We start from the raw sequence: 57,671 nt of genomic DNA on the forward strand, positions 1-57,671 counted from the left end.
CGCGAAGAAAAGTTAGGGTTATTCAAGAACACGCGCACAATTGGAACTCGTGATGGTTGGCAACAGTGGTTAGAAGAAAAGGGTGTAGAGATTAAAGGCGATCGCATTTCTAAATGACGCCTATAGTTTACTCATTAGTTAAAATGCTAATCACGCCTCAAATCGTTCAACTTGTAGGGTAAACCCACGTAGCACATCTTCACCCGACAGTTGCGTAGGCAGCGATCGCGTTTCTTTAACTTGTCCTAATCGATAAATTTCTACTTGTTGATCTTGAGGATTAAATAGCCAGCCTAGACGCACACCGCTATCAAGGTATTCTTGCATCTTAGCCTGAAACATTTCCAGGGAATTGGTTGGAGAACGCAACTCTAAGACAAAATCTGGTACAATTGGCGGAAACTTTTGCCGTTGTTCTAGCGTGAGTGCTTCCCAGCGAGATAACTCGATCCAGGCTGCGTCAGGCGAGCGATCGCCACCACCAGGTAGCTTAAAAATTGTTGACGAACTAAAAACTTTTCCGAGTTGCGTTTGACGATTCTAAATTGCCAAATCAGTACCGAGTTCGAGTTCGCGGTTGCCACTGTTGCCGCCTACAGGTGGCATGGTAATTAAACTTCCACTGGCATTGCGTTCGACTCGAAGCTTTGGATTCGAGATGCAGAGTTGATAAAACTGTTCATCAGTCAAATGAACTGATTGCAGGTTTAGAGTCAGAGGCAAAGTGAGCATACAAGTCATTTTGCCGAACTGCAACTATTTGCGATAAAGTCGTGTACTTGAATTTAGCATATCGCGTCTGTAATTGAGATTAAGGACTTCTTGTGCAAAGAAGCAATTTCATTCCCAATAGTGAAATTAGTTAAACTACTTGCGATAACATTTGTTCTCAATCCAAAATCTAAAATCCAAAGTTATACAAGGTGGAAAGCGTGGCTAATCGATCGCTACTGCAAGTCTTTCAAAGCCGCAAGATGGTGGCTTTACTACTACTGGGGGTTTCATCGGGTTTGCCGTTGCTACTCACAAGTAAAACACTGCAAGCGTGGATGACTGTCGAAGGAGTCGATTTAAAATCGATTGGGTTGTTTAGTTTGGTCGCTTTACCGTATTCTCTCAAATTTCTCTGGGCACCTATACTTGATCGCTTTGCGTTGCCATTTTTGGGGCGACGGCGCGGCTGGTTAATTGCACTGCAAATTGGGTTGATTTTAGCGATCGCCTTCATGGGATTTCAACAACCCGCGCAAGCGTTGCAACTACTCGCGATTAATGCCTTATTTGTCGCTTTTTTCAGTGCTACACAAGATATCGCTGGCGATGCTTACCGCGCAGATATTCTAGCCGAAAAAGAAATGGGCGCAGGTGCAGCTGTCTTTGTCCTAGGTTATCGCGTCGCCTTACTGATTACAGGTTCTTTGGCACTCATCTTAGCAGATCGCATTTCTTGGACAAGTGTTTATCTGCTCATCGCATCGGTGATGATCGTCGGTGTGATTGGTACTCTCATTGCACCCGAACCCGAAGGACACATTCAACTTCCCGCCTCGCTATCCGAAGCAGTATTGTTACCTTTCGGCGAATTTTTTCAACGCTTGGGCGCACTAACGGGATTCTTCATTTTATGTTTTATCGTCCTCTATAAACTCGGTGATGCCTTAGTCAATAATATGTCTACGCCCTTTTTACTACAAATTGGGTTTACACAAACCGATATTGGCGCGATTCAAGGAGGAATGGGATTAATAGCCACAATCGTTGGGGCGCTGGTAGGGGGGGCAATTTTAAGTAAAATTGGGATTAATCGCTCGTTGTGGCTCTTTGGTGGCTTGCAAGCTATTAGTAACCTCGCGTATTTTATGCAAGCGCAACTAGGAAGAAACTACCCCTTCATGGTACTAACCATTAATATTGAAAACTTTTGTGCAGGCTTGGGAACTGCTGCATTTGTTGCTTTTTTAATGAGTTTGTGCAATCAAAGATTTTCGGCAACGCAGTATGCATTACTCTCTAGTTTGATGGCTGTTAGTCGTGATATTCTGGTCGCCCCCGCTGGTGCCTTGGCAGAAGCCACCGGATGGTCTTTGTTTTTTATTATTAGTATCGTCGCTGCAATTCCAGGATTGTTATTACTTCCAGTGTTTGCACCGTGGAACCCGAAACCTGTAACTGTCCCCAAACCAAGATGAGAAGAATAACGAAATAATTCAGTTGTAGGATGGAAGAAGAAAAGTGTCATGACTAGCTGCAACGAAAATTAGCGCTGCGCGGAGTTATTAATAATGAATAAAGTTAACTCAAAAGTTTGAAATATGAAAATCTTACGCGAATATATAGCTCCAGTCCTTGCAGTTATAGGATTTTTAATTGCCTTGATTGCAGTTAGCGCCCGTATCTTTTTACCCAGCGATATGGCTGCGCCTGCACCGATTGAAGAACCTACGGCGATACCTAAACAAGCACAGTTATTCAAGGTGAATAGCGCGATCGCCGAAAATCCCTTGCAACATATCTCAAGTTCTCGTGTCTGAACTCATACCTGGATATACAATTCGTGCTGGTGGTGTTGATCGCGCGTTGTTACTAAAATTTATGCAACGCACGTACAAGGAACTTTTTCCCGAACAAGACTTTTCGCACCTCGCCCGTACTGTTGAACAATACTACTCGAAAGAAACTCCCTTGTGGTGGGTAGATTCAAGAGATCAGGGTTCAGAGGACGCGCTTCGCGCAGACCTACGGTTCAGGCGTCAGGGATTGGAAACTTCTGGCGACTATTTCTCGACGACTCCAGTCGCTTGTCTTTGGGCGGGAAATGCTATCGATCAAGTCAGGGGCGATCGCTATACGCACATCTTTCTACTTTATGTCGTACCCGAACACCGACGGCGCGGAATAGGCACAGCTTTGATGCAGTATGCCGAAACCTGGGCAAAAAAAAGAGGCGATCGCCAAATCGGTTTACAAGTGTTTCAGTGCAACCAACCAGCATTAAATCTTTATAACCACTTGGGCTACCAATCTGCATCAATATGGATGGTGAAAGCGTTTGATCCTTGAAGCCCCGTAGCCACGTAAAATAAATAAAGCAGTTTTCACTGCTATTCGTAAGCACTCGGATTGATGCAAGAATAAACCACAATGCTTGGTGATTGGTCAAAGGTCATCAGTGCTTTTGTCAAGCCAATTACGCATTACCCATTACCGTTTACCATCATCAAGAAACACCCCCTGTTAGATTGGCGGTAGGATACGATACTGTAGCAGTATGTACGATGAAGACGACATAAACAGTGTGCTTGACCAGGAGATTGAGCTAGAAAGTCCCTTAGACCATCTAGGGTCGCTTAGTGCTGAGTCAGAGACACCAAAATTCGATCCTGAAGCGATGTTAGTGCTGCTGGATCATCCGCAAACACAACAGCGGATGTTGGCAGCGCGCGCCTTTTCGGATATTGAAGATCGCCGCGCTATTCCGCATTTGATTCGTTTATTGCGCGATCCTTGTCCTTTGGTGCGAGTCGGTGCCGCATACGGTATTGGGCGCAACCCTAGTCCTGATGCTGTCGAACCACTAATCGAACAACTCAATCAGGATTGGAATGGTTATGTGCGTAAAGGTGTTGTTTGGGCTTTGGGAAATTGCCGCGATCGCCGCACTTTAGCACCGCTGGCGGATGCTTTACGCACCGATATTTCTGCTGTTCGACTGTGGGCAGCAAGTGCTTTAGCACAAATGTCACAAGTAGGTTACGATGCGGTCGTTGGCGCAATACCACCCCTTATTGAAGCCTTAGTACAAGATCCCGTTGCTGCGATTCGTAGTAATTGTGCGTGGGCGATCGGTCAATTGTGCCGCGAATTGCCTTCTAATGTTGTCTATGCAACGGCGGTTGATGCTTTGATTCAAGCTTTTGCTGAAGATGAAGATTTAGGAGTTCGCGAAGACGCTAAAGCTTCGTTGTTAGGAGTCGGCGATCCGCGCGGTTTACAACTTATCGAAACGTTAGAACAAGAAGGATGGTTTTAGAGGTCAGATGTCAGAGGGGCACGGCAGTGTCCTATACTCATTAGAGTAAATGAAATTCTTGCAGCGCGGGAACAAAGTTTTTGTTTTCGTGGCTAGGGCGACTTAGCTTAATTAATGCAAAACGCTGTAAAGGAGTTAGCGATCGCCACTGCTGCAATGTCATTGTCACACCAACTTCTTGGGCTTTTAGTTGTAAGTCGCTGGGTATTTCTGTATCGTTTAACCATGCTGGATGCGATTCTATCGGAAGTTCTCCTGCTGCAACCCCTGTATGTTGCTGTACTAACTGCTGTAAAAAGTCTCGGTAGGCAATCACTTGTTCACCGCTACAAGGTTTTTCGACTAACGCTTGGCGTTCAGCAGCACTAAATTGCGTCCAATGCGATAACTTTAGTTTTATGCCACAAGTATCCAGCTTATAGCGTACTTGCATCGGAATGCAACGTAAACTATCAACAAAATCAGCTTCAAATCGAAAAAACTCATTCATAGTTAATGCGGTTGCCGAGGTTGGGCATTACGAATAATCCAGTAACTGATTGACAAACCTAGAATAGCAATTCCCAGTCCAATTAAATCAAGTCCTCTCGTTTTTTGTAAATCTAAAATAATGAATTTTCTGGCAACAGCAATAAGTGAAGTTACAATAACTAATTCAACTTGAATGACGTGCTTTCGGAGATATGCTGTAATATTTTCTAGTAACTCAAGTGCGATTAAAATGTTCAGAAATAAACCAAAAACCTCGAACAAAGTTCTGGTGAAAAAACCAACAGGCGCGTTAACAATGTCTTGGAGTAAAATGACAAATAAATCGTAAACAGCTACAAGAATGACAATCACCATCAATACAGATAGTAGCTTAGATATGAGTGTTTCTATGCTGCTAATTTTTTTTAAAAAGTTGTTGTCGCTAAAACTTGCGGCGACGCGCCGCGATAACCTTCTTAACCAAGACATCTTTTGTGTAACAGCGAGTGTTAAATCATATGCACAGAGGATACTTGATTAAGGTCACTCAGCACAAGACTATACTAATAGGGTATGGGAGCGAGGAGTGAGGAATACTCCATCGGTAAGCAGAGGGGTTGAGCATCCCTACGCTGCAAAGCTAGTTTCTTTTCTCTTCCCCTCGCTCCTAACTTCAGTACTCACTGCGATCGCTACACTGCGTGAACGCTCCTCCCTTCTTGACTGATATCAAAATCGCGTGATCGCGGCGTTTGGATCAATGATAACTGCGTTGTTAATAGAAAACTTACAAAACTCGCGATGCCGATTACGGGTAAAATCGCAGTATCAAAAAACACACTGAGAATTACACTTGTACTAATTGGCGTTTTCGTTACAGCAACATTTACCGCCGCCATCAAACAAACCATACAAATTGTCGGATGAATTTGGGGAAAAGCTAACGCGATCGCCAATCCAATTGCAGCACCAATATAAAATAGCGGAAAGATAAATCCACTATCGCGAAAACCCGAATGCAACGTACAACTAATCGCCAGCATTTTTGCTACAGCGATCGCAACTAACATCGTCACTCCAAATGTCACTCTAGTTTCGACAATCGTTTCAATTTCTTTTTCGCCAAAAAACAGCGTTTGGGGAAAGAAATAGGCAATTACACCAATCAATACACCCAAAGTAGCGAGTAACATGCTACGATTTGCAACGTACTCGCTGAGATGACCTATAGCCCGAAATAGTAGAACAAATAATCAGGCAATTAATGCGCCAATTCCGCCCAATGAAGCGCCTTATACCAAATTTATCAACGAAAGTTTAGGAATTGCTGTAAAGTGATAAATTCCCCCGATTGTTAATTCTGTATTGAGACGAAAGACACAAAAACTTAAAATTGCCGAAAGTACCGCTGGAATTAGAGCTTCATAGTATTCTAGACCGCGACGAGGTGGAATTTCTAACGCAAACAATGCCTCTTTCAGCGTAGTACTCATGCCGCAAAAAGTTATTACGCGAATACCTTTCGCCGTTAGCTTGAGTTTTTGTCCCAGCCAACCAGTACTCATGGTGCTTCTGGACTTGCGCTTCCACCAAAAGCAATGGAAAATAAAGAAGCAACCAGCATTGCTGGCGTTTGACGAATCTCGATATGTCCAGGATCGTGAACTTTATCAACAACAAATGCAACTTCGCCAGGAAGTCCGAGAAAATACAAAGTCAAACCAACAAAAAAACCGCCAATTGTAGTAGCAAGCCAAACATAATTCTTTGCTAGAAAATCGCTGGTAAAGTTTAGTTTTATGAACTCTGGAACACTTTTCCAAACAATATCTAAACTTATTTCTAACGCATAGTAATAAATTGTCGCTACTAAGCCGCCAGCAATGCCAATAATCGCGGCAAGTAAAATAAGTTGCTGGTAACTCAATTCCTCATGTGTACGACCTACTTCAGAATTACCTGCGATCGCGCGACTAGAAGCTGATGATGACATAAAATGTCCTATTTAGGCTTTAAAGCAAAATTTTTTTTTATTAACTTATTTGGTATGACTTACGAGTGTTGTAGATATTGTTACCGAACACAACGCACTTTACAGCTTGGGCAGATTAGCTAAAACTTCTCGATAAAATATTGACAATTAATAAAAAATATGCAGTAGTAGACTTTTGGAACATGGTACCAAGCTCGACGTGCCTGCATCCTTGTATCAGTAAATATACTTACGTAGCAAGCTTGTCTGCTGCAACTTCCATAAGTTGTGCAGATACAAAGTAAAAGTATAAGATTTGTTGGTTAGAAAACAGTGTGCTAGAAAAGAATTGTTAAAATGACAGTAGAAAGGTCAAATCCTTTCAGATTTAGTCAAAGCTCATTCAGGTTCAGTAGAACTTCTTTATGGAATCTAGTAGTAGTCCGTCTGCCAGTGGCGAGAAACCTTCTCATAAGTTGGCAGACATTGTAGGAACAGCAATCGCGTTGTTGACGCTGACAGCCCCGATTGTGGCGATCGCTCAGTACTCTGACAGAAATATTCTGACGAATGTGCAACCTATATCTTACCCCTTGCAAAGAGCAGGGATGGAAACCGATGGATGGTGATGAAATCTATGCTGGTTTGATATCAGCTAGAGCAAGCTAACCGCTTTTTTAACAGTTAAGGGTTTGTAGTTGTCCGTCATATCCTAAAATGCTACACGGGGAGCTAACGGAACTGCACCCTAATACAGCTGTTAAATAGGAGTTAATGTTGTTGTGGACTTAAACCGTATTCCGCCTCAACCAAAACCAGGCGTGATCAACGTTTTGATTGAAATTACTGCTGGAAGCAAAAATAAGTACGAATACGATAAAGATTTGCAGGCGTTTGCTTTAGATCGAGTATTGTACTCCTCAGTGCAGTATCCTTACGATTATGGCTTTGTACCCAACACCCTCGCTGACGATGGTGATCCGCTTGATGGCATGGTATTGATGGACGAGCCGACATTTCCAGGATGTGTGATTGCAGCGCGCCCGATTGGAATGTTGATTATGATTGACGGCGGCGATCATGATGAAAAAATTCTGTGTGTTCCAGATAAAGATCCTCGTTACAAACACGTTAAATCGCTTGCAGACATCGCACCGCATCGATTAGATGAAATTGCTGAATTTTTCCGCAGCTACAAAAATCTGGAACAGAAAGTCACAGAAATTCGTGGCTGGGAAGACATCGATCAGGTTATGCCTTTAGTAGAAAGATGCATCAAAGCTGGTAGCGAACAAGGGCGTGATTCTGACGCGGAGGAATAACAACACGCACCCTGTGACAAAGCTACTATCATAGCGTTAGAGTCGTTTTCTGCAATCAATCAGGAAAACGATTCTAGCACTCAACTCAAGCGCCTTTTTCATGCAACGCACGCTACTTTTAGCTAAAATCCACAGTTGCACGCTCACAGCGGCTAACCTGCATTATGTTGGTAGTATTAGTATCGATCAAGCATTACTCGATGCCGCAGGCATACTACCTTATGAGCAAGTGCAAGTAGTTAATGTTACGAATGGAGAACGGCTAATCACGTATGCGATCGCCGCACCGCCAAATTCAGGCGCGATCGAGTTAAACGGCGCTGCGGCAAGACTCGGAATGCCAGGCGATCGCTTGATTATTATGACGTATGCGCAATTCACACCTGAAGAACTCAAAGGTTACTGTCCAACAGTTGTGTTAGTCACTGAACGCAATCGCCTCCTAGAAGTCCGACGTTATGATGATTTATTAGCGCAAGTTTGATTTGTTGAACGAATGGATTCTGTAGTGAACCATTCGTAAAATTCAAGCTGTTCAGGACGACAGCTAACGCAACCTTGACAACAAGGTGGAATCGGTAACTTGCGCACTCTACCTTTACGGACAAGTTGCTGTAGCATTCCCCGCAGCGCATCCGCATCAATACGAAAATGAAGCTCCATTTGTGCCAGCGATGCTTTTCCTTGCTGCGATAAATAGTCTTGAACTTCCCGTAAAATCATTGCTAATGATGGTTCTTATACTAATCAGCCCCAAATCTTCTACGTGTGGGGAACTTTGAATAGTTTCTCCTTTGCACCTAAAGCTACCTATTTGCATCAGCCTTAATGTGAAACTGTCTAACTTTCCTAGGTCTTACTAGTTTCAAACTCGCAAGAGCGATCGCCATAGCAATTGCAAGCCCAATAATCCAGGCAATGGAAGTACCAGGATGGCGCGTGAAGGTCGCTATTTGATAAAACATGACTGCCATCCAATAGGCAAGCCCAGTTGTCCACGCGGCGGCAAATACTGTCCATCCTAAATTCGTTTCGCGAAAGATTGCACCGGTTGCGGCGACACAGGGAAAGTACAGAAGTACAAATAGTAAGTAAGCAAACGCGCCAACTTTGCCATCAAAGCGTCTTGCCATTTCGCCAAACGTTCCTGTAGTAACTTCTTGCGCTTGCGCAGCAGCATTAACCGAACTAACATCCCCGATTGATATTCCCAGCGGGTCGAGTAAGGTGTTCGGGAGTTCTGCTAAGTTGGCAGGAATGCTGGCAAATGCTTCGCGAATCCCACCCCAAAAGTCAAAGGCTTCTTCTGTCACGTCGGTTGCTGGCGCGAGTTGACCGTAAAGCGAGTCTAGCGTACCCACTACCGCCTCTTTGGCAAAGACACCTGTAAAAATGCCTACCGTAGCTGCCCAGTTATCTTGATCGATACCCATAGGGGCAAACACAGGAGTAATTGAGCGACTTATCGAACTAAGAACAGATTGTTCGCTATCTTCATTCCCAAACGAGCCATCTGTACCGACTGAGTTTAATAAGCTCAATACCATGACCATCAATACAATCACCTTACCAGCACGCAACATAAATGCTTTGAGGCGATCCCAGGTACGCAACAGCACGCCCTTAAATTGTGGTACGTGATAAGGAGGTAACTCCATAATGAATGGAGATACTTCGCCTTTCAGTAGCGTATTTTTCAGTACTAAACCTGTAAACACTGCCATAGCAATGCCAATTAGGTATAAACCAAACACCACATTTTGACCGCCAACCGGAAAGAATGCAGCGGCAAATAGTGCATAAACAGGTAAACGCGCACCGCAAGACATAAACGGATTCATCATGATGGTGAGGAGGCGATCGCGGCGATTTTCTAACGTACGCGTTGCCATAATTGCGGGAACATTACAACCGAATCCGACTAACATCGGTACAAACGATTTTCCAGGAAGCCCGACAAAGCGCATAAAGCGATCCATCACAAACGCCGCCCGCGCCATATAGCCAGAATCTTCCAAAATTGACAGACACAAAAATAGCAATCCAATAATTGGAATAAAAGTAGCGACAGTTTGGATTCCTCCCCCAACACCTTGCGCTACTAAAACGTTTAACCACGCAGGGCTACCGATTTGCGTTAGCCACTCACCAAAGCCGTCAACAAGAATCGTTCCTGTGAAAATGTCGAAGAAATCCACAAAGGCACTACCAACGTTGATTGTCAGCATGAACATCACATACATCAACGCCAGAAAAATCGGAATGCCTAGCCAGCGATTGAGAACTATGCGGTCAATTTTATCCGAAACGGTGCTACTAACTTGTCGCGTTCGCTCTACGGCTTCTTGAATCAAACGGCGGACAAAATCGTAGCGACTATCTGCAACTAGAATATCAATATCTTCACTCAACACTTGATGAATTTTGCGGCGATTTTCGACAACGAGTTTGTATAACGCTTGTTCGCACAATTCAGGCGCAATCGAATCTTCGTATTCGAGTAGCTTGATTGCTTTCCAGCGCGGATCGACGACACCATGACTGTGTTTCATGACCAACGGGATAAGTTGTGCGATCGCATCTTCAATCACTGCTGGATACGCAACATACGCGTGTGGTTGAGTTGGGTTTTGCAGTTGTTGATAAATCTTCTTGCGCAGTTCCTTTAATCCTTCCGCCCGCGTCGCGACGATGGGTACAACCGGACAACCAAGGCGCTGTGCGAGAATCTCAGGCTTGATGCGTAAGTTTTGTTGCGCGATATCCATCATATTCAACGCGACGACCATCGGTAGCCGCATTTCCAAAATTTGCGTGGTGAGATAAAGATTTCGCTCTAAGTTTGAAGCGTCAACGATATTGACAATGAGTTCGGCTTCGCCAGAAAGCAGATAATTACGAGCAATCGTTTCATCAAGTCCGGTTTCAGTATCTGTCGCATCAAGCGAATAAACGCCTGGTAAATCAACAATCGCAATATTCCAGCCGCGATCGCGATAGCTACCTTCTTTGCGTTCGACTGTCACTCCAGACCAATTTCCCACGCGTTGATTCGCACCAGTCAGCGCATTAAATAACGTTGTTTTACCGCAGTTGGGATTACCTGCTAGCGCAATTGTCCGCTTTGTCACGATTGCACCTCCTCAATCTGTAACGCATCCGCTTCGTCTTTACGTAAACTCAGGTGAAAGCCTCGGACTTCAATTTCGATCGGATCGCCCAGCGGCGCATGACGAGTGACAGTAAACTCGCATCCTGGTGTTAATCCCATCGGTAACAATTTTTCGCGGTAGGCGCGGGCTGTTTGCTCATAACCAACGACGCGCCCTCGACAACCTACTGCTAAATTGCGTAGCTTGGTATTAATTTTGCTGTTTTGGCGCCGATCGGTTGGTGGAATTGTTGTGACAATGACTTGGCGTGCCATTTCTGCACCAAGCCCAATGCGATTATCTTGAATACCCACGACAACCGAACCACTGCTAGTACGACTGACGATCTGAAGTTCGCATCCAAGCGTTAAACCCATATCCATTAGCCGCCGTGCGAATCCACCTTCGCCCATGAGTTCGACAATCCACACGCGATCGCCAACGTTTGCCATCGTTAACGGAAATGACGTTTGATTCGCGTGTGGCGCGATACTGCTTTGTTCTTGATAGGTATCTGTACCGCCAAAAAATGTAAACCCCCACCCTGTGCGACTTTGGTGGCGTGCATCGTTCGGGTTTTTCATGCGATCGCTCTCCCGAATTACTGAGAATTGTTTTTATCAACTTATTTAAAATATTTCTCAAGTAATGCTCATAAGGTGCAGTTTTTAAGGGAGAATTTATATTTGTATTCACAAATCTTTATCCTGAAGGGTAATCGGAAACGCCAGTAGTGACAAACGAAAGATACTGCAAATGCTTTTGTTTGCTAAGTTTGAAAATTTCGCGCTGATTAGGCAGGCGAGCAATCACTCCTTGAGAGGAACTCGTTCAACTTAAAATATATTGCAAATCCTTGTTATTTATTTGCTCGTGTTATATATTTGTCTGCTACGCCTGGCGACTCCCTTCGCGGCTTGACAAATGAGGTACACGCAGGTGGACTTATTGGGTGATGTAGTCCTGCAATTTCTAACCTCTTCCAATTTACGCTCGTTGTGCTAGCGATCGCGTAACTAAACCAATAACTTGGGTAATTTTTTGCAGTTGTTGCGTGACTGCACCGCTTTTTAGAAAAGCTTCAGCTTTGGCGATTCCCGATTGTATATCAGGACAAACGCCGCACCGCCAGAGATAAAAACCACCGTTCCACAAAGCTGTTTGCATCAATTCCGAGGGTTCACCTTGCAAAACCGATTGCATCGCATTTAATAGTTGCGTTGTTGATTCTAATGGGACATTTTTAGTTGTAAAGCCATAATCGCGCGGGACGAGGTGTAAACGTTCGATTGGTTCGTCAGAATTGAGTGTTGATAAGCCAATAATAGCAGTGCGATCACGCGGGAGGTCGCAACTTCCTTCTAATCCTTTTACCGTTGTAAAGTGTTGAGTTCCTCTTACTGCAAAGGCGGTTTGAAACATACCTTCGGTTGGTGGATGAACATAACCTGCAACAATATGTGCATCTCCTGCGTACGGACACCACATCAGTTCCATTGTGGCAAACGGCGGTCGCTTACCGATTTGGTCGCGGTATTCAAATAAACGTTGCGCTAAGGGAAAATGCTGAGGTAGATAAATAAATCCCAAGCCTGTCGCCTCAAATACCTGTTGCGTTTGGGCGAGTGATAAGCTTGTCCAATCAACGCCTAACCCTTGCCAAATCTCAACGAGTGGTAATCCGTATTTCGTTGGTAAGCGATCGCCGCCATGCATAATGACAGGTTGTCCCGCAGCACAAAGGAGTAAAGCCGTAATTGGGCTAATTGGTGCAGTACGCGATCGCCCGTCATAAGGTAAGCCTAAAACAAAGACGCGTTGTTTAGTTGCAATTGGTTGCAGTTTGGGACCTAGTTCATCATATGCATCCAGCATTCCCGCCAACTCTTCGCCAATAGGGCGCTTGATGCGGTGCGCAATGAGAAACGCTCCAATTTGGGCTGGGGTTGCTTCTTGCAGTAAAATCATCCGAGTTGCAGCTGAGGCTTCCTCACGCGTCAGATTCTCGCTGGTATGATTACCGCTACCCACTTTTTTTAGCAAATCCCGAAATGCATTGCTCATTGCGATCGCTCAATCAAAAATAAGATAAATGATGGGTTAAGAGTTCAAGCCTAGCACTATCGCACCTGCAAATTTTTGATAGCTTGCGGTTTTCCATGTTGTTCAAATTGCGGAACGATGAGCTGCTTCACAAGTTGCCAAAAATGTCGAATCGGCGGGATTTGCAAGCGATCCTGTGTTGTCACCATCACAACTTGACGCGTTAAACCTGATTCAACGGTCGAAGAATCACTATTGGCAAGCGATCGCACTGCGAGCGTCGGATCTTGGCGAGCTTCCACTAATGCAGATCGCGGTAATAATGCGATTAATTCGCCTTGACGGACAACACCGCGAAAAGCATCAAGTGTATTTACTTCTAAAACAGCTTGCAGTGTCGCGCCATAACGTTCAAAGCGTTCTTGTACAAGACGCTGCATTCCGTAGCCATCTTTAAAAACAACTTGTGGATAGCGAATTAACTCGAACCAAGGAACTTTATCAAACTGCGCGAGGGGATGATCCGCTGCGGTTAAAACTTCAATCGGTTCATCGTACAGTACTTCGACGACCATTTCGGAACCTGTGGTCAAAAAGCGATTATTCATCACAATTGCCAAATCGACAAGTCCATCTTTGAGAACTTTCAGCGCGCGATCGCTTCCGAGCGAAGTTACCCGCAACTGAATATCAGGATAATCGTGGCAAAATTGCTGTAAAACCGGAGGTAGGCAGTTAGAACAAATCGAGTGTATCGCTGCGATACACAATTCAGGCTGCTTTCCTGCAACTAAATCTGCTAATTCTTCTTTAATTGTCCGCCACTCTTGACAAATTTTGCGCACGCGGGGTAGTACGCGTTCGCCTCCTAATGTCAGCGTCGCACCCGCTGTCCGATGAAACAGCGATAATCCTAAGTCCGCTTCCAACGCTTGGATTTGACGACTAATCGTCGATTGAGTCACGCCACACTTGCGTGCTGCTTGTTGAAAACTACCCGTCTCCGCGATCGCCAAAAAGGCTTGCAACTGCTCTAGCCGCATTTTATGTAGCCTGAATCACATTTAAGGCTTACACTAACTTAGCGGATTTAGCGATCTATTTTCGTAGAGATTGATACAGCAAGAACAAGGGGTGAGTGACTAGTTGTTAGTGGCTAGTGATTAATTATGAGTATAGATAGCAAACAGTATTCCCCTCTGCTTCCTCTACTCCTAATTTGACCATTCAGCTAGCGCGATCGCCACTCCTTCTTTTAATTCGGGTGCGATATCGCGAGTTGTCATTTGTTGTAGTTGTTGATGCGCATCTGGTGCAAGTTGTTTGAGGGCGGCGATCGCATGAAGTTTTACCACGCGCTCTGAATCCGCTAATAAGTTGATTAACGGCTCTATTGCTTGTAATTTGCCCAAATATCCGAGTGATAAGGCAATCGTTCCCTTAATATTTGCCAATTCAGTGACTGGGTGCTGCCAGCGTAGCATATCAATTAATATATCCGCTGCTTTTGATTGATTGCTTGGTTGTTCAACTTGTCCAAGAACTGCAATCGCTTCTTGACAAACACGCACAGATGACGACTGCTGTAAGTAAGAGGCAAGATATTCTAAAGCGCAATTTGATTCGATTCTACCTAAAGCCCGCACAATTTCGATTTGAAGCGACTCTGGTGTATGGGGTGATTGCAGTACTTGATACAAACCATTAGCCGCAGCATCCGTCCCTAATCGCCCTAGTGCGATCGCTGCTGCATGACACACGTCAAGATTAAAATCGTAAAGTTTTGGCAAGATCCGTGCAACAAGGTCTAATTCTGTGCATAAGTCAGCACGAAACCCTAAACCTAGTACTGCTTCGCGTCTTACAGGCGCAGCAATATCATCTAAAGCGTTTAATAAGACTGGCGGAACTTGGGGATCATGAAAACTACTCAAAGCTTCAATTGCTACAGCGCGAACATTTGGTTGGGGATCGCCAACAACGCTGAGTAACGGCGTAATGGTTTCAGATCGCCGGATGTACGCCAGCGATCGCACTGCGAGTAACCGCGTATCTTCTGCTGCTAATAATTCGGTAAGTGGTGCGATTGCACTTTTGCCAATTTGTCCGAGTGCTGTCGCGGCGACTGCTTGTAATTCTTCATTCTCGGTGGTTTTGATCAATTCTACCAAAGCCGCGATCGCTTGTGGATGGTTAAATTCACCTAAAATGCGCACAGCAAACCAACACAATTCGTCATCGTCATCGTCTTCGAGAATTTCGACAAGTGGGGCGATCGCGCTTACTCCCAAGCGAGGAATCAGTTTTCCTACATCCCAGCGGTGTTGAAAATCTCCCGCAAGTAGTGCAGCCATTGCCAAATCAAGGAGTTGCGCTGCTTCGGGTGTTGTATTGATACTATCTGGCTCGCGTCCTCCAGGAATTAGCTGCTGCAAATGTTGCACGAGTACTGACCAATCTCTTGCACTAAACGCTATCTGTGCTTGCTCCAACTGAAGTTGAATACTTGTGTTCACGATTGCTGAGTATGCAGATTAGGAATAGCTTAACGCGATCGCAACCAAATTATTTTCGATTTTCAATGAGTTCTGTCAAGTCTCGCTTGTGTTTTCTCCTTTCAGCTTGATGCAATCTACTGTTGCTGAAACTGAGAACACTTTACTTGTTTTGGGGAAGCACCATCGTTACTCTTTTTACCAAACTTAACCAAAATTCCTGTACAAATCGCTGGCTAAAGCTTCTGAGGTCATGATTTTCCCAATTATGCATGTTTTGCATCTACCTTACGATGGAGCTTATTGCAAAAAATGCATCAAATTTATGCATTTTATTCATAATTTGAAATATTTAGTTACATAAGATACGAAAATACTTGCAATGTAATTCTAACTTGGATGTTGTCAGGCACATTGCAATAAACAAGTATTTCTTATGTAGCCGCAAGGTTTGCAAATCAAAGAAGGTAATTAGCGTTTTGTCCTAACAGCAATCTGCGTAACTAGCTATACGACTTTTCATTTTTAGACCGAATAACCTAACGAACTAAGCCACTTTGAATCAGCATCTTACTTTTTTCATATCCAGCGCGCACACAGGCAAAGAGGGTACACTATGACAGACGCAGCCAAGAAGGAAACCCTAAATAAATTCGAGAAATTCAAAGCCGAGAAAGATGGACTTGCGGTCAAAGGTGAACTCGAACATTTTGCAGCGATCGGCTGGGAAGCAATGGACGAAACCGATCGCGACCATCGCCTCAAGTGGTTAGGAGTCTTCTTTCGTCCTGTAACTCCTGGTAAGTTCATGATGCGAATGCGCATACCCAATGGTGTGATCACAAGTCATCAGCTACGCGTACTTGGTGAAATTGTGCAACGCTACGGCGATGATGGCAATGCAGACATTACAACTCGGCAAAATATTCAGTTGCGTGGGATACGAATCGAAGATGTTCCTGATATTTTTAGCCGCTTTCGCGCCGCCGGGTTAACAAGTGTGCAGTCAGGAATGGACAACGTACGTAACATTACAGGCGATCCGGTAGCGGGACTTGATAAAGATGAGTTATTTGATACGCGCGATTTAGTCCGTCAAGTACAAGACATGATTACCAATAATGGCGAAGGTAATCCTGCGTTTACAAACTTGCCTCGGAAATTCAACATTGCAATTACCGGCGGACGCGATAACTCGGTTCATGCCGAAATTAACGATTTAGCCTTCATTCCTGCATTTAAAGACGATACATTTGGTTTTAACGTAATTGTCGGTGGTTTTTTCTCAGCTAAACGCTGTGACGCGGCGATTCCGCTGAATGCATGGGTACCACCTGAAACTGTCGTAGCTGTCTGCAAAGCAGTTTTAGAAGTCTTTCGGGATCATGGACTGCGGGCAAACCGCCAAAAGTCGCGCTTGATGTGGCTGATCGATGAGTGGGGACTCGATAAATTCCGCGCTGAAGTTGAAAAACAACTCGGTCAAGAACTGCAACCCGCTGCTGAGAAAGATGAAATCGATTGGGAAAAACGCGACCACGTTGGTGTTTTTCGCCAGAAGCAACCAGGATTAAATTATGTCGGGCTACATATTCCAGTAGGACGGCTTTACGCCCAAGATATGTTTGACATTGCTCGACTTGCTGAAGTTTATGGTGATGGTGAAATTCGCCTTACAGTCGAGCAAAACTTGATTATTCCGAATATTCCAGATTCGCGCCTCGATGCTTTCTTCGCTGAACCATTATTGCAGCGCTTCTCGATTAGTCCTGATACGTTAACTAGAGGTTTAGTTTCATGTACTGGCGCGCAGTTTTGTAACTTTGCGTTGATTGAAACCAAGAATCGCGCTTTAAGCACGATCAAGGCACTCGAAGCCGAACTGCATCTAACACGCCCAATCCGCATTCACTGGACAGGATGTCCAAATTCTTGCGGTCAGCCACAAGTTGCAGATATAGGCTTAATGGGAACCAAAGTCCGCAAAAACGGCAAAGCGGTAGAAGGCGTTGACATTTATATGGGTGGCAAGGTTGGTAAAGATGCGCACCTTGGTACTTGTGTCACCAAAGGAATTGCTTGTGAAGATTTACAGCCAGTGTTACGCGATTTGCTTATTGAACATTTTGATGCGAAGCCCAAGCAAGAGGCGATGGTTACTCGGTAGAGTACCGCCAGTAGTTCAACCATATTTGATTAGCAATAATTCAACCCAATCAAGAAAATGAGAAAGTTTACGAGACGGCAATTTATTTTCACAGCAGGTACTGCCACTGCGGCTTCACTTTTAATGCATGGCTGTACTAACGGTAACTCTAACACTGCTACAAATAACAGCAGTACCGTTCCGGCGGCGAACATCAACCCTGCGGATGCGCCAGAAGTCACAACCGCGCGGTTAGGATTTATCGCGCTAACCGACGCTGCGCCTTTAATTATTGCCAAGGAAAAAGGTCTCTTCGATAAGTATGGAATGACCGGCGTGGAAGTGACAAAGCAAGCTTCCTGGGCAGTCACGCGGGACAATCTCGTGCTAGGTTCTGGTGGTGGTGGTATCGATGGCGCGCATATTTTAACTCCGATGCCCTATCTCATGTCGTTGGGAACGATTACGCAGGGCAATCGCGTGCCGATGTACATCTTGGCAAGGCTCAACACCAATGGGCAGGCAATTTCGCTATCGAAAAATTATAACGATTTAAAGGTTGGGCTAGATAGTTCGCCACTGCAACAAGTGTTTGCGCAACAAAAATCAGCAGGAAAAGATTTGCGGGCAGCAGTCACATTTCCTGGAGGAACGCATGATCTGTGGATGCGTTACTGGCTAGCTGCAGGCGGCATTAATCCTCACAGCGATATTTCCTTGATTGTCGTCCCTCCACCACAAATGGTACAGAACGTACGCGTCGGCAACATGGAAACCTTTTGTGTTGGTGAACCTTGGCCCGCACAAACTGTTGCCCAAGGAATTGGTTACACCGCACTTACTACAGGTGAACTGTGGCAAGACCATCCAGAGAAAGCATTGGCAATGCGCGCCGACTGGGTAGACAAACATCCCAAGGCAACGAAAGCCATTTTGATGGCGGTGCAAGAAGCGCAGCAATGGTGTGCTTTGCCAGAAAATAAAGAGGAAATGGCAAAAATCGTTGCTAATCGTCAGTGGTTAGGAGTACCAGTCGAAGATATTCTCGGTCGCTTCCAAGGTAAGTACGACTACGGTACAGGTCGCGTAGAAGACTACAGCAACTCATTAGTGATGAAGTTCTGGCGCGATAACGCCTCGTATCCTTACAAGAGTCACGATTTGTGGTTTTTAACCGAAAACATTCGTTGGGGTTATATTCCAGGTGATACCGATACGAAAGCAGTCGTCGATCAAGTGAACCGCGAAGATTTGTGGCGCGAAGCTGCGCAAGCGCTTGGCGTACCAGCGGCGGAAATTCCACAGAGTACTTCGCGTGGTGTGGAAACATTCTTTGATGGGGTGCAGTTTGACCCAGAAAATCCAACGGCGTATTTGAATAGCTTGAAGATTAAAAAAACTTAAGCGATCGCAAAAAACTTGAAAGTTGTAAGAATACGGGATAGGAGAACAAACAGAGGATGACAACACTTGGTAGCCGCGCCCCCAGAAGCAGAAATCAGCAAAAGACGATGTCCTTTGTAGCAAAATACATCGTGCCACCACTGATTGCGATCGCTGTTTTTTTAATTGTTTGGCAGCTACTTTTTTCAAGCCCAGATGCAAATTTACCAGGTCCAATTACGGTACTTCAAGAAACATGGGACCCTTTGATTATCAACCCGTTTTTTGATTATGGTGGAACAAATAAAGGATTAGGTTTGCAAATCCTCGCCAGTTTGGGGCGCGTTGCGATCGGCTTTTCCTTGGCGGCGATTGTCGGAATTGCGCTAGGGATTCTCATCGGAATTAGTCCGTTTATTTATCGCGCGCTCGATCCTTTGTTTCAAGTGTTGCGGACTGTACCACCTTTAGCATGGCTACCGCTGTCACTCGCAGCATTTCAACAAGCTAACCCTTCGGCAATTTTCGTCATCTTTATCACCGCAATTTGGCCGATCATCATTAACACGACTGTGGGCGTACAACAAATTCCCCAAGATTATCGCAACGTTGCGAAAGTACTGCGCCTGTCAGGACCAAAGTTTTTCTGGAAAATATTACTTCCGTCTGCGGTTCCTTATATCTTTACAGGTTTGAGAATCGGGATTGGTTTATCTTGGCTGGCGATCGTCGCCGCCGAGATGCTCACAGGTGGTGTAGGAATCGGCTTCTTTATCTGGGATGCTTACAACAGTTCGCGCTTGAGTGAGATTATCCTCGCGCTAATTTATGTCGGTATCGTTGGTCTCATCCTTGATCGCATTGTGGCTTTTGTCGCCTCCAAAGTCGTCCCAGAAGAGCAAAAGGCTTAACAAAGGAGCGAGGGATAGTTGTTATTACAAAGAAATTCGTTTTAGTTCATCCTTTCCCTGACCCTGAACTCTGACCCCTGACCTCTCATTGATTAAGTTATGAAAGTATTTGTAGAAGTCGATCACGTCGATCAGGAATTTGTGTTACCGAGTGGTGGCACTTATGTCGCGCTACGCAATATTGAACTGAAAATTCAACAAGGCGAATTCGTCTCGTTAATTGGACACTCTGGGTGTGGTAAATCTACGCTACTGAATATTATTGCGGGGCTAAATCGCCCGGCGAGAGGTGGGGTATTACTCGAAGGGCGACAAGTTACCAAGCCTGGACCTGATCGCATGGTCGTGTTTCAAAACTACTCGTTACTACCTTGGTTAACCGTACGCGAAAACATTGCTTTAGCCGTCGATGAAGTAATGAGCAATGTACCCAAAGGCGAACGCCGAGGAATCGTTGAACAACACATTGATTTAGTTGGATTGCGTCATGCAGCGAATAAACGCCCAGGGGAAATTTCAGGGGGGATGAAACAGCGAGTGGCGATCGCTCGCGCTTTATCAATTCGTCCAAAATTACTCTTGCTAGATGAACCGTTTGGCGCACTCGACGCTTTGACACGCAGTGGTTTGCAAGATCAGTTGATGAAGATCTGCGAGCAAAACCACATGACGTGTGTGATGGTGACACACGATGTGGATGAAGCATTGCTGTTATCCGATCGCATCGTCATGCTGACGAATGGACCCGAATCGCATATCGGGCAAATTTTGGATGTTCCCTTTCCACGTCCGCGCCATCGCTTGGAAGTTGTGAATCACCCGAATTACTACAGCTTGCGCAACGAAATTGTTTATTTCCTGAATCAGCAAAAACGCGCGAAACAGCGTAAAGCACAGCAAGCGGTGGCGATCGCCCGCAATGGTTTAGAAAAAGTCAATCTTGAAATCGGCTTTATTCCTCTAACCGATTGTGCGCCGTTGGTCGTGGCGAAGGAAAAAGGCTTTTTTGAGAAATACGGCTTAGATGAAGTGATCTTGTCGCGCGAACCAAGTTGGAAAGCGATTTCCGAAGGTGTGGCAACACGTCGTCTGGATGCCGCGCAAATGACCGCAGGAATGCCTTTAGCGATGACGCTGGGAATGAATGGTCAAGCCCCACAACCGATCGTGACAGGGTTAGTTTTGGCACGTAATGGTAATTCGATTACGCTCAGCAAGCGATTTTATGATCAAGGAGTCCGGACACTCGCGGATTTTAAAGCAGCGATCGCACGCACACCGGATAAAGTTCATACTTTAGGCATGGTGCATCCCGCATCGATGCATAATTTGATGCTGCGCTACTGGCTTTCTTCAGCGGATATTGACCCTGATTTGGATGTAAGTCTCACCGTGATTCCGCCACCGCAAATGGTTGCGAACCTCAAAGCTGGAAATATTGACGGCTACTGCGTGGGCGAACCTTGGAATTCCCGCGCGGTTAAGGAAAACTTAGGTTTTGTCATTGCTACAGATCTGGACATCTGGAACGGACACGTCGAGAAAGTTTTAGGTGTCCGTGAAGACTGGGCAAATCAACACCCTGAAACGCACCTTGCTTTAATTAAAGCCTTGCTCGAAGCGTGCGAGTACTGCGACGATCGCCGCAATCGCGAAGAAATTGTCGCGCTGTTAGCCCAACCGCAGTACATCGGCGTTGCACCAGAATACATTCGCCCTGGATTCGTTGACGAATACGATCGCGGTAACGATACAGAACCTGAAATGCTGTTGCGATACAACCAATTTTACGTTGATCGCACGAACTGCCCTTATCGCGTTGAGGGATTGTGGATGATGACGCAATTGGCTCGTTGGGGAATTACACCTTTTCCGAAAAACTGGATCGAAATTTTGGATCGGGTGCAGCGTGTCGATTTATTCGGCGCAGCAGCAAGAGATCTCGACTTGTTCGACACAGAACGCGATCGCAGTTCGATTCATTTCTTTGATGGCACGGTGTTCAATCCTGATGACCCAATTCGCTATCTTAATAGCCTCAAATTCAAGCGCAATGTGCGGATTGAAGAAGTTGTCGTTGATGCAACGCCAGCAGCTGTATAAAAAATATTCTAAACCTTCATTCTTACCGATATCTCATATGCAAACTCTAAACACCACAACTGTTAGAAAATCTGAAGTTCTCAACGGCGATCCATTTCTGGTGATCGATAACGTTTCTAAAATTTATCCGACACCAACAGGACCATACATCGTTTTGGATGGTATTAATCTCACGGTTTATGAAGGGGAATTTGTTTGTTTAATCGGTCACTCTGGCTGTGGTAAATCGACGCTTTTGGATATGGTGTCAGGATTTCGTAAGCCGAGTGAAGGTGAGGTGCGACTGCAAACCAAGCGAATTACAGAACCAGGTCCTGATCGCATGGTGGTGTTTCAGAATTATTCGCTGCTACCTTGGCTGAGTGCGTTTGAAAATGTGTATTTGGGGATTGATTCGGTTTATCCAAAAAAAACCAAAGCTGAGAAAGTGGCGATCACTAATGAACATCTTGCGCTTGTCGGACTTGCTGATGCAGCGCATAAAAAGCCTAGAGAACTTTCTGGCGGAATGAAACAGCGCGTATCAATTGCGCGGGCTTTGGCATTGCGTCCGAAAGTTTTAGTATTAGATGAACCATTCGGCGCGCTTGACCCAATTACTCGCGAGGAATTGCAAGAAGAACTGCTGAAAATTTGGAGCGATCATCAAGTTACCGTACTGATGATCACGCACGATATCGATGAAGCATTGTTCTTAGCCGATCGCTTGGTGATGATGACAAACGGTCCAGCGGCAAATATTGGGGAAATTATGAATATTCCGTTTCCACGCCCCCGCAACCGCGCCCGCATCATGGAAGACCCCGAATATTACAACTTACGCAACCAAGCTTTAGACTTCCTCTATCGTCGTTTTGCCCACGTGGATGAGGGGTGAGTGGTTGAGAGAACATTATATGTATTTCTCTCCTGCGTCCTCTGCTTTCCTGAACCCTAGATCGAGGGATATTAACAATGACTGATACAACTAAAACCCTCTGTCCCTATTGTGGTGTAGGCTGTGGTTTGGAGGTGTCGCCGCCAGCGCAGCTAGGGAAGGCAATTAATCGCGACGGTCAAGGTGATCCGATTTGGAAGGTAAAAGGCGATCGCAATCATCCTTCGAGTCAAGGTATGGTTTGTGTTAAAGGCGCAACTATCGCTGAAGCAATCGACAAAAACCGCTTGCGTTACCCGATGCTACGCGACTCGTTAGATGAGCCGTTTCGTCGCGTTAGTTGGGATGAAGCTTATGAATGCATTGTCCATCGCATTCAATCGGTATGCGCGACTCAAGGAGCCGATGCGGTATGTATGTACGGTTCAGGGCAAATGCAAACCGAAGATTACTACGTTGCCCAAAAGCTGCTCAAAGGTTGCTTAGGAACAAATAACTTTGACTCAAATTCGCGCTTGTGTATGTCATCAGCGGTTGCGGGTTACGTACAAAGCTTGGGTGCAGATGGTCCACCGTGTTGCTATGAAGATTTAGACTTAACCGACTGCGCGTTTATTATTGGTTCTAACGCTGCTGAATGTCACCCGATTGTTTTTAATCGCCTGCAAAAACACCACAAGAAAAACCACAACGTCGTTAAAATGATTGTGGTCGATCCGCGCCGCACTCCTACCGCCGAAGTTGCTGATTTACATTTGGCAATCCATCCAGGGACAGATATTGATTTACTCAACGGCATTGCCCATTTATTGTTGCGTTGGGGTTATTTTGAATCCGAGTTTGTTAGCGAGTGTACAGCAAACTTTCCGGCGTTTGCAGAAGTCATTCCCCACTATCCACCTGAAGTTGTTGCTAAAAGATGTGGCATAGCGGTTGAGGATTTGGAAACTGCCGCACGGTACTGGGGAACCAGCAAACGCGTGTTGTCGTTGTGGTCGATGGGTGTGAATCAATCAACAGAAGGCACAGCAAAAGTACGCAGCATCATTAATTTGCATTTAATGACAGGGCAAATTGGTAAACCTGGATGTGGTCCATTTTCGCTCACCGGTCAACCGAATGCAATGGGCGGGCGCGAAGTCGGAGGCTTGTGTAATTTATTACCAGGATATCGTCACGTGCAAAATGCCCAAGATCGAGCAGAAGTCGAGCAATTTTGGGGCGTTCCCGCTGGCAGAATTTCACCACACTGGGGGCGGACTGCGTGGGAGATGATTACAGGGTTAGAAACTGGAGATGTCGGCTTGCTATGGATTGTCGCCACGAATCCAGCAGTGAGTTTACCTGATATCAAACGCACGCAAGCTGCATTACTGCGATCGCCGTTTACTGTGTATCAAGATGCTTACTATCCCACCGAAACCGCTGCGTATGCGCACTTACTCCTCCCAGCGGCGCAATGGGGTGAAAAAACTGGCACAATGACGAATTCTGAACGCGTTGTCACCTTATGTAAGGCGTTTCGTCCGCCTGTAGGGGAAGCCAAGCCAGATTGGGAAATTGTCGCCGAAGTTGGACGACGTTTAGGATTTGCCGATAAGTTTCCTTTTACAAACTCGGCGGAAGTTTTTGCAGAGTACGTGCAGTTAACGCGCGATCGCTCTTGCGATATGACGGGGATAAGTCACGCCAAGTTAGCCCAATCTCCCCTACAATGGCCTTGTCCCGATACATGGGCAAACAACAATTCTAAAAGGCTTTACACCGATTTGCGGTTTGCGACACCTGATGGACGCGCGCGATTTAGTGCTTATCACTCCAAGGGACTTGCCGAACCCCCGAATAGTGAGTATCCTTTTGTACTCACAAATGGGAGATTATACGGGCACTGGCACACGCAGACACGCACAGGCAGAATTGAGAAAATTCAGCAGATGCATCCGCAGCCGTTTATTGAGATTCATCCCCGCGATGCAGCAAAACTAGAGATTCAAGAACATGATTTAGTCGAAGTGCGATCGCGACGTGGAAAAGCACAATTTCCAGCAAAAGTAACAAAAGCAATTTCACCAGGGACACTTTTTGTTCCGATGCATTGGGGCGCACTTTGGGGCGATGAAACCGAAGCTAACGCACTAACCCACCCTGAATGCGATCCTGACTCGCATCAACCCGAACTCAAAGCTTGTGCGGTACAACTTTCTTTAGTTGTCCAGAAAACTAATATCAACCAAACTGAAGCATATCCGCAGTACCCCCGCCAATTCCTACCCACTGCTTTCTAATTCTTGCTTTTCCCTATTTTTTAACACCATGTGGTAATATAATAATAAAAACAAAAGCGCTAAATTTTTGTCATCCTTACCTATGCCTACGAAGTCGCCTAAAAAGTCAGTTACTGCGCAAGAAAAAACCGAAGAGTGTGGTATTTCTAAACTCTCCCCTGAAGCGCTAGGCTTGATGGCAGAATTCTTCAAAGTTTTGTCAGAGGTGAGTCGGTTGCAAATTGTGTGTTCCTTAAAAACTGGTCCTAAGAATGTCACTGAAATCATTGCAGAAACAGAATTAGGACAGGCAAATGTCTCAAAGCATTTAAAAATGCTCACCCAAGCAGGCATTGTGGCACGGGAACAGCGTGGTGTATGCGTTTATTACCAAATTGCTAATCCACTTCTGTTTGAATTGTGCGATTTAGTTTGCAATACTTTGATCGCGCAAGTAGAACAGCAAAGTTTACAGCTACAGCAACTGTCATCATTACGCAAGAACGGTTAGTTTTTTTTTGAGAAGGTAGATTCTAATCTACCTTCTTTTGTGATTTACCGTCGGACAAGCTTGTTAATAGGCTTGAGAATATCGGCTTCAAAGCCTTTACCCTTGAGCATTCGATTCCAGTACAACCAAGGTAGTACGCGTGCTTTAGCTAAATACATTGAATAGCGTTCCTGTGTGGGGTCGAGGGGAAAAGATGGCGCTAATTTACCGCCATAGGCAAACTCTGCCATAATCGCAGAGTTATAGCCAGTGATTAAAGGACAACAAGTATAGCCGTCGTACTTGGCTGACAATGGTTTAGAGCGAATCAACGCTAGCAAGTTTTGTACGGCAACAGGAGCTTGTTTGCGTGCTGCTGCTGCTGTTTTGGACGTAGGTAAAGATGACGCATCACCTAAGGCAAAGACGTTAGCATAGCGCGTATGTTGCAATGTCTCTTTATCTACCTCTACCCAACCACCTGCTCCCGCAAGTGGGCTGTGTTTAATAAAATCTGGCGCACTCATTGGGGGAGCTACATGAATCATGTCATAGTGAAGACTAACTTCTTCTGTACCGCTATCTGTAGTTACTGCAAAGATAGCTTCTTGAGTATCTGCCTTAATTTCTTTCAGGTTGTGCTTAAATTTGGTTACAATCTGCCGTCGCGCTACTACTTTGTCTAAAGAGGCAGAATATTCTGGAACAGAAAACATTGATGCACCAGCCGTGCAAAACATAACGGTGGTATCCACTTTGTTGCTTTTGAAAATATCATCTGCTAGGTACATGACCTTCTGAGGGGCACCACCACATTTGATTGGAGTGGCAGGATGGGTGAAAATGGCATTGCCGCCCTTAAAGTTTTTGATGATTTCCCAAGTGTAGGGAGCATAGTCTTTGGAGTAGTTACTCGTGACTCCATTTTTTCCGAGTGCTTCTTTCAACCCTTTGATCAAATGCCAATCGATTTGAATTCCTGGACACACAACTAGGTAATCGTATTCAATTTCATTTCCCTCTTGTGTAATGACAATGTTGCGATCAGGTTCTAGTTTTGCTACGCGGTTTTGAATCCAGGTTGCGCCTTTGGGAATGACTGCTTTTTCATCTCGAATAAACTTGGAAATGGGTGCAATACCTCCACCAACAAGCGTCCATCCAGGTTGGTAGTAGTGTTTGTCAGAAGGTTCGATAATAGCAACGTCGAGCGCGCGATCGCGCTTGAGCAGTTGAGCCGCAACAGTAATGCCAGCAGCGCCGCCTCCGACAATGACAATTTGATGATGTTTGACAGGTAGCGCAGTTGTATCGTTCGACGAGAGGTTTTGGGTTGTCAGGTGAGATTGTTGAATATTTTGAGTTTTTTGTGCAGTGGGTGACACGGTAATTCCTCGAATTCTATGAAGTGCAGAGTGAGAAGCTATAAGGTTAATGAAATAATTTACTAACTACCCTACTATATAACTTATACTACCATCTGATAATATGATGCTGCTTCTCAACAAATACTTACAACTAATATTATTATTTAACAAAATTTGTTAGCATCTTATATTACCATATGATAATCTAATGAAATAACATGGTAATACATTAAAGCTTTGAGGCTCATGAAGTGATAGTTGCTGGCTATTTAACTTTTTTTTCAATCATTGTGGTGGCTACCATTCTGTTTGTGGCAAGCGACACGTGAAGCCTCTACCCCAGCTATTGCCTGAATCATGTTTACGTTTAATTAGGATCAAAAATTATGCTGTTTCGCCAACTATTCGACCAAGACACATGGACGTACACTTACTTAATTGCTGATCCTCAGACGCGGGAGGCAGCACTTGTCGATCCAGTCATTGAGAAAGTCGAACGAGATTTTCAGCTGCTTAAGGAATTGGGGCTAAAGTTGAAATTCTGTATAGAAACACACGTGCATGCTGACCATATTACAGGCACCGGAAAACTTCGCGAACTGACAAACTGTGAAGGAATTGTTCCAGAGAATGCTCAAGTTTCCTGTGCTAGTCGTCTCATCAAGCATGGAGATGTATTGCAAGTAGGCAACATTAAAATTCAAGCGATCGCAACTCTAGGGCACACAGATAGTCACATGGCATATTTGGTCAATGGTGACAGAGTGCTCACAGGCGATGCACTGTTTATTCGGGGATGCGGACGTACCGATTTTCAAAGCGGAGATCCAGGCACTTTATACGACTTTGTCACGCAAAACTTATTTACTTTACCTGACGAAACGCTTGTTTATCCAGGACATGACTACCGCGGACAAACAGTTTCTACCATTGGTGAAGAAAAGCAATGGAACCCGCGATTCGCAGGACGTACGCGAGATCAGTTCATTGAATTGATGAATAATTTAAACCTGCCCAATCCCAAAAAGATTATGGAAGCAGTTCCGGCAAACGAACAATGTGGTCAAGTTGCCATTGCCAGTAGTTAAGTTTGAAACCCAATCTAAATAACAAGATTAAGTCTCCTTCAGTTGCATTTGTTTTTACCCACTTACTGAAATCAATACTAAGGAAAATTGAATGACAAGTACGCCTGAAAAGCAATTAACCAATCGCCGCGATCGCTTAAAAACTATTGACGTACATACTCTCAAACAGTTACTTGATCGCCAAGCTGTCAATTTAGTAGATGTTCGCGAACCTGCTGAAAACGCCAGAGAAAAAATTCCAGGTTCAGTGTTGATGCCCTTATCAAACTTCAACCCAGCTGATGTACCATTTGCACCTGAAAAGCCTACTGTACTCTACTGTCGTACAGGAAATCGCTCAGCACAAGCGGCACAAAAATTGTTTGCCGCTGGCGTCAACGAAGTAGAACATTTGGAAGGTGGATTAACAGCGTGGATAGAAGCAGGCTATCCGACTCAAGTGAATAAGAAAGCACCCATTAGTCTGATGCGGCAGGTACAAATTGTTGCAGGTTCGCTTGTCCTCATTGGCACTTTACTTGGAGCATTTGTCTCTTTGTGGTTCTTACTTTTGAGCGGGTTTGTGGGTGCTGGATTAATGTTTGCCGGAATTACAGATACCTGTGCATTAGGAATGCTACTTGCCAAGATGCCTTGGAATCAAAGAACTTACCGTTAACTATTATGCATCCAAAACATTGCTCACTTTAGAGAGCTTACAAGGAACAATATATCAATGTTAATCGCCATTGTTGGGCACTTACTGGCAATTTGTATTGGCATCAGTCTCGGTTTAATTGGTGGTGGCGGCTCAATTCTTGCAGCACCTATTCTTATTTATGTTATGTCAGTTCCACCACAATCGGCGTTTGCTATGACGCTGGTGATTGTTGGTTTCGCGAGTGTAATTGGTGCTATTCCACATTGGAGGCAAGGAAATGTTAATTTAAACACAGTTATTTTGTTTTCACCCGCAGCGATGCTGGGAGCCTATTTAGGGGCGCGGCTTGTATCACTTCCATTTATTACCCCTACCATTCAACTTATTACCTTTGGAGTGGTGATGCTAATTGCATCAATCACAATGATTCGTAAAGGAAGCAAGCCGGCCGAAAGCACTGTCAAGAAAGCTGATCGCCACACCCATCACTTGTTCTTACCCAGATGGCTAGCGATCGCCATAGAAGGTTTAGCAGTTGGTGTATTAACAGGTTTTATCGGGATTGGCGGTGGATTTTTAGTCATCCCTGCGTTAGTTCTACTGGGAAATGTTCCCATGAAAGAAGCTGTAGGGACGTCATTAATTATTTTGGCGCTTAAATCCGTGACTGGATTTGCTGGATATGTTGGCAACGTTCCCATTGACTGGAATCTGTTGATTTCATTTACAATTGCTTCAAGTATTGGAATTCTCGCGGGAAGCTATCTTAATCAGTTTGTTAGTGCTAAACAGCTTGAGAAAGGTTTCGGTTACTTTGTCCTAGCAGTTGCTATGTTTGTTTTGATTAGGCGTTAATCTAGTACTAATAGTTAATGGTTGATTGTGAATAGATCGCTCAATCTTAACAATCAACCATCAGTATTTCTTAAGTTAATGCGTTACGCTGTTACGGCTTTTGCTTCTGGTTTCTCAATTGGTAAATCTGCACCTTTCCAAGCAATCCAGGAGCCAGGAACGTTAATTACCTGCTCAAAGCCATGCTTTTTCAACAGACTTGCGGCAATTGAGGCTCGATAGCCACTACCGCAGTAAGTTACAATTTTTTGACTGCGGTCAAGTTGATCTAAATGTTCTTCTAGATGAGCGACAAAAATGTGTTTAGCTCCTGGAACAAATCCGTGTTGATATTCGTCATCGCCACGGACATCGAGTACAGTTACTGATGGATCTTGTTTATGCTGATTTAATTCATGTACCGTCCATTCATGCACTCGTTCCAGGGGTAGTCCGGCATTTTGCCAACTGGTCATCCCATCGTGCAAATAGCCTGCTAAATTGTCGTAGCCGATGCGGAAAAGTTGCTCTGTAGCCAGTTTGACATCTCGTTCACTTTCTACTACAACTAACAACGATTTTTCAGGATCGATCATCCAGCCTACCCAATTGGGAAACTCTGGACGTAGGGCAATATTAATGGCACCAGGAATATGTCCTCCGCCAAAGGCTAGTATCGAACGGGTATCAATGACCACTGTATTTTCATCTGCCATTTTCTGTTGAAATTCGCTAGGTGTCAGTGGTTGCAGTACTGGAGGACAGCCTATGATTGGTGCACCCTTAGCGTTAACTTTTTTGAGCCGCGCATAATGACGTGGGGGTTCTGGCATTTCGCTCATAATCCATTCCACAAACTCGGTTTCTGAGCGTTCCTGAAATGCTGGATTGAAAATTCGCTCGTTACCAATGGTACTTTGTCTGCGATCGCCAATAGATTTTCCACAGGAGGAACCGGCACCGTGACAAGGATAAATCTCGACGCGATCGCCTAAGGGTAACATCTTATCGAACAGCGTATAGTAAAGCTGTGCTGCCAGTTTTTTTTCAGTTCCACCCCCTAACAAATCAGGACGACCAACGTCTAAGTTAAATAATGTATCCCCTGTAAATAGCCCAAACGGCTCTTTACCTTGTTTTGAGTCGTAAATTAGAAGTGAGATATGTTCAGGAGTATGTCCTGGCGTGTGCAAAGCGCGCAGCGTAACGCTGCCAATATGAATTTCGTCACCCTCTTGCAGCTGATGAATGTCAAATTGATAGTCATCACTTTTACCGCCGTAGATAGGAATATCTATACGGGCTTTAAGTTCGTGGGAACCGGAGACAAAGTCAGCATGAATATGCGTTTCTACACTACCAATCAATCGCACACCTAGTTCTCTGGCTCGTTGTAGATAGACATCGACATCTCGACGGGGATCTATTACAACTGCCACTCCTGCTTTGTCGTCGCCCACAAGATATGATAATTGTGCCAAGCCTTCGACATTAATTTGTTCTAAAATGAGTGCCATTATTGTTACCTCTCAAGTGTGCTGCAATTTAGATAAAGCAAGCTATTATGAGGCTCTATCGCCATTAGAATGAGTGGAAACGTATTGTTTAAAAAACTCCTTCATTTGGGGGCTGGAATCACAATCGAATCCCATCTGCTTTCCTTTTTCCATTGCTGCTTCTGCACTTAAACCTTCGCGAGTGGCAACATACATTAGAGCCATTGCACCAGAACGCAGTCCGCTTTTGCAGTGGGTTAAAAGTGGCTTTGGCAACTGGTCAATTTGTTCCATAATGCGATCTGCTTGTTCCTGGTTTAGGGCATCTGGACGTACAGGAAGATTTACATATTGCAGTCCTGCGGCTTCTGCGTGTTGTTGTTCATCACTCAAAGCACCTTCTTCTTGCAGCGATCTCAAGTTCAGTACTGACTTATATCCTTCCTCAGCCGCCTGTCGCAGATCCTGCGGTGTTGGTTGTCCCATGGCAACAGAAATGCTGTCGTTAATTTGTTTAACGTTATTCATTGAGGATTTTCCACTAAACTTTTATATTCTCATCTTACCAAGTAGTAATATACTTTAATCTAGCTTTTGGAGGATAGATTTTATTAAGAAAGTATGACTAAAGCTAGTTGCTAGTTTTAATACACTTCTGGAACAAAAAACTGCTCATTCTTGGGAGGGCGGATGTAATCACTACCAGGCTGTCTTGGCGGTAATTCCATCGGTTCGGGAACGATATCTTTATATTGAATTTTGCTTAAGATGTGATTAATGCAATTAAGACGCGCGCGTTTTTTGTCGTCGGCTTCCACGGTAAACCAAGGCGCTTCAGGAATATTAGTATGCGCAAACATCACATCTTTGGCTTTGGAGTATTCTACCCAGCGATCGCGCGATTCGATATCCATTGGGCTAAGTTTCCAGCGTCTCGCCGGATCACTAGCACGTGATTGAAAGCGACGTTCTTGTTCTTCATCGCTAATCGAAAACCAGTATTTCAGCAAAATCATCCCAGAACGAACTAACATTCGCTCAAATTGCGGACAGGAAAATAAGAATTCCTCGTATTGTTCTTCTGTACAAAAGCCCATCACGCGTTCGACACCAGCGCGGTTGTACCAACTGCGATCAAATAGTACAATTTCTCCACCACCAGGTAAGTGCGGTACATACCGCTGAAAATACCATTGTGTTTTCTCGTGATCTGATGGCGTTCCTAAGGCAACTACCCGACAACCACGCGGATTTAAGCAATCAACAATTCGTTTGATTGTACCGCCTTTGCCTGCTGCGTCACGCCCTTCAAAAATTATACCGACACGTAAACCCTGATGCTTAACCCAATACTGTAATTTCACCAATTCAATTTGCAGTTGAGCTAATTCTTTTTCATATACTTTATTTTTTAACTTCTTATTGGTCGCATCATCGGCATCTTTAGCTTGATTATTGTTTTTTTTAGATGCTTTCATTGTTATAGTGAAAAGAATTAGAAAACATACTTAATATTTATTAAGTATCGATACAGATTAAATTTAAATTTTAGTATATAAGTTTGATATTTTCTACACTTTTGCTTTAATTAGTATTAAATCTCAATTATGAGCATATTTTTAATTTAAGACAACTTAATATTTAAATTCAGCTACAGCCAAAGTACTGTCTTGTTATTTCATTATGCTGCCATCATCAGGAAGTACAAAGAATAACAAGCCGCCACCGCAATTAACGCGCTTTTTAGTTTGTGGGCTTGGTAGTCTAGGACAACACTGTGTCGCGGTCTTGAAAGATTATGGTGTTGCGGTGAGTGCGATTGATTTAGTATTGCCGCAAAATTGGGAAATTCCTGAGTTACCAAACTTATTAGATGATTTAGTAGTTGGCGATTGTCGGCAAACGAGTATTCTAGAACAAGTCAAAATTCACGAATGTCGTTCAGTTCTTTTGGTTACAAACGATGAGCGGGGAAATACGGAAGCAGCATTTGCCGCAAGACTATTGAATCCACACATTCGGTTAATTTTGCGGTCTGATAAACAAAATCTCAATCAACTTTTGAGTGAAAATCTCGGTAATTTTGTGGCATTCGAGCCGAGTCAGCTATCAGCCGCTGCATTTGCCTTAGCCGCTTTAGATGACCAAACGTTAGGTTATTTTAACTTAGAAGGACAATTACTGCGAGTTGTTAAGTATCAAATTAAACCAGGAGATCGCTGGTGCGATCGCTGGTGGGTATACGGCTTAAATACTCGCAATCGTCGGATCTTGAGTCATACAACCAACACTGCACAACTACCAAAACAATTCTACGAGTGGGAACCCGAAGCAACAGTTAGGGCAGGCGATACGATAGTGTACATCGAAGTGGCGCAGTTAAGCAGCACCGCACAGCCAGCAAAAACACATTCTACTAAGCAACTACCTCAAGCTGTTTCTCGCACATTAAAGCGCCATCTTCAGCAGCAATTTAGCCAATTTTGGCAGTGGATGTATCAATATCAAACCCGCCGTGTAGCGGTAATCTGTGGTGCGACAGTATTAACTTTATTAGTTGGCGGGACAATTTTGTTTCGCTGGGAATATCCAATTGACTGGCAAACAGCTTTTAATGCAACAGCGACGTTGTTGTTAGGCGGTTACGGCGATTTATTCGGCGATATTAAACCAGAAACTCCGCTATCTTTGGGGGTACAAGTTTTTAGTTTAATACTCGCGCTAGCAGGTACAGCATTTATCGGCGTACTTTATGCCTTACTTATTGAGATGCTGTTAACTTCGCGGTTTCACTTTAGAAGTCGCCCGCCGCTACCACAACAAGATCATATTGTTGTGATTGGGTTAGGTAGATTGAGTCAACGCGTCGCGACATTGTTACAAGAATTCAAGCAATCAATTGTCGGAATTAGCCACACCGAGTTAGATCCTGGAATATTACCGCAAATGCCGCTAGTTGTAGACAACATCGCGAATGCATTTACCAAAGTGCATCTCGAAAATGCGAAAAGTGCGATTGTCATTACCGAGGATGATTTAGAAAATCTGGAAGTTGGCTTGATGATTCATGCGCTGAATCCGCAGTTGGGCATTGTTATTCATTGTTACGATCAACATTTTAGCGATCGCGTTGCGCGGCTATTTCCTTATGCACAAGTATTATGCGCTTCAGCATTATCGGCAGAAGTGTTTGCCGCAGCGGCGTTTGGCGAAAACGTCTTGAGTTTGTTTCACTTCAACGGCACGACCGTACTCGTGACAGAATACATCATTGCAGCGGGAGATACCTTGAATGGTTTGATGTTGTCTGAAGTTGCTTACGGTTACGGTGTCGTACCACTTTTGTATCATCATAAACATGAGTCAGCAAGATTAATGCCTGCGTACGAAACGCGACTCTATGTTGGTGATCGCTTAGTTGTTCTTGCTACAAGCCATAGTCTACAACGCATCGAACGCGGCGAGTTAGCCCCGCGACACTGGCAATTACGCGTTGAGAAGGTTTTATATCAGGATGCAATTTTTGATAGTGCCAATGCGATCGCACTTATTTCCGGTTGTAGTTTAGCGATCGCACGCCAATTAATGCAAAACCTACCCGCAACGTTGCCACAACCGTTGTTTTATCACCAAGCACAGCATTTAGTCCACGAATTGAGCAAAGTTCAAGTTAGAGCACATTTAATTCAAATTGTCAATAATGATTGAGTGCGATCGCGAATTCATTCGCCGCCAGAGAAACCGTCTCCATACTCTTTAGTGTGCGCAGGCACACTTTGTTTATATAGTCCCGACTTCAGTCGGAAGCTATCGATAAATTTACACCACCGATTTAACCAACAGATATCGCCATAAAATGATCTAATTCTGCAATTCGCGCCTGTTTTTCTTCAGGATTCAAAAAGGTGGCTTGAAACGAATTCTTCATCATCTGATAAATATCTTGTTGACTCAAACCCAAGGCTTGCTGAGTTTGCTGTAAATTTTCCGCTACATAACCACCAAAGTAAGCAGGATCGTCCGAATTTACCGTTACGCACAATCCCATGTGTAGTAGTTGTTTAATGTTATGCTTCTCCAATGCATCAAAAACACACAGTTTGATATTCGACAGCGGACAAACCGTAAGTGGAATTTGCTGTTCAATCAAGTATTTCACAAGTTGAGTATCTTCAACACAACGTACCCCATGATCGATACGCGACACATTTAATAGCTTAATCGCCTCCCAGATGTATTCGGGTGGTCCTTCTTCTCCTGCGTGTGCTACGGTATAAAATCCAGCTTCGCGTGCGCGATCAAAAACTCGCTGAAACTTTGATGGTGGGTTGCCCATCTCGGATGAATCTAAGCCCACAGCAACAATCGTATCTTTATAAGGCAATGCTTGTTCGAGAGTTGCCATCGCTGATTCAGCACTCAAGTGTCGCAAAAAACACAGAATTAAATAAGCAGAAATACCAAGTTTTTCTTTGGCATCTTGCAACGCTTGATGAATACCTGTATGAACCGTTGCAAACTCAATTCCGCGAGAAGTATGCGCTTGCGGATCAAAAAATATTTCGGTGTGCCTTACATTCTCCGCAGCCGCTTTTTGCAGATATGCCCAAGTCAAATCATAAAAGTCTTGTTGTGTTTGCAACACACTCATCCCTGCATAATACAGATCGAGAAACGACTGTAAATTCTGAAAGTTATACGCATCGCGTACTTCTTGAACAGATTTGTAGGCGAGTTCAATTCCATTACGCTTTGCTAAGGCAAACATCGTTTCTGGTTCGAGAGAACCTTCAATATGAATGTGCAATTCAGCTTTAGGAATCTGTTGTAGAAAAGTATCCATTTTGAATAGAAGTTAAGAAATAGGTAATGGGTAAGTAAATATCACACATAACATTTGTTAGGGAGTAGTAATATATATTTTGCTTAACCAATTACCAGTTACCAACCTTTAAGTTATATTTATTTTCACCGCTTACTTAATATTCTTGCCAATTACCACGCTTGAAGCGACATTTTGTATTACTCAGCAGTTCCAAAACGTAATGTCATAAACACAAATCTAGCGATAAAGATTGCTGCCAGAATCCAGGTAGCGATCGTGACTTCGTGAGCTTTACCTTGTAAGGTTTTAGCAATAGGATACGTGATGAAACCTACTGATAGTCCTGTTGCAATTGAGTAAGAAAGCGGAATAAAGAAAATTGTCAAAAATGCTGGAATTGCTTCAGCAGGATCGCCCCAACGAATTTCTAAAACACCTGCCATCATTAAGACACCAGTAATGACTAAAGCAGGAGTTGTTGCGTATGCAGGAATTGCCTCGAATATCGGAACAAGGAAAATTGCCAAAATAAATAAGACACCTGTAATCACAGATGCAAAACCAGTACGCCCTCCTTCAGAAACACCTGCTGCTGATTCAGCATAAGTCGTGACAGTTGATGTACCGACAATTGCCCCAAAAGCAGTCCCGACAGCATCGGCAAATAAAGCTTGGTTAACGCGTGGTAGTTGTCCATCTTCTTTGATGTATCCTGCTTTCATACTCACGCCAGCAAGCGTACCTACTGTGTCAAATAAATCGACGAATAAAAATACCAGCAAAATTGCCAAAAAGTCGATAAAGTTAGCTGCGGTTAACCGCGAAAAACCAATAAAGCTTTGCCCAAATAAATCTGTTGGTGCGGTAGGAAACTGGACAATTCCTGTAGGCCAAGGCGTGTTGCCTAAAATCCAGCCGAGTAAGGCTGTTCCGAGGATTCCCCAGAGTAATGCGCCTTTGACGCGGCGCACTAAAAATGCTGTTGTGATAAAAATACCTGCGATCGCCAGAAGCGTATTTGGTTGTTGTAGACTGCCTAACGTTGTTGTTGTGACTTCACTCCCGACAATGATTCCCGCACCTCCTGTTTCTGGATTACCTGAAAGTCCAATATAGGCAATAAATAAGCCAATCCCTACCGAAGTTGCTGTTTTCAGTGATAGCGGAATTGCATCTATAATTTGCCGCCGCACATTTGTCAAGGTAAGCGCAATAAAAATTAAACCTTCAACTAATACTGCTGATAGTGCTAAGCGCCAGTCAATATTTAAAGTCAAAACAACCGAGTAAGCAAAAAAGGCATTTAACCCCATTCCTGGAGCTAGTGCAAAAGGATATTTTGCCACAAATGCCATAACTAAAGTAGCGATCGCCGCCGCAATTGCGGTTGCAAAGACTTGTTCGGCAAACAAATCTCGTGGTTCATTCAAGAAAATAGCATCAGATAAAATTAACGGATTCACCACCAAGATGTACGCCATCGTCATGAAGGTCGTCAATCCTGCTAAAGTCTCGATGCGAAAGTTTGTTCTGTATTCGCCAAATTTAAAGTAACGCGCGATCGCAGCTTGCCAACCTGTGTACTGTGGTCCTCCAGGTGAACTTGGGTTCTGCGTTTCTAACTGATCGATATCACTATTCATCTAGCAGTCTCCGTATGCCATCTTTGCCGATCTATATCGATTTACTTTTAACGGCTCTTGGTAGGTGTGCACTTAAACAAATTAGTACCAAAGCACATTTTTAGATTTTTTTAACTAGCTGCATACTTTATAGTGACACGGAGTTATTTTTTGTTGATTAAGATACAGATTTTCTGTATGCTTAAGAACAGCTAATGTATGCTGATACGCCACAAAGAAGCATTTACAGCAAATAATCGATTAAAAATCGCAAAAACTACGTAGACAAGTTATACCCATTCATCATGAAGAAAGTCTGATGTAATATCTACTATATGAGAAATATAAATTAAGTTCTCCTCAGATCTCCCCTGCCCCTCTGCTTCTATTATCTTCCTACAAATACTTGTTCGGCTGTTAATATCAAGTCGGGGAATGTAGCTGAAATTATTCTTTCTGCACCACGAAATTGCAAAACTTGATATTCACCCTCACTCAACTGATAAACCGAAATAGTCGGGAGTTTAGGAGTACTCATATAACGCGCAGCGTAGACTAATTCATAGCGAGTATCTGTCCTATCGTCATACGCTAGATATTCTGCAAATGAGAGGTTTTTAGGTAAAACTTGAATCATAGTGCCAACGTTACTCTTGCTAACCAAACTAGCACTGGCAGCTTGAAGGATATATAAGATAAATGAGCGCGATCACTATTGAAACCCGCCGTTTAATCTTGCGCGAACTCACCCTAGACGACGTGGAAGATTTGGCACAAATCTATGCCGATCCTGTTGTGATGCAATATTACCCCAAACCAATCACCAGGGAAGAAGCAAAATACCAGATCACCAGAATGATCAATGGCTATCAGCGACGAGGTTGGGGTTTGTGGGCGACAATTCACAAAGCTGATAACAAATTTATTGGACGCTGCGGGTTAATACCGCAAATTGTGGATGGATGTCCTGAAGTTGAAATTGGCTATATGCTAGCACAAGAATATTGGGGACAAGGTTTAGCAACAGAAGCCGCCTGTGCAACTCGCGATTATGGTTTTAAAATTGGGTGCGATCGCCTCATCTCCCTCATTGCTCCAGGTAACATTGCATCACAAAAAGTTGCGATTAAAACAGAATTGTGCTATAAAAAAGACACAATTTTTCGGGGTAAAACTGTGCAGGTTTATGCGATCGCCCGACCTACAAATTCTAAGTAATTGTTACTCAATTCTTTAACTGCCAAGTTATACAACTGTAACCCATGTTCAGGTGTTGCTAACGCCGGATCGGAACCCATGCGTCCATCAGGATAATGCTGGCGAAAGTTAACAGGACCATATATAGGATGTCCTTTACCAACCTCAGTAGATAAAGTTGCGTGTTTGATGGATTTAGGATAAACGTATTGAGTTACTGCAACTTCACTCGGAGTTGCGTGCGAACCTTCGCGATCGCCATATAATTCCTTGGCTAACTGATACACTGAACCACACATAAACCAGTTACTCACTTGACACTGGACTTGATCGGCGTTGTTTACACCAATTTCTGCAAGATAAGTATAAGTTTCCGCAAATGCAGCTTTGAGTGTGGCAATATTCCCACCATGACCGTTGATAAAGAAAAACTTGGTAAATCCTGCTTTAGCTAAACACGCGATGTAGTCGCGAATAACTAAAATCATCGTGCTAGGACGCAGGCTAATCGTACCAGGAAACGCGGTGTGATGCAGTGCCATACCCACATTAATTGTCGGGCTAACGAGTGCGCCAGTCGTCTCACCAACACCATGGGCGATCGCTTCTGCACAAATCGCATCTGTACCGATTAACCCCGTTGGTCCATGCTGTTCAGTAGAACCGATAGGGAGAATAATTCCCTGAGATGTTTCTAAGTAAGCTTCGACTTCTAACCAGGTACTTAAATGCAACAGCATGATTTCTTGCAGCGAATGTAATCTATTTACTTATCGTAAGGAATCATTTGCATACTTTTGTTTTCATTAGAGAAATTTGCCCCAACCGACCTCTATAATCCAGCGATGAGTAATGGTAGTTGAATATACCGTTCTCATTTTTGTTCCGAATAACGATTAAAGGTTGATTGTGCGTAGAATTAGAAATCAAGTCAGGGTAGCACTCATTGCACTTATCCTCAGTACTTTGACAATTGGAGGAATCGCATTTTCTGCGGAAAGAGAACTATTTAGTTTAGCCCGCCCCACAACAATTGCGGTAAACTCTAGTTTCTTGAGTCCACTTGATGAATTATTTGGCGATATTGCGATTGGTAGAGGTGTGTTTCTTTCTGGTAATACTGTCGTCAGGGCAGATCCTGGTACAAGTATTTGCATAGAAAGTGAAACGAATCTTCAAGACAACATTCTTTTCTTAGCATTGCGAAATTTGCCATCTCCACGCTCAACCAGGTGCGGTAGATTAGGAGATACGGGGATATCGAGTAGTACAGGCGAGAAAGTTAGCATCGCCCATCAAGCCAAAATTGAAAACTCGTATATTGGTAACTTCACCTTTATTGGTTTTCGGGCGTATCTAAATAATGTCGTGTTAGAAAACGGCGCGTTTGTCTTACACGGTGCGAGACTTACTAATGTCAAAATCGGTAAAAATCGACTTGTACCAATCGGCGCAATTATTACAACACAAGCGCAAGCAGATGCTTTACCGCTAAAAACCGATGAAAATTCTGAGTTTCAAACCGAAGTACTCGAAGTTAATAAGGAGTTTGCCGAACACTACAGTGAACTATACAACAACGAAGGATTTGATGCAATAGTTGGTGTAAGCGTCGCACCAAGAACGTCTTGGAACCCCAAACCTGTGAAACCAACTTTAGGTAAAAATGTGCAAATTGCCGAGTTTGTGCGGGTTGTAGGAGATGTCAGAATTGGTGATAACAGTACCATCGGTCAACGAACATCAATTCGGGCGGATGAAGGTACTCCCATTATTATCGGTGATAATGCAGAAATTGAAGATCGCGTAACTTTTCATGCGCTCAAAGGTACCAGCATTCGCATTGGTAGAAACTTAAATAGCGATGACAATATTGTCTTTCATGGACCGTTGGAAGTTGGTGACAATTTAACGATTGGTGATGATGCGATTTTATTTCGCTCGCAAGTGGGTAACAATGTCACAATTGGTACTCAGGCGATCGTCGTTGGTGTCACGCTGCGTAATGGCGTGCGTGTTCCTGATAACGCTGTGATTACCACTCAGCAGCAAGCCGATGCTTTAAGACAAGCTTGAGGGGAGGTAATGCGATCGCCTCTATTACTGCGTGCGATCGCGTGACTTCTTTATGTTGCATTGTGTTTGATCTCCATTTTGATGATGCAAATTATGCAAGGATTACAACAAAAAGTGCGATCGTATAAATAAGCTTGTCAGTACTAAGCGATTTAAATATAAATAAAATAATAAAGATAAACACAGAATTAGTAAGGCTTATTTTTGGTGATTGGATGGAGAAGCTTGATGAGGACACTTCTGTGGATGGCTGCGCCGACTTAAAGAAAGTGTCCGGTGTAGTTTCACTCTTTTCAGGGTGCGGAGGACTTGATTTAGGTTTTTCACAAGCAGGCTTTAATATTGTATGGGCAAATGAATTTGATAAAGATATTTGGGAGACTTACGAGAAAAATCATGTTAATACTTTTCTTGACAAAAGAAATATTAAAAATATCTCCCATAAAGAAATACCAGATTGTCTTGGCATTATTGGCGGTCCTCCCTGTCAAAGCTGGAGTGAAGCTGGTAATCAAGCAGGGATAAATGACGAACGCGGTCAACTTTTTTTAGACTATGTTCAAATTCTTAAAGCTAAACAACCTTTATTCTTTTTAGCTGAGAATGTTTCAGGGATGTTGCATAAAAAACATTCTCAAGCTATAACTAATATCCTTAATGCATTCAACGAAGCTGGATATAATACTTCTTATAAATTACTGAATGCTTTATATTACAACGTTCCACAAGATAGAAAGCGAGTCATTTTTGTTGGCTACCGTTGTGATTTACAAAAGCAGTTTAATTTCAATTCTCTTGTACGTACATTCCCTATACCTACCCTAAAGCAAGCCATATGGGATTTAAAAGATTCAGTTGTACCTGCACAAAATAACAACACAAGTTCAAAACTTTGTAATGTACCCAATCATGAATATATACAGGGTGGCTTTTCAAGTATTTATATGTCGCGAAATCGCGTCCGGCTTTGGGATGAACCATCTTTTACAATTCAGGCTGGTGGTCGTCATGCACCAATTCATCCACAAGCAAATAAAATGATTCATGTTGGTAAAGACAAATGGATTTTTGACCCAAACTCACCCTATCCCTATAGAAGATTATCTGTAAGAGAGTGTGCGAGAATTCAAACTTTCCCTGACGAGTTTATTTTTTATTATAAAAATTTATCTGCTGCCTATAAAATGATTGGTAATGCTGTACCTGTTAACTTTGCATATGCCATTGCAAAATTAATTAAAGCAGATTTACAACCTCAATGTAGACAAACGATCCAAGAAATACCATTACAACTAAGTTTAAATTTAATTTGATTCGCAATACACCAGAAGAAAAATTATGGGTAATTTACTTCAAGCCATTTATACAGCTACTCATAATTCAATTGCTGACGTAGCAAGCTTTTATCGTAGCAAAAATAAAATTAATGCTGTTGGTGATGCTTTAGAGTACTTTATAAAAGACATTTTCGCTAATACATTAACTGAAACAGATGAAAAAACATTCTCATATTTTGGTAATGCTAACAATCCTCCTGATTTAATGTTGATTAATGGAGGCGATGCAATAGAGGTTAAAAAAATTGAGTCTGAGAACGGTCAAATTGCCTTAAATAGTTCTTATCCTTCAGCCAAACTGTTTGCTGATAGCCCAATGATTACATCTACTTGCCGTAATTGTGAAAATTGGTACGAACGAGATTTAATATATACTATTGGTTCAATCAAAAACAATAAGCTATCGCTACTTTGGTTCGTTTATGGTGATTGTTATGCAGCAAGTAGAGAAGTTTATGAAAGAATTAGAACTACTATAGCTGATGGAGTTATTTCAATCCCAGGAGTTGATTTTAGCAAAACAAAAGAATTAGGTCGAGCTAATAAGGTAGATCCACTAGGTATTACCCACTTAAGAATAAGAGGTATGTGGACTATAGAACATCCAAATAAGGCTTATCGTTATCTTGATATTGACTACCAAGCCAACAAAACATTAAGGCTGTTTGCGCTTATACGAGAAGCTAAATACTACTCTTTTCCTTCAGAAGATATAGCTAGGCTTGAATCATCGGTCAATTCTAACTTAAGTATTAGAAATGTTCAACTTAAATTACCTGATAATCCGGTTAAACAAGTTTCTGCAAAACTAATTAGCTATCAAATTTAAAAGATTTTATGCTAATTTTATTATAGCTTCATTCCTTCGGCATAAATAAAATAGTTGTTTGTTTGTTTTACACTTGCCTGAAAGCCAACTTGAGTGAGTTTATCTAATAAAACATTGGGTTGATAATAAATTTTATAGATTTGATATTCTTGCCCATTATTTAACTTACGCCGTTGATAAATTGCCTTTTCATTTTCAAAAAAATGGTCTTTTGCTGTCGAAGTTGCATCAAAGCAAGAGTCAATAATAAACACTTTTCCATCAGGACGAACTGCCCGATAAACCTTGGTTAGAAACTCATCAACTTGTGCAGGCGAAACGTGCGATAGCCAGAAGGAGAAAAATACTAAATCATATTGTGTAGTTGGTTGCCAAGAAAACAAATCTACCTGCTGATAATCGAATATTTTAGTATCATTTAACTTCTTTTTATTGATTGCAATCATCTCAGCAAAAGCATCAATTGCTGTAATCCTCGCGCCAAGTTTAAGTAATTCTTGTGTCCATATTCCTGTACCACACGCCAATTCTAAAATTGAATTAACTTTGCCTATATTCTGTAATGCACTTTTAAGAATATCTACTTCATCAAACCAACGTTGATTCTGTTCTAAGCCGCGATCGTAACGACCAATGCGATAAAACCACTCATCATATTCTTGAGAGCGAGCATTGTAATAAGCAATTTGTTCTTGAACTTCTTTAATCATATTAAAGGAAAACCACTACATAAAATAAAATTAATGACTCTCTAAGTAAGAACAGGTTCTGGGAGTGCGCCTTGCATTTTGCTTAAAAAGTCAATCAGGTTTTCAAGTTGTTGAGTCGCGCTAAGAACACCTAAACCGCGTACTGTAACTTTACCAGGCGAATAGACAAAGCGCGATCGCAAGTGTTCGGGTAAATTTGCTGCAAGTAAGTTCCACGCGGGTTCTTCCATCGGAGTTTCTAAAATGATGTGTTGCTTTCCTTCCGGTTTAATGCGGCTGAATCCCAGAGATTTAGCGACCTGTTTGAGTTCCATTACGCGCAAAAGTTGATTTGCACCACTAGGAATCGTACCGTAGCGATCGCTCCACTCGGCGGCTATTTGTACTAATTCTTCTTTCGTTCTTGCGGCGGCGACAGCACGATAGGCACTCATCTTTTGATCCATATCTGTGATATAATCCCCAGGAATAAATGCGGTGAGGTTGAGGTCAATTTGCGTATCATCGACACTCGGAATTTCTTGCCCGCGAATTTCACGGATTGCTTCTTCAAGCATTTCCATGTATAAATCAAAACCGATCGCATCCATTTGACCGGATTGTTCCGCACCGAGTAAATTACCGACACCGCGAATTTCCATATCGCGCATTGCCAGTTGATAACCCGAACCGAGTTGCGTAAATTCTTGAATCGCGCGTAAACGTTGCCGTGCTGCATCGGATAAGGCGCGTTGTTTGGGGTAAAATAACCAAGCATGAGCTTGTATCCCCGCACGACCAACACGACCGCGTAGCTGATAAAGTTGCGATAAGCCAAAACGGTGGGCATCTTCAATCAAAATCGTGTTGACTCTAGGAATATCTAATCCCGATTCAATAATTGTGGTACAAACTAAAATATCGGCTTCACCGTTGCTAAACGTGAGCATCGTCGATTCAAGTTCGCCTTCATCCATTTGTCCGTGGGCGATCGCAATTCTTCCCCCTGGGATCATTTCCCGCAGTTTTGCCGCTGTTTCTTCAATACCATCAACACGCGGGACAACATAAAACACTTGTCCACCGCGATCGAGTTCTTGGCGAATTGCACTGCGTACCGATTCCGAATCATACGGTGCTAAATGCGTTTTAATTGGGCGACGCGTTGGAGGCGGTGTTGTAATTAAACTCATCTCGCGAATTCCCGACAGCGACATATATAAAGTGCGCGGAATTGGAGTTGCGCTGAGAGTTAACACATCAACTTGCGTTTTCAGAGATTTAATTTTCTCTTTTTGATTCACACCAAACCGCTGTTCTTCGTCTACCACTAATAAACCTAAATCGCGGAAACTTACACCCTTACTGAGTAGCTGATGCGTACCAACAACGACATCTAATTCACCTGTAGTGAGGCGGCGTTGAATATCGCGACGTTCTTCAGCAGTGCGGAAGCGGTTGAGTAAACCAACTTGAATTGGGTAAGGTGCAAAACGTTCTTTGAGGGTGTGGTAGTGTTGTTGAGTAAGAATTGTTGTCGGAGCAAGAAGCGCGACTTGTTTACCTGCAGTCACCGCTTTAAAGATGGCGCGGATCGCTACTTCAGTTTTCCCAAAACCAACATCACCACATACCAGACGATCCATCGGGCGATCGCTTTCCATATCGCGTTTAACGTCTTGTACCGCTTTTAGCTGATCTGTTGTCGGTTGGTACGGAAATGAGTCTTCAAGTTCTTCTTGCCAAGGTTGATCGGGAGGATAGCTAAAGCCTTGTTGTTGCGATCGCGCTGCGTATAATTTCAACAAATCTACCGCTAATTTCTTAATTGCTTTGCGCACGCGGTTTTTGGTATTCGCCCACGCTTTCCCCGTCATCTTGTTTAATTCTGGGGGCGACTCAGTTGTACTGCGAAATCGCGATAATGATCCGAGTTGATCGGCGGCGACGCGCAATAAACCATCTGCGTATTGAATAACGATATATTCGCGGGTTTCGTTATTTAGCGTTAAGCTTTCGAGTTTGAGAAACTTTCCTACACCATGGTTGCGATGCACAACATAATCGCCAGGACGCAGCTTGTTTAAATCAACTTGCTTCGATGCAGCTTGACGGCGCTTGCGAACATAACTTGGTGTTGCTAAAGTATGCTGACCGAAAAACTCGCGATCTGTAACGACTGCAAGGCGGAACGTTGGTAAGATAAAGCCTTCGAGTTCTGCTAAACCCGAATACTTCAAAGCAACTGGCGTGTGTGATATTTGTAGCTTGTCGATCGCTTGAAAGTCGCGGGGGTTAGGAATAAATTGTGCAGGACAATCGTGTTCTTGTAACAGGGAAACCGATCTGGAAGGCTGCGCCGAAACTAACCATACCGAAAAACCGCGATCGCGTTCATTACGAATCGTTTCCGCAATCTTGCCAAATTGATGTGGTGTCACGGGTACAGGACGACTCGCAAGATTGATAGCTGTAGGTGCGGAATTTTCTTCTATAACAAGTTCTGATAGATGGAGTTGGCGAAAATCACTGGCGGTTCTTAGAGAGTCCTCAAAAGCACGATGGGTACGTGGTAGATGACTGAGTGCGGCGTGCTGTTCTTGGGCATTTTCTACCCAGCGATCGCTATGTGCTTGACATTGTTCAATTTCATCTATTGCAATTAGCGTATTTTTGGGCAAGTAATCGAGTAAAGATGCGGGGCGATCAAAAGCTAAACCTAAGAAACGACGGCTACCTTCTAATGTGTGATTTGTTTCAAATTGTTCTTGTTCTTCTAGTGATAAGTAGGTCTTGATTTGTTGCGTCTTGTCAGCTAATGCGGAAACGATGATCGGCGCAAAAGTTGTGGGAGTGAGTACCAGAGAATCGATTTTATCTAATGCGCTACCGTTAGTACTGCGCGATCGCTGTGTTGCAAGGTCAAACTCGCGAATTTGTTCAATTTCATCCCCGAACCACTCTAAACGTACGGGTAACTCGCAAGCCACCGGAAACACATCGACAATATCTCCGCGCCGACTCCATTGTCCTTCAGTTTCTACGAGCGGTACGCGTTCATAACCTAATTGTACTAGCTTGTCACCAAAAGCATCTAAATCTAACTCCATCCCTGGCGTAACATTCAAGCAATACGGCTGAAACGCCTCCAAAGGGGGTAAATGTGGTTGTAACGCCGCCTGCGTTGCGATGATTGCCATTTTTGGAAGGTTAGCATCGCCCCGATTCTTTACCAAATCTGCTAAAACCTGCATTTGTCCCCACGTCATCTCCGTTTCAGGGTCAAAAGGTTCGTAGGGAGACGCTTCAGAAGTAGGGTAGAAATGCGTTGTTTGCCAGCCCATTGCTTCTAGTTGTGCTGTCCAGCGTCCGGCTTCTTCTAGGGTGGGACAGACAACCAAAAGATGCGATCGCGCCTCTTGTGCCAAAGCTGAAGCCACCAATCCTTTAGGAAGGCGAGGAATGCCGTTTAAACGACAGACGCGCTGCCGATCAAGTTTAGCTAAAATTTCTGTTGTGAGCGGCGATCGCCCCAATGCACGAACAATGGAAAAAAATGCCATAGCTTCCGCTGTCTTATTGATGTCTTCTGCTTAACACAATGCGCTGGAAAATAGATTCCTTGACTATTTTAGAGTCCCTGAGGTGATGGAATTAAGCAAACAAGGGTTGGATTCCCCTACTGATGCTAATTTGTAGTTTGCCGTAGGCTTAAGCCTACGGGTTCGTAATGGGCTGCACCCCGCCACGCTAACGTGATTAAAAAAATCAGACAGAGTATGGGTTGTGAGTTGAAATCTGTCGCTGGAATGCAGAGAATTGGTACGACAAGAACAATAAAAATCTTGAGTCAACTTAAGATGCTGACTTGTTTTCTGTTCCCACAACTTGGTAACTCAGAGATAATAATGACATTTCTACTTACTAGCCACTAGCCACTAGCCACTAGCTTCTTGCCCCCTCTAATCTTCTCCATGAACTTTGAAATTCTCGTCATTTTTCTGCTGATCGTCGCTAATGGCATATTTGCTATGTCAGAAATAGCAGTTGTCTCATCACGCAAAGCACGGTTACAACAATTGGCAAACGAAGGTAATGCTAAAGCACGAGCAGCATTAAAGCTTGCCGAGTCACCGAATAACTTTCTCTCAACTGTGCAGGTGGGAATTACACTGATTGGTGTTCTAACGGGTGCTTTTGGTGGTGCGACGATCGCTAGAAATCTCGCGAGTTATCTTCAACAAATTCCTGTGCTTGCGCCGTACAGTCAAGCGATCGCATTAGGTATCGTGGTTTTAACCATTACATATCTTTCACTGATTATCGGCGAACTTGTACCGAAGCGTCTAGCATTAAATAGCCCCGAACGAATTGCTGCAAATATTGCAATGCCTATGCGTGTGATCGCGGTGATTGCTTCTCCGGCTGTTTATCTGTTGAGTGCTTCTACTGATTTTGTCTTGCGCATCTTAGGAATTGGCCCTTCCACCGAACCGTTAGTAACTGAAGAAGAAATTAAAGTTTTAATCGAACAAGGAACTGAGGCGGGAACCTTTGAAGTGGCTGAACAAGATATGGTGGAACGTGTCTTTCGGCTGGGCGATCGCCCCGTGAGTGCATTGATGACACCTCGTCCTGAAATTGTCTGGCTTGATTTAGAAGACTCGCTAGAAGTAAATCGTCATCGAATTATTGATGGCGGTCACTCGCGCTTTCCCGTGTGTCAAGGCGGCTTAGATAACGTTTTAGGAATTGTGTCTGTGAGTGACTTACTTGCGCGCTGCTTATCAAATCAACCGCTGGATTTAACCGTTTTGTTGCGTCAGCCGGTATTTGTTCCAGAAAGTACGCGCGGTTTGAAAGTTCTGGAGATGTTTAAGCAAACTGGAACACATATCGCGCTTGTTGTTGATGAATACGGCGTGATTCAAGGATTAGTCACACTCAATGACATTTTGATTGAAATTGTCGGCGATGTTCCATCCGATGACGACCAAGAAGAACCCCAAGCCGTACAACGCGAAGATGGTTCTTGGTTACTCGATGGTATGTTATCGATTGATGAATTCTTTGAACTTTTTGCAATTAAAGAAATCCCCGCCGAACATCGCGGTAGCTATCAAACTTTAGGTGGTTTTGTCATCACCCATCTTGGACGCATTCCTAAAGCTTCTGACTATTTTGAATGGCAAGGAATGCGAATTGAGGTCGTCGATATGGACGGTAATCGCGTTGATAAAGTGCTTGCTGCGCCTATGCAAACTTATCGACATCAAGAAACGGGCGGTACGGGAATTTAATTGTCGTATTTTTGCTTACGGTTCTAGTTAGTGCTGTTAGTGCTAAATATCATTGATATTAATAGATCCGCGGAGGCGATCGCATCGATAGTTCAATCGAGGCGCTTGTTGCTTCGAGTCGCTAGCTCGTTTTGAATATAAAAACATTGATCTGGTTGAATACATTCAAGCATTGCCTGAGCCTTATACGTTATTCGACCTAAACTCAATATAAGAATATAGTTTCCCTCCTTATAGAAGAAACTAAGCCTTTCCAAAACGTCTCCCACGCGTGGGGAATTTAGGGAGCTAAAACGACCGATCTGTTGATTGAGCAACGCCCAACCTAAAGCAAAACGGTAAAATACCAATTCGCGATATGTAATTAAGGCGCGTCACATCAAGGTTATATTTCTAAGTTTAAATCTCTATAGTATTGTGCCAGTTGTAAAACAGTCTACAAAACCCAAGCAATACGATAAAGAGTTGTATCATCAATGCGCTCAAAATAGCTTTGTCTAACTTATCTTCTTGAGATAAATACTAACTATATTTAGTAGAAACATTTGGAACTTTCCTTTCTAAAATTCGACTATAAAACTAAAGATGCAAAATACTAAATAATGCCAAGGTAAAGATTATGAAACTCTCTTTAAAAGCTGCTACAATTTCTGCTTTATCAGCACTTGTCATTGCTCCTATAGTGGGTGCTCCTGGGAAAGCTTTTGCTCAACCTACTGGTACAAATGCGAGCTATATCGGAGGTGGTATTGCTGCTGGTGTAACAAACGGCGGACAAACCGGAGATGCTGCTACTTTTGGAGGAAATCTTCAAGCTCGTTACGCAATTCCCAACACTCCAGTTTCGGCTCGTGGCGCTATTCTTTTTAGTAATGAAACAAGTGCTATTATGCCAATTGTTTCGTACGACTTGCCCGTTTTTAATAACACAAACGTTTATGTTGGTGGAGGTTACTCTTTCGTAGAGCAAAACGGTAAACCAACTCCTTTAGGTAACAGAAACTCTTTTGTTTTAACGACAGGAGTAGAAACGCAAGTGGCTAGAGATATCATTCTCTACAGCGATGCTAAACTAGGCATCCGCGCTTACGAAAATAGCCCAGCTTCAGCTGTAAGCTTTCAAGCAGGTGCTGCTTATCGCTTCTAAATCTATGAAAAAATTAGGCGTTAAATTGCCTAATTCATAATTACAAGGGTTGCTCATTATATAACGCAATGACAACCCTTTTTTATTAACGCTAAAACCTTGAATCTGTGGTAAAAAAAATCACCCATGAGGTTTATTATATAACTAAGAGCATAAAGCAAAACTAAATGTAGAAAGATTAACTGTCGAAGTTAAGTCATCGCAATGTTGTTGCGACACCGCTTTTAGATACGTAACTTCTTGTTGTATTGAAGGAAGAGTTGTCAGCAGTTTGATTAGTGTTTCAAATTCACTAATATTTTTGTAGGTACTTAGCAAACACTTCTGCATCAGTCTGCCGTATAATCCTTGAACAATTAATTCAATAATATCCTGGTGACACTCTAGCGATGCTCCTTCTGACGCTAATTGTTTCGGATTGGTTCCCCATTTTAATATCTTGAGCAGCGTTTGAGAGGGTGTTTGCGCAAAAATAGAACTTGTAACTTCTTTAACTGCTGTTTTAAGCCCGTATCTGATATTAGCTTCTGGTAAGCTCAAGTTATCTGTCAAGGTTTGGATGATTGCGAGATGTTTATTTAGTACTTCACTGGAGAAGTAAGCAAGTTCTGCAAGCATCATATCTCCCGATGCTTCTACCTGCGAGTTTTCTAAAGCATTAATCAATAAGTGTGTTTCTGTAGGTTTACTCCAATCAAATTGTCCTAAAAAACAAGGTTCTTCATAACCTGGTAACAGCCCTTGAAAATAGATTGGTAGGTGTTTACCTGATTCCAGAAGTTTGTAGAGTGCAATTTCTAGTGTCTCAGTAGGCCATCCTAAGTTACGGACTGTGAGAAATTTTAGTTTTTTCGGCTGAGATAATACAAGGGCATTAAGCAATAAATGCAAAGCTTCATTGATATTTTGTGCTGTTATGTATCGATGAGGTGCATGAATGTTAATGATTTTGCCTTGCTGAATTTTGTCTGATATTTGCTGACATACGGAACTATTATTCAACATATGCGTAAAGCGCACCATGCTGTAAGTGACATTACCCGTTTGTGCAGCTTGTGCTAATTGCCACTCGCAGAGTTTTTTAGATGCGGCGTAAACTTCGGCGGTGAAGTACCGCGCAGCTTTACCTGTTGAGGAGAAAATGCATTGCTGTACGCCGTATTCTTCGCAAAGTCGAATAATATGGTGAGTTCCACAAAGCGCGGTTGTGACGGTTTCTCTAATTTGCACTTCTGCTAATCCAGGAAGGCGTTGGGCGGCTAGATGAAAAACAATATCTGGTTTTTCGGTTTCAAATATATACTTGAGCGCGTGGTAATTACGGACATCAGCGGCGTATAAAGCGATCGCTTGTTTTTGTACTTTGATTGGAGTATGATCGTATAGGCTAGCACATCGTAATTTATCGACAGAGACCACTTGTCGCGCACCAAGCGCAATCAGTTTTTTCACTAACGCACTACCCACGCAACCTTCTCCACCTGTGACAAGTACAACTTTGCCGCGCACCTGACTACTAACTGCGGATTCATATAAATGAATTGTGCGTCCCCACACGTCAGTAAAAGGATCTTCTTGAAGTTGTCCCTCTGCTTGGTATGCTTGAATTAAATCTGAGGTTAATTTTGTTAAGGTTGCCAACACTTGAGAATCTTGTGGTTCTGGTGAACCCAGTGGAACTAACTCTTGGATGCATCGAATGATTTCTGATTTGCTGGTAGCACGAACCACTGGTAAAAGCACCTTAAGTTCCCCTTAAGCTAACTAGTTAAATTTTTGCTGTTTTTGGGTAAAATAATATACTCTGCGTTACCCATCCTTTTTATATCGTGTATAAAATTCATCTAACCAGCTACTTACTGAGAATTGATGTAATCTTAAAAAAACAGCGTCAATTGGTACATCTTAATTGGTAGGAGTTTAAGGATTGTGTAAGGTAAACAGGAATTACTTATCTTTGTGATATATGCAGGAGATGTTGAATCAATAAGGAGCATGAAAGCAAATTGAGTTGAATTAGATGTTATCTAGTAAAAATTTAATAAGACTAAATCGGTACTATTTTGTATTAATTCAGAAGCTTATATAGCAATCTCAAGTCAGTTGTGAGAATCCCTCTCTATCTCTTTCCTCTGCGTTTTCTGTGTATGCCAGTTGCTACAACGGGGAGCGACGAAGTCCGCTTGGAGCGCCACCCCCGCAACTTTGCCATAGCTCTTCTGTGGTTCGTTTCAAAAAAATCTTACACCTCAAATAGGATTGCTATATCTGAGCAAAATCCTTTTTAAGGAAAACTTCAAAGTGTTGAGTTAAGCGTATTTATAACTTTGTGAAGCATTAACTTTAGGAATTGATACCTATATCAGCGATCGCCCGCGCTCAAGCTTTAAGATATTATTAAAATAAGGGTGATTTTATCACAAAATCCTTGTTTTGATTGTGCAGGAGTTGTATAGCATACTTAATGGCAACTCCTGTTTTTTACCGTGCTAAGATCGAAGTATTCACCGTAATGCCGACTGGATTACTGGGAATTTACTAAATGCATAGATGTGTTATTAATTACTCGCGTCTGTCATAAATCTATATAAAGAGAACACCTGCCGAAAATTGCAATGGTTAATTCTTCCATTCCCACACCCGCAACGAAAAAGCCTTCCAAGGTAGAAGGAATCAAAGAACGCAGTAATTTTCTCCGCGAACCTGTAGCGACAGAACTGCTACAGGATACAACGCATTTTACCGAAGAAGCGGTACAAATCTTAAAGTTTCATGGGTCATATCAGCAAGATAACCGCGACAATCGGGTCAAGGGACAGGAAAAAGATTACCAATTCATGCTGCGGACGAAAAACCCTGGGGGATTGGTACCGCCACAACTATATTTAACACTGGACAAGCTTGCAGAAGAATACGGCAATCAGACGTTACGTGCGACAACGCGACAAGGATTTCAGCTGCATGGGATTTTGAAGAAGAATCTCAAAAATGCGATCGGCGCCATTATTAAAAATCTAGGTTCGACGCTAGCAGCTTGCGGAGACGTGAACCGCAATGTTATGGCACCACCCGCACCGTTCAAGAATCGTGCAGATTATCAGTATGCGTGGAAGTATGCGCAGAATATCGCAGATTTGCTAACGCCGCAAACAGGCGCATACTACGAAATTTGGTTGGACGGGGAAAAAGCAATTAGTGCTGAGGAAGATCCCGTAGTCAAAGAAGCGCGGCAGAAAAATGGGACTGGAACAACGTTCCATGAAGGCGAGGAGCCAATTTATGGCACGCACTATATGCCGCGCAAGTTCAAAGTCTGCGTTACAGTTCCCAAAGATAACTCGGTAGATTTATTTTCCCAAGATCTGACGCTGGTAGTCATGATGAATGACGATGAACTAGTGGGATTTAATGTCTATGCGGGTGGTGGTTTGGGACGAACGCATAATAAAGAAGAAACGTTTGCTCGTTTAGCCGATCCGATTTGTTATGTAGACAAAGAAGATGTTTACGATATTGTTAAGGCGATTGTTGCGACACAAAGAGACTACGGCGATCGCACAGATCGACGTCACGCACGTTTGAAGTACTTGATTCACGATTGGGGTGTGGACAAGTTCCGCTCGATGGTGGAAAAATACTTTGGGAAGCCGTTACAACCCTTCAAAGCACTACCTGAGTTTCAATACGAAGATTTTCTAGGTTGGCACGAACAAGGAGACGGCAAGCTCTTTTTAGGAATCTCTGTGCAAAATGGGCGGATTATGGACGATGCCAAAATGCAGCTACGTACTGCTTTACGCGAGATCGTTCAACAGTTCAATTTACCGATGCGGCTAACACCGCACCACAACGTTATTTTCTACGAGATTGAACCCGAAAAACGGCAAGCGATTAAAGCGATTCTGAGTCGCTGTCAAGTAGAAGCCGATCCAAATGCGATTAAGCCTTTGGTGCGCTATGCGATGGCTTGTCCTGCATTACCAACGTGTGGCTTGGCAACAACCGAATCGGAACGCATCATTCCGAGTGTACTAGATCGCATCGAGGCATTGTTGCAGAAACTCGGTTTAGGCAACGAGCATTTCGTGATTCGGATGACAGGTTGTCCGAATGGATGTGCAAGACCATACATGGCAGAATTAGGCTTTGTCGGTACTGGTCCAGAAATGTACCAAATATGGTTGGGTGGTAGCGCGAACCAAACGCGCTTGGCACAAGTCTACATCGAAAAAATGCATCTCAACAACCTAGAGGCAGAATTTGAACCAGTATTTGTTTACTTCAAACAAGCGCGTCAAGGTACAGAAACCTTCGGCGATTTTTGCGATCGCGTTGGCTTAGCGTCAATTCGAGAATTTGCAGTAAACTATACCCCGCAAGCTGTTGAAGAAACCGCACAACCCGCCGCTGACGAGCAGATTGCTGTTGTTGAGAGTGTACCAGCAAGCAACGGTAAAATCAGATCGCGTCACCGCATTAGTATCCGCGATGATGTTTACGACAAGCTCAAAATCATTGGTAGCCGTGAGGGGAAAACTTTAACGGCGATGGTAAATGAAGCACTAGAAACTTACCTCAAAGATCAGTCATCCGAGTTTTAGGTTAGTTAATCTAAAATTTCATGGGGCAATTACAACGATTGGCGATCGCACCTACCCAGCTGCACAACGAGCAAATTTTGCTGGCAAACGAACAACAGCATTATCTTCATCGAGTGTTGCGGTTACGGGAAGGCGATCACTTTATTGCGATGGATGGTACAGGGAATTCGTGGCTAGCCGTCTTATCAGGAAACTATGCGCAAATTCTTGAGTCGATTGTTGTCGAATCTGAGTTAAAAGTTGCGGTCAATTTAATTTTGGCATTACCTAAAGGAAACGGCTTCGATGAAGTCGTCCGCTGCTGTACGGAAATTGGCGTCAGTTGTATTATGCCAGTATTGAGCGATCGCACTTTACTTCAACCAAGTCCGCAAAAATTAGAACGCTGGCGACGCATTGCCAAAGAAGCTGCTGAACAGTCTGAACGCAGTCTTATCCCAACTATATTAGAACCTGTTCCGTTACATCAAGCACTTGCAGCGGCAACTTCAAGGCAGTTGTATTTTTGTGTAGCGCGGCGTAACTATCCACATTTAAAAACCTTACTCACAGCGACTTCTACAGAAATTACGATTGCGATTGGTCCTGAAGGCGGATGGACAACGCCAGAAATCGAAGGCGCGATCGCGGCGGAATTTCAACTTGTTTCGCTAGGTCGTAGAGTCTTGCGTGCAGTGACTGCGCCGATTGTTGCGATGTCGTTAGTCTCAGCAGCCTTTGATGGGTAAATTAAGAAGAAAAGCCCATTGTATTTTTATGATAGAGCAAATCGCTGCTGCAATGAAGTGCCAAAACTATCGTCTCGCAGCCCAATTAGTCAAACAAGTTCTGCAAAAATCACCCCAAAATGCTTGGGCGCAGCTTTACTTAGGGCAATTACACGAAGTTTCTGGGAAATTTGTGCTAGCAGAAAGCGTTTATCGTCAACTCTTACAGCGTACAACGAATACTAAAGTACTAACTCAAGCACGTCAAGGTTTGCAGCGCATTGAGGAAAGATTGCAACAACAAAGACAACAGGCGATCGCCGCTTCGACTGCTGATCCTCAAAATACACAAATCGGTATATTAATTTTAGAACCAATTCCACAAGAAATTAAAACGACAGCTGCCCAAAAATTTGCGCAAATCATGCAGCTAGATCCTTACACTGCGCGTCTCAAGTTACCAACACGCGGTTGGAAACTTTACAAAAGTGGCAAAATTGGCGAACTGCGTTTTTTGGGTGAGAATTTACGTGCGGCTGGAATTCCTTGTTTTTGGACAACCCTTGCAGAAATTGAGAAAATTCGGGTTTTTCAAGTCAGCTACTTTCAATCAACGACACCTCCGACTGTAGTGTGTCACAATGAGCAAAGTCAACAACGTTCAATAGCGTTTGATTGGTCAGAAGTGAGCCAGCGGGTGACGGCGCAATTACCGATTTTTGAGCAAGTCGTTGATCGTGATGTGCGTGGGAAACTACAGCGCAAAACGCAAACGCAAGATTATGCACAATTTTGCGATCTTCATCTTCCCGAAAGATTTTGTATTCTTCGGTTGTGCGATCGCAGCTATCAATTTCAACAAGGATGTGAGATGACACATCATCTCAACAATCAAACGGTCAGACTCAATTGGAATCGCCTCAGCAACTTCTTTCAACAGCAAATACCCCAAGCAAATGTCCAGGATGACTTTGCACCTTTTGCCGATACAGTCCTTGACCAAAGCGAAATGCTGGGACACCTCAAGTCTCATATCAATTTGTTCCGCAGAACCGAGACACCTTGGGACCCAGCATTTCATTTATATAGTGGACTAGCTTTGATTAAAGCTGTCAGCAGTTACTAGCTTGGTAATTTAGTATCTTATCCAGGAGTTTTGACTTGACGCGCCATATCCAAAAATGAGTTCATATTTGGACCTGGACGACGGCGACCGTTTGAACTAGCTGCTGGATTAAGATATTTAGGCGCAAACGTTGTTTCGGTTTGCGGTTTATTAATTGTACTGCTCGCCGCTGGCTTAGCAGGTACAGGTTTGACGCCCTCTGCTGTTTGCTCCAGTTGTACTTTTGGTGCTTGTGTTGCTGTCGCGGGCTCCTCTGTTTTGGTAGATTTAGTGACTGTCGCCGGCTGTTCAACTTTCTGAGACTTGGCAACTGTTGCAGTTTCTTCTGTCTTTTGAGTCACTTCACTCACTTTAGCCGCAATTGGTTCAGCCGTCTTTTGAGCCACTTCAGTCACTTTAGCCGCGATCGGTTCAGCGTTCTGAGCTACTTCATTTAATTTAGCTGCAACAGGCTCTAATGCTTGTTTTACTTGCTGTTTACCATTTGTGGGCTGCATTTCCTCAGCTTCATCAAGTTCCATAAAATAGCCATTGCGTTTTCGCTTCTTTTTAGCAGGATTTGCTGCTGACTTGTCACCTTCTAAACTGGGCTGGTTTTGTTGAGACTTCTTGCCACCGAAAAGCCCAATAAAAAAAGATAAAATTCCACTGAATATATTTTTGATAAAACCAATCATGACAACTGCTCCTAGCGTTGACGCGCTAAACTTAACTGTAACTTTAAACAACTAAGCCAAAATGTTATCTTTTATTTAGCCTTGACTTACCTTATTTCGATGATCAATCCCACAAAAAGCGTTAGGACAACTGTGCTATCAGACTCGCTATAGCCAGCACTCTCATCTCTGGGCAGAGCTTCCTAGAATTCCTCTATATATATTTTAGGCAACTAAGTATTTCAGGCAACTGAAGCCTAAGATACAAACTGCAATTAATTATGAGATTTTCACGGATATCAAGCAAGATTTTTATACTTTTTTTAACATAAATTTACTTATAGCGGCGTACAGTACGAATCCTCAATACTTGATGCACAATTCATAGTTATTCGCAGTTGCTCATTTTGACTAGACAACCTATTAAAAGCATCTTGTTCTAACAAAGCATAGTCTTGAATAGCAATATTTGTAC

The 57,671-nt window shown here is 43.4% G+C and carries 51 protein-coding genes and 1 pseudogene (1 of these 52 only partly in view); 28 read left to right on the forward strand and 24 right to left on the reverse strand.

The window, feature by feature from the left end; genetic code table 11:
- On the forward strand, window positions 1–117 hold the end of the coding sequence (locus NIES1031_RS15955) for a DNA phosphorothioation-associated putative methyltransferase (protein WP_073550511.1). It extends 1,404 nt beyond the left edge of the window; only the last 117 of its 1,521 coding nucleotides appear in the window; its start codon lies beyond the left edge, outside the window; its stop codon occupies window positions 115–117.
- A gap of 33 nt (window positions 118–150) precedes the next feature.
- Here the strand turns inward: NIES1031_RS15955 and NIES1031_RS15960 are convergent.
- A pseudogene (locus tag NIES1031_RS15960) lies at window positions 151–732 on the reverse strand (Uma2 family endonuclease).
- Window positions 733–974: 242 nt separating this feature from the next.
- On the opposite strand from NIES1031_RS15960, the gene NIES1031_RS15965 reads away from it, so the two are divergent.
- The 4 genes from NIES1031_RS15965 to NIES1031_RS15980 all read left to right on the forward strand — a co-directional run bounded on the left by NIES1031_RS15965 (window position 975) and on the right by NIES1031_RS15980 (window position 4,030).
- On the forward strand, window positions 975–2,189 hold the full coding sequence (locus tag NIES1031_RS15965) for an AmpG family muropeptide MFS transporter (protein ID WP_073550601.1): 1,215 nt from the start codon (window positions 975–977) through the stop codon (window positions 2,187–2,189).
- 123 nt (window positions 2,190–2,312) lie between these two features.
- Entirely contained in the window at window positions 2,313–2,531 is a 219-nt protein-coding gene (locus tag NIES1031_RS15970; RefSeq protein ID WP_015188368.1) for a hypothetical protein, read from the forward strand.
- A complete protein-coding gene (locus NIES1031_RS23405; RefSeq protein WP_084544375.1) occupies window positions 2,524–3,060 on the forward strand; it encodes a GNAT family N-acetyltransferase in 537 nt (178 codons plus the stop codon). Before NIES1031_RS15970 ends, NIES1031_RS23405 begins: the two co-directional genes overlap by 8 nt.
- 208 nt (window positions 3,061–3,268) lie before the next feature.
- Window positions 3,269–4,030 carry a HEAT repeat domain-containing protein gene (locus tag NIES1031_RS15980; protein ID WP_073550512.1) on the forward strand — a complete coding sequence of 254 codons (762 nt, stop codon included), beginning with the start codon at window positions 3,269–3,271 and terminating at the stop codon, window positions 4,028–4,030.
- A gap of 40 nt (window positions 4,031–4,070) precedes the next feature.
- Here NIES1031_RS15980 and NIES1031_RS15985 read toward each other — a convergent pair whose 3' ends face one another.
- The 5 genes from NIES1031_RS15985 to NIES1031_RS25030 form a co-directional block, all read right to left on the reverse strand.
- Complete coding sequence (locus NIES1031_RS15985; RefSeq protein ID WP_073550513.1) at window positions 4,071–4,520, reverse strand: nitrate reductase associated protein; 450 nt, start codon at window positions 4,518–4,520, stop codon at window positions 4,071–4,073.
- Between the two features lie 2 nt (window positions 4,521–4,522).
- Complete coding sequence (locus NIES1031_RS15990) at window positions 4,523–4,990, reverse strand: phosphate-starvation-inducible PsiE family protein (RefSeq protein WP_073550514.1); 468 nt, start codon at window positions 4,988–4,990, stop codon at window positions 4,523–4,525.
- A 203-nt stretch (window positions 4,991–5,193) separates the two neighbouring features.
- On the reverse strand, window positions 5,194–5,694 hold the full coding sequence (locus tag NIES1031_RS25020; protein ID WP_073550515.1) for a chloride channel protein: 501 nt from the start codon (window positions 5,692–5,694) through the stop codon (window positions 5,194–5,196).
- Between the two features lie 99 nt (window positions 5,695–5,793).
- A complete protein-coding gene (locus NIES1031_RS25025) occupies window positions 5,794–6,066 on the reverse strand; it encodes a hypothetical protein (protein ID WP_073550516.1) in 273 nt (90 codons plus the stop codon).
- On the reverse strand, window positions 6,063–6,494 hold the full coding sequence (locus NIES1031_RS25030) for a voltage-gated chloride channel family protein (RefSeq protein WP_073550517.1): 432 nt from the start codon (window positions 6,492–6,494) through the stop codon (window positions 6,063–6,065). The genes NIES1031_RS25025 and NIES1031_RS25030 overlap by 4 nt, the downstream gene beginning before the upstream one ends.
- Before the next feature lie 404 nt (window positions 6,495–6,898).
- On the opposite strand from NIES1031_RS25030, the gene NIES1031_RS16010 reads away from it, so the two are divergent.
- The 3 genes from NIES1031_RS16010 to panD all read left to right on the forward strand — a co-directional run bounded on the left by NIES1031_RS16010 (window position 6,899) and on the right by panD (window position 8,279).
- The gene (locus tag NIES1031_RS16010; protein WP_073550518.1) at window positions 6,899–7,102 is read left to right on the forward strand and encodes a TLTLP motif-containing protein; all 204 of its coding nucleotides are present in this window, start codon (window positions 6,899–6,901) and stop codon (window positions 7,100–7,102) included.
- 153 nt (window positions 7,103–7,255) lie between these two features.
- Complete coding sequence (locus NIES1031_RS16015; RefSeq protein WP_073550519.1) at window positions 7,256–7,795, forward strand: inorganic diphosphatase; 540 nt, start codon at window positions 7,256–7,258, stop codon at window positions 7,793–7,795.
- A gap of 100 nt (window positions 7,796–7,895) precedes the next feature.
- A complete protein-coding gene (gene panD / locus NIES1031_RS16020; RefSeq protein ID WP_073550520.1) occupies window positions 7,896–8,279 on the forward strand; it encodes an aspartate 1-decarboxylase in 384 nt (127 codons plus the stop codon).
- Here panD and NIES1031_RS16025 read toward each other — a convergent pair.
- From NIES1031_RS16025 to NIES1031_RS16050, 6 genes are all read right to left on the reverse strand, one after another.
- Complete coding sequence (locus tag NIES1031_RS16025; RefSeq protein WP_073550521.1) at window positions 8,252–8,518, reverse strand: FeoC-like transcriptional regulator; 267 nt, start codon at window positions 8,516–8,518, stop codon at window positions 8,252–8,254. The genes panD and NIES1031_RS16025 overlap by 28 nt on opposite strands.
- An 83-nt stretch (window positions 8,519–8,601) precedes the next feature.
- Complete coding sequence (feoB, locus tag NIES1031_RS16030; RefSeq protein ID WP_073550522.1) at window positions 8,602–10,926, reverse strand: Fe(2+) transporter permease subunit FeoB; 2,325 nt, start codon at window positions 10,924–10,926, stop codon at window positions 8,602–8,604.
- Window positions 10,923–11,531 carry a FeoA family protein gene (locus NIES1031_RS16035; RefSeq protein ID WP_073550523.1) on the reverse strand — a complete coding sequence of 203 codons (609 nt, stop codon included), beginning with the start codon at window positions 11,529–11,531 and terminating at the stop codon, window positions 10,923–10,925. Before NIES1031_RS16035 ends, feoB begins: the two co-directional genes overlap by 4 nt.
- Before the next feature lie 403 nt (window positions 11,532–11,934).
- Complete coding sequence (locus tag NIES1031_RS16040; RefSeq protein WP_073550524.1) at window positions 11,935–13,011, reverse strand: anthranilate phosphoribosyltransferase family protein; 1,077 nt, start codon at window positions 13,009–13,011, stop codon at window positions 11,935–11,937.
- 56 nt (window positions 13,012–13,067) lie between these two features.
- Window positions 13,068–14,033, reverse strand: coding sequence for a LysR family transcriptional regulator (locus tag NIES1031_RS16045; RefSeq protein ID WP_073550525.1), 966 nt, complete (start codon window positions 14,031–14,033; stop codon window positions 13,068–13,070).
- A gap of 171 nt (window positions 14,034–14,204) precedes the next feature.
- The gene (locus NIES1031_RS16050) at window positions 14,205–15,506 is read right to left on the reverse strand and encodes a HEAT repeat domain-containing protein (RefSeq protein WP_178378159.1); all 1,302 of its coding nucleotides are present in this window, start codon (window positions 15,504–15,506) and stop codon (window positions 14,205–14,207) included.
- A 595-nt stretch (window positions 15,507–16,101) separates the two neighbouring features.
- Here NIES1031_RS16050 and NIES1031_RS16055 point away from each other — a divergent pair.
- From NIES1031_RS16055 to NIES1031_RS16085, 7 genes are all read left to right on the forward strand, one after another.
- Window positions 16,102–17,652, forward strand: a complete 1,551-nt coding sequence (locus NIES1031_RS16055; protein ID WP_073550527.1) for a ferredoxin--nitrite reductase — start codon at window positions 16,102–16,104, stop codon at window positions 17,650–17,652.
- A 57-nt stretch (window positions 17,653–17,709) separates the two neighbouring features.
- On the forward strand, window positions 17,710–19,035 hold the full coding sequence (locus tag NIES1031_RS16060) for a CmpA/NrtA family ABC transporter substrate-binding protein (protein ID WP_073550528.1): 1,326 nt from the start codon (window positions 17,710–17,712) through the stop codon (window positions 19,033–19,035).
- A gap of 107 nt (window positions 19,036–19,142) precedes the next feature.
- Window positions 19,143–19,925, forward strand: a complete 783-nt coding sequence (gene ntrB / locus NIES1031_RS16065) for a nitrate ABC transporter permease (RefSeq protein ID WP_236738873.1) — start codon at window positions 19,143–19,145, stop codon at window positions 19,923–19,925.
- Between the two features lie 99 nt (window positions 19,926–20,024).
- Window positions 20,025–22,028: a nitrate ABC transporter ATP-binding protein gene (locus NIES1031_RS16070; protein WP_073550530.1), complete on the forward strand. Its 2,004-nt coding sequence runs from the start codon at window positions 20,025–20,027 to the stop codon at window positions 22,026–22,028.
- A gap of 37 nt (window positions 22,029–22,065) precedes the next feature.
- Window positions 22,066–22,905 (forward strand): nitrate ABC transporter ATP-binding protein, encoded by an 840-nt coding sequence (locus tag NIES1031_RS16075; protein ID WP_073550531.1) that lies wholly within the window; start codon window positions 22,066–22,068, stop codon window positions 22,903–22,905.
- 77 nt (window positions 22,906–22,982) lie between these two features.
- Entirely contained in the window at window positions 22,983–25,190 is a 2,208-nt protein-coding gene (locus tag NIES1031_RS16080) for a molybdopterin oxidoreductase family protein (protein ID WP_073550532.1), read from the forward strand.
- Between the two features lie 82 nt (window positions 25,191–25,272).
- The gene (locus tag NIES1031_RS16085; RefSeq protein ID WP_073550533.1) at window positions 25,273–25,680 is read left to right on the forward strand and encodes an ArsR/SmtB family transcription factor; all 408 of its coding nucleotides are present in this window, start codon (window positions 25,273–25,275) and stop codon (window positions 25,678–25,680) included.
- 44 nt (window positions 25,681–25,724) lie between these two features.
- Here the strand turns inward: NIES1031_RS16085 and NIES1031_RS16090 are convergent, their stop codons facing one another.
- On the reverse strand, window positions 25,725–27,044 hold the full coding sequence (locus tag NIES1031_RS16090) for an NAD(P)/FAD-dependent oxidoreductase (protein WP_084544376.1): 1,320 nt from the start codon (window positions 27,042–27,044) through the stop codon (window positions 25,725–25,727).
- A 368-nt stretch (window positions 27,045–27,412) separates the two neighbouring features.
- On the opposite strand from NIES1031_RS16090, the gene NIES1031_RS16095 reads away from it, so the two are divergent.
- The 3 genes from NIES1031_RS16095 to NIES1031_RS16105 all read left to right on the forward strand — a co-directional run bounded on the left by NIES1031_RS16095 (window position 27,413) and on the right by NIES1031_RS16105 (window position 29,609).
- On the forward strand, window positions 27,413–28,114 hold the full coding sequence (locus NIES1031_RS16095; protein ID WP_073550534.1) for an MBL fold metallo-hydrolase: 702 nt from the start codon (window positions 27,413–27,415) through the stop codon (window positions 28,112–28,114).
- A gap of 91 nt (window positions 28,115–28,205) precedes the next feature.
- On the forward strand, window positions 28,206–28,772 hold the full coding sequence (locus NIES1031_RS16100) for a rhodanese-like domain-containing protein (protein ID WP_073550535.1): 567 nt from the start codon (window positions 28,206–28,208) through the stop codon (window positions 28,770–28,772).
- Between the two features lie 57 nt (window positions 28,773–28,829).
- Window positions 28,830–29,609, forward strand: coding sequence for a sulfite exporter TauE/SafE family protein (locus NIES1031_RS16105; protein WP_073550536.1), 780 nt, complete (start codon window positions 28,830–28,832; stop codon window positions 29,607–29,609).
- 83 nt (window positions 29,610–29,692) lie between these two features.
- Here the strand turns inward: NIES1031_RS16105 and NIES1031_RS16110 are convergent, their stop codons facing one another.
- The 3 genes from NIES1031_RS16110 to ppk2 all read right to left on the reverse strand — a co-directional run bounded on the left by NIES1031_RS16110 (window position 29,693) and on the right by ppk2 (window position 32,562).
- Window positions 29,693–31,105, reverse strand: a complete 1,413-nt coding sequence (locus tag NIES1031_RS16110; protein WP_073550537.1) for an MBL fold metallo-hydrolase — start codon at window positions 31,103–31,105, stop codon at window positions 29,693–29,695.
- A gap of 45 nt (window positions 31,106–31,150) precedes the next feature.
- Window positions 31,151–31,612 (reverse strand): protein tyrosine phosphatase family protein, encoded by a 462-nt coding sequence (locus tag NIES1031_RS16115; RefSeq protein ID WP_073550538.1) that lies wholly within the window; start codon window positions 31,610–31,612, stop codon window positions 31,151–31,153.
- 116 nt (window positions 31,613–31,728) lie between these two features.
- Window positions 31,729–32,562: a polyphosphate kinase 2 gene (gene ppk2 / locus NIES1031_RS16120; RefSeq protein WP_073550539.1), complete on the reverse strand. Its 834-nt coding sequence runs from the start codon at window positions 32,560–32,562 to the stop codon at window positions 31,729–31,731.
- A 205-nt stretch (window positions 32,563–32,767) separates the two neighbouring features.
- On the opposite strand from ppk2, the gene NIES1031_RS16125 reads away from it, so the two are divergent.
- Window positions 32,768–34,792 (forward strand): NAD-binding protein, encoded by a 2,025-nt coding sequence (locus tag NIES1031_RS16125; RefSeq protein ID WP_073550540.1) that lies wholly within the window; start codon window positions 32,768–32,770, stop codon window positions 34,790–34,792.
- Between the two features lie 124 nt (window positions 34,793–34,916).
- On the opposite strand, the gene NIES1031_RS16130 is transcribed toward NIES1031_RS16125, so the two are convergent.
- The 3 genes from NIES1031_RS16130 to NIES1031_RS16140 all read right to left on the reverse strand — a co-directional run bounded on the left by NIES1031_RS16130 (window position 34,917) and on the right by NIES1031_RS16140 (window position 38,168).
- A complete protein-coding gene (locus NIES1031_RS16130; protein WP_073550541.1) occupies window positions 34,917–35,927 on the reverse strand; it encodes an adenosine deaminase in 1,011 nt (336 codons plus the stop codon).
- Between the two features lie 179 nt (window positions 35,928–36,106).
- Window positions 36,107–37,552 (reverse strand): NCS2 family permease, encoded by a 1,446-nt coding sequence (locus NIES1031_RS16135; RefSeq protein WP_073550542.1) that lies wholly within the window; start codon window positions 37,550–37,552, stop codon window positions 36,107–36,109.
- A 367-nt stretch (window positions 37,553–37,919) separates the two neighbouring features.
- Window positions 37,920–38,168, reverse strand: a complete 249-nt coding sequence (locus NIES1031_RS16140; RefSeq protein WP_073550543.1) for a Uma2 family endonuclease — start codon at window positions 38,166–38,168, stop codon at window positions 37,920–37,922.
- A gap of 62 nt (window positions 38,169–38,230) precedes the next feature.
- Between NIES1031_RS16140 and NIES1031_RS16145 the strand changes: the two genes are divergently transcribed.
- Window positions 38,231–38,749: a GNAT family N-acetyltransferase gene (locus tag NIES1031_RS16145; RefSeq protein ID WP_073550544.1), complete on the forward strand. Its 519-nt coding sequence runs from the start codon at window positions 38,231–38,233 to the stop codon at window positions 38,747–38,749.
- Here NIES1031_RS16145 and NIES1031_RS16150 read toward each other — a convergent pair.
- Window positions 38,716–39,468: a creatininase family protein gene (locus tag NIES1031_RS16150; RefSeq protein ID WP_073550545.1), complete on the reverse strand. Its 753-nt coding sequence runs from the start codon at window positions 39,466–39,468 to the stop codon at window positions 38,716–38,718. The genes NIES1031_RS16145 and NIES1031_RS16150 overlap by 34 nt on opposite strands.
- Before the next feature lie 169 nt (window positions 39,469–39,637).
- Between NIES1031_RS16150 and NIES1031_RS16155 the strand changes: the two genes are divergently transcribed.
- The 3 genes from NIES1031_RS16155 (at window position 39,638) to NIES1031_RS16165 (ending at window position 42,970) form a co-directional block, all read left to right on the forward strand.
- Window positions 39,638–40,804 carry an LbetaH domain-containing protein gene (locus NIES1031_RS16155; RefSeq protein ID WP_084544377.1) on the forward strand — a complete coding sequence of 389 codons (1,167 nt, stop codon included), beginning with the start codon at window positions 39,638–39,640 and terminating at the stop codon, window positions 40,802–40,804.
- Between the two features lie 134 nt (window positions 40,805–40,938).
- The gene (locus NIES1031_RS16160) at window positions 40,939–42,117 is read left to right on the forward strand and encodes a DNA cytosine methyltransferase (RefSeq protein ID WP_218596830.1); all 1,179 of its coding nucleotides are present in this window, start codon (window positions 40,939–40,941) and stop codon (window positions 42,115–42,117) included.
- A 25-nt stretch (window positions 42,118–42,142) separates the two neighbouring features.
- Complete coding sequence (locus tag NIES1031_RS16165) at window positions 42,143–42,970, forward strand: NgoPII family restriction endonuclease (protein ID WP_073550547.1); 828 nt, start codon at window positions 42,143–42,145, stop codon at window positions 42,968–42,970.
- Between the two features lie 20 nt (window positions 42,971–42,990).
- Here NIES1031_RS16165 and NIES1031_RS16170 read toward each other — a convergent pair whose 3' ends face one another.
- Complete coding sequence (locus NIES1031_RS16170; RefSeq protein WP_073550548.1) at window positions 42,991–43,680, reverse strand: class I SAM-dependent methyltransferase; 690 nt, start codon at window positions 43,678–43,680, stop codon at window positions 42,991–42,993.
- Window positions 43,681–43,721: 41 nt separating this feature from the next.
- Window positions 43,722–47,222 (reverse strand): transcription-repair coupling factor, encoded by a 3,501-nt coding sequence (mfd, locus tag NIES1031_RS16175; protein ID WP_073550549.1) that lies wholly within the window; start codon window positions 47,220–47,222, stop codon window positions 43,722–43,724.
- A 402-nt stretch (window positions 47,223–47,624) separates the two neighbouring features.
- On the opposite strand from mfd, the gene NIES1031_RS16180 reads away from it, so the two are divergent.
- Both NIES1031_RS16180 and NIES1031_RS16185 read left to right on the forward strand, forming a co-directional pair.
- A complete protein-coding gene (locus NIES1031_RS16180; RefSeq protein WP_073550605.1) occupies window positions 47,625–48,959 on the forward strand; it encodes a hemolysin family protein in 1,335 nt (444 codons plus the stop codon).
- A gap of 619 nt (window positions 48,960–49,578) precedes the next feature.
- Complete coding sequence (locus tag NIES1031_RS16185) at window positions 49,579–50,106, forward strand: outer membrane beta-barrel protein (RefSeq protein ID WP_073550550.1); 528 nt, start codon at window positions 49,579–49,581, stop codon at window positions 50,104–50,106.
- Window positions 50,107–50,250: 144 nt separating this feature from the next.
- Here NIES1031_RS16185 and NIES1031_RS16190 read toward each other — a convergent pair whose 3' ends face one another.
- The gene (locus tag NIES1031_RS16190; RefSeq protein WP_236738866.1) at window positions 50,251–51,837 is read right to left on the reverse strand and encodes a polysaccharide biosynthesis protein; all 1,587 of its coding nucleotides are present in this window, start codon (window positions 51,835–51,837) and stop codon (window positions 50,251–50,253) included.
- An 884-nt stretch (window positions 51,838–52,721) separates the two neighbouring features.
- Here NIES1031_RS16190 and sir point away from each other — a divergent pair.
- From sir to NIES1031_RS16205, 3 genes are read left to right on the forward strand one after another with little or no spacing between them, the layout of a single operon-like run.
- Entirely contained in the window at window positions 52,722–54,707 is a 1,986-nt protein-coding gene (gene sir, locus NIES1031_RS16195; protein WP_073550552.1) for a sulfite reductase, ferredoxin dependent, read from the forward strand.
- Between the two features lie 20 nt (window positions 54,708–54,727).
- Window positions 54,728–55,435 (forward strand): 16S rRNA (uracil(1498)-N(3))-methyltransferase, encoded by a 708-nt coding sequence (locus NIES1031_RS16200; RefSeq protein ID WP_073550553.1) that lies wholly within the window; start codon window positions 54,728–54,730, stop codon window positions 55,433–55,435.
- Window positions 55,436–55,463: 28 nt separating this feature from the next.
- Entirely contained in the window at window positions 55,464–56,540 is a 1,077-nt protein-coding gene (locus tag NIES1031_RS16205) for a tetratricopeptide repeat protein (RefSeq protein WP_073550606.1), read from the forward strand.
- Window positions 56,541–56,557: 17 nt separating this feature from the next.
- Here NIES1031_RS16205 and NIES1031_RS16210 read toward each other — a convergent pair whose 3' ends face one another.
- Window positions 56,558–57,217 (reverse strand): hypothetical protein, encoded by a 660-nt coding sequence (locus NIES1031_RS16210; RefSeq protein WP_073550607.1) that lies wholly within the window; start codon window positions 57,215–57,217, stop codon window positions 56,558–56,560.
- Window positions 57,218–57,671: the final 454 nt, after the last annotated feature.

The organism is Chroogloeocystis siderophila 5.2 s.c.1, from assembly GCF_001904655.1.
GTDB lineage: Bacteria > Cyanobacteriota > Cyanobacteriia > Cyanobacteriales > Chroococcidiopsidaceae > Chroogloeocystis > Chroogloeocystis siderophila.

What these genes read in the sequence shown, in the direction of transcription:
- NIES1031_RS15965 (WP_073550601.1), top strand. Translation starts at nt 975, where the DNA reads ATGGTGGCTTTACTACTACTGGGGGTTTCATCGGGTTTGCCGTTGCTA.
- NIES1031_RS15970 (WP_015188368.1), top strand. Translation starts at nt 2,313, where the DNA reads ATGAAAATCTTACGCGAATATATAGCTCCAGTCCTTGCAGTTATAGGA.
- NIES1031_RS15980 (WP_073550512.1), top strand. Translation starts at nt 3,269, where the DNA reads ATGTACGATGAAGACGACATAAACAGTGTGCTTGACCAGGAGATTGAG.
- NIES1031_RS15985 (WP_073550513.1), bottom strand. Translation starts at nt 4,520, where the DNA reads ATGAATGAGTTTTTTCGATTTGAAGCTGATTTTGTTGATAGTTTACGT.
- NIES1031_RS15990 (WP_073550514.1), bottom strand. Translation starts at nt 4,990, where the DNA reads ATGTCTTGGTTAAGAAGGTTATCGCGGCGCGTCGCCGCAAGTTTTAGC.
- NIES1031_RS25020 (WP_073550515.1), bottom strand. Translation starts at nt 5,694, where the DNA reads ATGTTACTCGCTACTTTGGGTGTATTGATTGGTGTAATTGCCTATTTC.
- NIES1031_RS25025 (WP_073550516.1), bottom strand. Translation starts at nt 6,066, where the DNA reads ATGAGTACTGGTTGGCTGGGACAAAAACTCAAGCTAACGGCGAAAGGT.
- NIES1031_RS25030 (WP_073550517.1), bottom strand. Translation starts at nt 6,494, where the DNA reads ATGTCATCATCAGCTTCTAGTCGCGCGATCGCAGGTAATTCTGAAGTA.
- NIES1031_RS16010 (WP_073550518.1), top strand. Translation starts at nt 6,899, where the DNA reads ATGGAATCTAGTAGTAGTCCGTCTGCCAGTGGCGAGAAACCTTCTCAT.
- panD (WP_073550520.1), top strand. Translation starts at nt 7,896, where the DNA reads ATGCAACGCACGCTACTTTTAGCTAAAATCCACAGTTGCACGCTCACA.
- NIES1031_RS16025 (WP_073550521.1), bottom strand. Translation starts at nt 8,518, where the DNA reads ATGATTTTACGGGAAGTTCAAGACTATTTATCGCAGCAAGGAAAAGCA.
- NIES1031_RS16035 (WP_073550523.1), bottom strand. Translation starts at nt 11,531, where the DNA reads ATGAAAAACCCGAACGATGCACGCCACCAAAGTCGCACAGGGTGGGGG.
- NIES1031_RS16040 (WP_073550524.1), bottom strand. Translation starts at nt 13,011, where the DNA reads ATGAGCAATGCATTTCGGGATTTGCTAAAAAAAGTGGGTAGCGGTAAT.
- NIES1031_RS16045 (WP_073550525.1), bottom strand. Translation starts at nt 14,033, where the DNA reads ATGCGGCTAGAGCAGTTGCAAGCCTTTTTGGCGATCGCGGAGACGGGT.
- NIES1031_RS16055 (WP_073550527.1), top strand. Translation starts at nt 16,102, where the DNA reads ATGACAGACGCAGCCAAGAAGGAAACCCTAAATAAATTCGAGAAATTC.
- NIES1031_RS16060 (WP_073550528.1), top strand. Translation starts at nt 17,710, where the DNA reads ATGAGAAAGTTTACGAGACGGCAATTTATTTTCACAGCAGGTACTGCC.
- ntrB (WP_236738873.1), top strand. Translation starts at nt 19,143, where the DNA reads ATGTCCTTTGTAGCAAAATACATCGTGCCACCACTGATTGCGATCGCT.
- NIES1031_RS16070 (WP_073550530.1), top strand. Translation starts at nt 20,025, where the DNA reads ATGAAAGTATTTGTAGAAGTCGATCACGTCGATCAGGAATTTGTGTTA.
- NIES1031_RS16075 (WP_073550531.1), top strand. Translation starts at nt 22,066, where the DNA reads ATGCAAACTCTAAACACCACAACTGTTAGAAAATCTGAAGTTCTCAAC.
- NIES1031_RS16080 (WP_073550532.1), top strand. Translation starts at nt 22,983, where the DNA reads ATGACTGATACAACTAAAACCCTCTGTCCCTATTGTGGTGTAGGCTGT.
- NIES1031_RS16085 (WP_073550533.1), top strand. Translation starts at nt 25,273, where the DNA reads ATGCCTACGAAGTCGCCTAAAAAGTCAGTTACTGCGCAAGAAAAAACC.
- NIES1031_RS16095 (WP_073550534.1), top strand. Translation starts at nt 27,413, where the DNA reads ATGCTGTTTCGCCAACTATTCGACCAAGACACATGGACGTACACTTAC.
- NIES1031_RS16100 (WP_073550535.1), top strand. Translation starts at nt 28,206, where the DNA reads ATGACAAGTACGCCTGAAAAGCAATTAACCAATCGCCGCGATCGCTTA.
- NIES1031_RS16105 (WP_073550536.1), top strand. Translation starts at nt 28,830, where the DNA reads ATGTTAATCGCCATTGTTGGGCACTTACTGGCAATTTGTATTGGCATC.
- NIES1031_RS16110 (WP_073550537.1), bottom strand. Translation starts at nt 31,105, where the DNA reads ATGGCACTCATTTTAGAACAAATTAATGTCGAAGGCTTGGCACAATTA.
- NIES1031_RS16115 (WP_073550538.1), bottom strand. Translation starts at nt 31,612, where the DNA reads ATGAATAACGTTAAACAAATTAACGACAGCATTTCTGTTGCCATGGGA.
- ppk2 (WP_073550539.1), bottom strand. Translation starts at nt 32,562, where the DNA reads ATGAAAGCATCTAAAAAAAACAATAATCAAGCTAAAGATGCCGATGAT.
- NIES1031_RS16125 (WP_073550540.1), top strand. Translation starts at nt 32,768, where the DNA reads ATGCTGCCATCATCAGGAAGTACAAAGAATAACAAGCCGCCACCGCAA.
- NIES1031_RS16130 (WP_073550541.1), bottom strand. Translation starts at nt 35,927, where the DNA reads ATGGATACTTTTCTACAACAGATTCCTAAAGCTGAATTGCACATTCAT.
- NIES1031_RS16135 (WP_073550542.1), bottom strand. Translation starts at nt 37,552, where the DNA reads ATGAATAGTGATATCGATCAGTTAGAAACGCAGAACCCAAGTTCACCT.
- NIES1031_RS16140 (WP_073550543.1), bottom strand. Translation starts at nt 38,168, where the DNA reads ATGATTCAAGTTTTACCTAAAAACCTCTCATTTGCAGAATATCTAGCG.
- NIES1031_RS16145 (WP_073550544.1), top strand. Translation starts at nt 38,231, where the DNA reads ATGAGCGCGATCACTATTGAAACCCGCCGTTTAATCTTGCGCGAACTC.
- NIES1031_RS16150 (WP_073550545.1), bottom strand. Translation starts at nt 39,468, where the DNA reads ATGCTGTTGCATTTAAGTACCTGGTTAGAAGTCGAAGCTTACTTAGAA.
- NIES1031_RS16165 (WP_073550547.1), top strand. Translation starts at nt 42,143, where the DNA reads ATGGGTAATTTACTTCAAGCCATTTATACAGCTACTCATAATTCAATT.
- NIES1031_RS16170 (WP_073550548.1), bottom strand. Translation starts at nt 43,680, where the DNA reads ATGATTAAAGAAGTTCAAGAACAAATTGCTTATTACAATGCTCGCTCT.
- mfd (WP_073550549.1), bottom strand. Translation starts at nt 47,222, where the DNA reads ATGGCATTTTTTTCCATTGTTCGTGCATTGGGGCGATCGCCGCTCACA.
- NIES1031_RS16185 (WP_073550550.1), top strand. Translation starts at nt 49,579, where the DNA reads ATGAAACTCTCTTTAAAAGCTGCTACAATTTCTGCTTTATCAGCACTT.
- sir (WP_073550552.1), top strand. Translation starts at nt 52,722, where the DNA reads ATGGTTAATTCTTCCATTCCCACACCCGCAACGAAAAAGCCTTCCAAG.
- NIES1031_RS16200 (WP_073550553.1), top strand. Translation starts at nt 54,728, where the DNA reads ATGGGGCAATTACAACGATTGGCGATCGCACCTACCCAGCTGCACAAC.
- NIES1031_RS16205 (WP_073550606.1), top strand. Translation starts at nt 55,464, where the DNA reads ATGATAGAGCAAATCGCTGCTGCAATGAAGTGCCAAAACTATCGTCTC.
- NIES1031_RS16210 (WP_073550607.1), bottom strand. Translation starts at nt 57,217, where the DNA reads ATGATTGGTTTTATCAAAAATATATTCAGTGGAATTTTATCTTTTTTT.